Raw genomic sequence first — 44,233 nt, 5'->3', positions numbered from 1 at the left:
AATCTGGTTTGCGGCCTATGCCGAAAAGCATGATCTGGAAGTTCACGATGATGAGTTTGTAGAGCTGAACCCGCTCGAGGCTCATGACACCATTATTGATTTCAGGAAATGGTACTTGATGAAAGCTCCGGTTCGCTTTGACAAAAGCCATATGTTAGCTGCGACATGGCTGGCCATCGATCTTGAGGAGGGCAGGCTGACATCACTCAGAACTGAGCAGGCCCGAGACTTCATCAAGGAAAATTATGCGTCTTTTGTCTCCTTTCCGGGGGAGGAGACGTGATGGAGAAGATTGTTGCGATAGATGCCAATGAAATCAGCCCGATCATGAAAAACTTCGGGCTGGAAGGATTGATCGCCGCCGCAAAACGGGGCCGAAAGAGCTTTGGAACAATTAGTGAACATTTGAGATAGTTTGGACACAGGACCCATGGCGGATTTTAACGACATTACCGGCTGGCGGGAAGAGCTGGCCGCATTTGAGAAAACGGAAGAAGGCAAGGTCTTCTTTGCCGGCAACAAGCGCTACCGCGGCCGCAAAGTTCCTTATGAAAACCTGGTTCAGGTAGTGGAGCTCATCCATGCCGACGAGGAACTTCATGCGGCATTGAAGAAGACACTCTGGTTTGCTCAATACGTCGAGGAACATGACCTTGAGGCCTATGACGAGGAATACCAGGAACTCCATCCTATCGATGCTTACGATACCATTATTTTCTTCGGACGTTGGTACCTGATGAAATCCCGGATTCAAGTAGACAATAACCGCATTTTTGTTGCCACTAGGCTGGCCACCGATCTTGAGGAGGGCAGGTTGACATCACTCAGAACTGAGCAGGCCCGAGACTTCATCAAGGAAAATTATGCGCTTTATGTCTCCTTTCCGGGGGAGGAGACGTGATGGAGAAGGTTGTTGCGATAGATGCCAGTGAAATCAGCCCGATCATGAAAAACTTCGGGCTGGAAGGATTGATCGCCACCGCAAAACGGGGCCGAAAGAGCTTTGGAACAATTGATGAACATTTGAGACGAGTTTGGAAACAGGACCCATGGCTGATTTTGAAGATATTACAGGCTGGCGGGAAGAGCTGGCCGCATTTGAGAAAACGGAAGAAGGCAGGGCCTTCTTTGCCGGCAACAAGCGCTACGGTGGCATCAAAGTTCCATATGAGAACGTCGTGCAGATGGTTGAACTGATCCGCGGGGATGAAGAGCTGCACGAGGCTTTACTGAAGAAAATCTGGTTTGCGGCCTATGCCGAAAAGCATGATCTGGAGGTTCACGATGATGAGTTTGTAGAGCTGAACCCGCTCGAGGCTCATGACACCTTTATCACATTTGAACGGTGGTACCTGATGAAAGCTCCGGTTCGCTTTGACAAAAGGGACTTGATCGTTGCGACATGGCTGGCCATCGATTTGGAGGAGGGCAGGCTGACATCACTCAGAACTGAACAGGCTCGAGACTTCATCAAGGAAAACTATGCGCGCTATATCTCCTTTCCGGGGGAGGTGGCGTGATGGAGAAGATTGTTGCGATAGATGCCAATGAAATCAGCCCGATCATGAAAAACTTCGGGCTGGAAGGATTGATCGCCACCGCAAAACGGGGCGATCTTTTTTTTTACAGCAATGATTTTGAGCTGGAGTTGTGGCGCGCAGGGTTTTTTGAAACAAAGAACGGCACGCTTTTCCGAGATTGGATTCGAGACCAGAGAAACCCACCTTCGGGTTACACACCTGACGTCAGAATCGTTGAAATTGACGACGTATTAGAAAAGGAAAAAGACGATTATGACCCCAACCGGAAAAGGTTGACCAAAAAGGGAGGATTTGAAACCTGGGATATGTCGATCCGCAAGCGGATGACGAAACATCCTGATTTCGACTATGAGATTATTTCCAGGGAGAAGGACTTTTTCGAAAACAAGAACAAGAATATCTACGATCCAGTCACCAAAAAACATGCGAAGATTGTGGATGTCCCGTTCCGTTATACATCCGTCAAAAAACTGGCTTCAGAATTGGTTGTGGATCCGACTCTGAATTTGTCGAAAGAACAATACGAGAACATTTACAGGTTTAAAGATACGAGGTTTGGCGAGGTGAAGGGCCTCGACCAGGGGCGAATCATTTTTCCGGAGACCTATGAAGAGGTGTTGCGGCAACGTGCGATGCGCGCAAAGCCCAAAGGGGCACCGCTGCCCGGAGTAACGGGACAGCTTGGTGGCAGCATGAGCGTGCTACCGGCCGAGGCTGCAAGGCCAGTTCCGATGCTTTCTTCCGGAATGCCGGTTGATGACTTGCCCGGAGCACAACTTGGTCAAAACTCGGGGATCAGCAGCAAGGCCACCGGCACGCTGTGGGACGAGACCACCATTAGTCGGCGGTTCATGAAGCTTGCGCGTCGAGGCGCGCCGGTTTTCGTTCTTGGTCTTGCCGCGCCGGTGATTTTCAACAAGGTTCAGGCACGTGCGGACGAGCGGAACATACCGTTTGCGCAGGCGGCAAGAGAGCTGGGGCTGGAGTTTACAGAGGACGATCTGAAGTCCATGGCGGCGGAGGCGGGCCTCGACCTGGCCGTTTCGCTGACGCCTGTCGGGCCGTTGAAAAAGGCCTGGGACGTTCTGGGCAATCTGGACGACATTATCGCCTTGACCCAGCTTTATGGCGAAGCCTATCCGGATAATCTGGTGATCCGGAAAATGGCGGAAATTGCTACAACCGTGGAAGGTTCGGAGGCATTTGGGGCCTACGTTTATGGCCGGGACGTGCTGACAGGCGCGGTGGGCAGCGCAATCGACTGGGCGTTTGCCAGCAGCGAGGATGAGGAAGAGGCCTTACAGGCGCTGCAGGGGATACAGAACGCGCTTGAGGCCGGCGGAGCCGTGGAGCAGGCCGCAAGCCGCGGCGCAACACGCGAAGAATTGACTGACACCCTGACGAGAGACGCAGAGCTGCGCCGTGGACAGGTCAGGCAACTGTTGTCGGCGGCCCCGATGGCGGCGACAGATGCGCCGCTTACGGCACCGCGGCTGGAGGATGACAGTCTTTCTTCTGAAACCATCCTGACGGATGGCGGGCAAGTGCCATTGGGCGAGAAGCCGGTTCTGCCAGGCTCTTCCGCCATTCTGGCCCCTGGTTTTGAGGGCGCGCGCCAAGACGGCGAATCTGGAGGCGGCGTGGCTGGAGCCGGCGCAGTTGGGGCCGAAGTGGGCACCGGCAAGCTGGACGGCGTGAGTGCCACAACGGCGGCCGATGTTGCTGACGCCTCAGCCGGTTTGGCTGCATCTGCTGATCTGGCCCGGAAAAGTTCCTATGACCGATATCGGCAGATCGGCAGAACTGCCGCGGAAGAGGCGGAAGCGCTTGCGGATTACGAAAGGCTGTTCAGGCAAAGCTATGTCGAACTGGGCGGCCACAAGGAGGCTGCCAGGGACTATGCGATTTACCGGTTCAAGCAGATGTGGGGGCTTTCGGCCTTCGCGCCGGAGGCGGAAGGGACCGTATTGAAATATCCGGTCGAGACAGCCTATCCGGATCTTGAAAAAGACGGCCATGGTTACGTGCGCAAGGACGTTGAGGACCTGCTGAAAGCACAGGGTGTGCGCGCTGCGAAATGGCATCTGATGCCAAATGACAAGACCGGCCGGGACAGGCGGCAGGCCCCGGCGGACGAGGACGGCTACGGCCCGCGCATGACATTGACCTATGACGACGAGACCGGAAAGCGCCATTTGCTGACGGAAGATTTTCAGGCAAATGTCGGCCGCGCTCGGGACAGGGCGTGGCAGACGCACGCCAAAAACAACAGCAGGCGGGCCGCGCGGCAGGCCCCTGCCGCACCGGCTGGAAAGGTTCCGGCGGCGCTGGCCGCCGCAGCGCCCGGTAAAGCCGCGGCGCTGGATGGAGCTTCCACCGGGGCGCGGTGAAAAAACACCGCCTCGGGCGCACAACCGGGAAGCTTCAAAAAGCCTTTGAGTGGCAAGAGCTTTCCGGAAATGCGTGTCTGAACAACAGGTTCAGACATTTGGCCTTGCTGGACGCTTCGTCAAAACAGGGCTAAAACAGACCTCATACCGGTACTTTGGAAAAATGCGGCTTGGCCGGCAGGAACGCTTTGGCGCTGCCGGATACGTCCGTTCGATCTTTTTTCGGCCGCCTGCGCGGACCGGCCTTGAGGCGCTGCCGCCGTGCCGACAGGCGGCGCCGATTACACGTTTTCAAGACATTGAGAGAAAGGGACCACCCATGTGCATGTTTGGTGGGGGAGGCTCCAAGCAGCCGGACCCGGAACCGACACCGCCGCCGCCGCGCGAACCCGATCCGCAGCGGCAGGCGCGCAACCTGCAGGAAAACGGGCGCCGGCGCCGGGCCGCCGCCTATAACACCCGGGCCACCAACCTGACCGGTCCGCTGGGCGTTGCCGATTACGGCAGTGCCTCGCGGCCTGGTGTCACACTTTTGGGGCGTGCGTGATGGGAGTTGTCGACGATCTGAAAACCGAGCTGCAGTCGGCCCGGGCGGAGCGCCAATGGGTGGAGGCGGACTGGCAGGACTATGTCACCTATACGGCACCGGACATGGAGCGGGCCTTCAACCGGCCCGGCGGCGTGAGCGCCCGGGATGGCATGAGCGCCCTGCGCGGGTCTGCCGCCCGGGACCGGTCGCGCAAGCTGTACGACCCGACTGCCGTCTGGCTGCTGGACAGGCTTGCCTCCGGCATCGGCTCGCTGACCATGCCTGAGGGCTTTCCCTGGCATGGGGTCGGCTTCGGCGATCCGTTTGCGCCAGCGCCCAGCCAGGCGGACGAGGAGTTTTTCGAACTGGTGCGCGATCACCTGTTCCGTGTGCGGTATTCGGGGCGTTCCGGCTTTGCGCTGGCCAACCGCTCGCGTCTGCTATCCACCGTGAAACTGGGGACGGGTGTGCTGTTTCCGGTCGAAAACGAGGACAGCCTGGCCGATATCCGCACACCGGTTCACTACCGCTATGTGCCGCTTTACGAGATTTATCTGATCATCGATGCCCAGGGCAACGATTGCGGGTTCTTTCGGGTGCGCACGCTGAAGGCGTGGCAGGCGGTGAAGGAATATGCCGGCAAGGTGTCGCCCAAGGTGAAGGAAGACGCGGCCGACGCGAAGCGCAAGAACACGGACTACACTTTCGTGCATGCCTGCTTTGTGCGCGAAGGCGGCCACGCCCAGGCAACCGACACCAGGAAATCCCGGTTCGAGAGCATCCACTTCGAGGAAGACAGCGGGTATATCTGCCGGCGGGGCGGCTTCTTCGAATATCCGCTGGTGATCAGCCGGTGGGACCGGGACGGGCTGTCGCCCTATGGCTCGCCGCCGCAGGCAAAGCTGATGAGCGACATCAAGAGCTTGCAGAGCCTGGCACGAGACGGGCTGATTGCCAGTTCGCAGGCGGTGCGCCCGCCGATCGCCACCCATGCGCAGGAGCGCCAGCTTGACCTCAACCCCGGCCGGATCAACCCCGGGCTGATCGACGAGCAGGGCCGGCCGCTGTTCCGGCCGATGATCGACACGGTGAACCCGGGGGCGGCGGATGCGCAGATCGAGACCATCCGCGAGAAGCTGCGGGTGGGGCTTTATGGCGACCTGTGGCAGACGCTGCTGGAAGGCAATGGCCGCACGGCAACGGAAGCCAATATCCGCCGCAAGGAAATGGCCGACATGATCGGGCCGTTCTCCACCAACATCATGGCCGGAAACGAGGCCTTGTTCGAACGGGAGATCGGCATTCTGGGCCGAAGGGGCGCTTTTGCCCCCGGTTCGCCCCTTGCCCCGCCGCAAAGCGTGCTGGAGGGCGATGTGACCCTGACGCCGACGGCGCCCATCGACCAGATGCGCGAGGCCGGGCATTTCGAGGCGATCATGGGCTTCCAGGAGTATCTCGGCATTGCAGCGGGGGCCGATCCCTCCATTCTGGATCTGCACGACCGGGAAGCCGAATACGACCTGACCCGCCGCGCACTGGGGCTGCCCGCCAAGCTGAGGCGGCGGCCGGAAGAGGTGGAAGCACTGCGGCAGGAACGGGCGGCAGAGCAGCAGCAACAGCAGCAGCTTGCGACCGGCGAAAGCATGGCGCGGATCGCCCGCGACGGGGCGCCGCTTCTGCAGGCCCTGGGCGGCGAGGGAGGGCTGGATGGTCTGGCGTAGCCTCAAACGAGCCGCCCGGCGGCGCCGGGAGCGGGCTGGAGTGCTGGAACGGGCCTATCGGTCCGTTTTTTTGTGCCCGGACGGCGAAATTGTGCTGGCGGACCTGGCTGCCGAATGCGGCATCTACCAGGCGCCGCCGGTGAACCTGGAGCCGAGGGCGGGCGGTTATCTGGACGGGCGCAAGGCACTTTATGCCCGCATCCTGTCCATGATCCGCATTCCGCCGGAAGAGCACGCCGCGCTGCAGGAAGCCGCCCGGCTGGAAATGCTGCCCGAGTTCGAAACTGACGAGGAATATTGACGATGTACGACGCGATTGAGCCGGCAGCAGGACCGGAGGCCGGCGGGCACGACGGTTCTGGACACGATGGTATGGCACATCGCCCTTCGGAGGGCGGAGGTTTCATCGACAGCCTGAGCGAGGCCGACCGGGACATGGCCGCCAGCTATGGCTGGCGCGATACCGCCGGCATTCTGGAAGGCTATCGCTCGCTGGAAGACAGACTGTCCGGGGCGCTTCAGGTTCCAGGCGAAGATGCCGGTAGCGAGGAGCAGGCGGCCTTTTATGCCGATGTTTCCAGCCGCTGGACGCCGAAGGACGGCTATCGCTTCAAGATGCCCGAGACGCTGCCGGAAAACTTTCCCTACGACCAGGCCTTTGCGCAGGAAGCCGGAGACTGGTTCAAGGAGGCGGGGCTTCACCCCGAGGCGGCGCAGAAGCTGCACGACCAGTGGGTGGGCAAGATGGCAGAGCAGTTTTCCGCCCATGAGGAAGCGGCTGTTGACGCCGCAAAGAAACAGGGCGAGGCCGCCGAGGCCGCGCACCTGTCCCTGGTCAGGGAATATGGCGAACCGGACAGCGACGGCTACCAGAACGCCATTGCCAAGGCCGACCGGGCGCTGAGCACCCTGAAGACGGCCGGGGTGGACCTGACAGGATGGTTTGCGGAAAAAGGCGCCCTGACCACGGCTGGCAGCGACGGTTTGCAGCAGGTGACGGACCCTGTGGCGGTAAAGCTGCTCGCCTTCATCCACGACAGCGCCTTTGCGGAAGACGGTCTGAACGGTTTCGGCGCGGGTGGGGAGGGGGGCAACCCCTTCGAGACCGGCAATCCGGATCTCAGGCAGCAGTCGGACCTTCTGGAAAACAGCCCCTTGCGGGCTCGGCAGATGATCGTCGCAGCGGGGCGGGATCCACGGTTGTTCAGGCTGTAGCGAGGTCTGATAGTGATGGCCACAAACTGGTTTAAGGCTTGGTTTTCATGAAGCCGTAGTTCGCAGGAAGGTCTGCTTTGTTTGTCAGGCAAGGTTCTCTTGTACACTTTTTGGTTGACTTGCGAACAAATCATGAACAATTTGGACCCTAGGCAGGGGTTTGCCAGGTAAAAATTTGGACTGATTGAGACGGGAGCCGACAATGCGTCGTTTTGCAAGACTAAGAAGACTTATTATTGCTGGTGCAACAATTTTGGCCACGACAAGCCTTGGAACCACTGTTTCCTACGCCTGTGTAAACAATATGGATATGGTCAAAACCATAACTGGATTGATGGCGGACGGAAAATTCCAACAAGCAAGCCAGTATGCGGAAGAAAATCTCGACGTATGCCCGATGCAGGCCAGATTTTATCTGGCGTTATTGACTGTAGAGGGACGCGATGACCGGCCAAGTTGCGACGCCGTGTACCAGTTGGAAGAAAATTTCTCGATTAACAATTCCAAAGACAACCCGGAAATCTTAAGAAAGTCGAATGAAGACACAATTGTAAGTTTGCTCAATCGTATCTACATCGGCGGATATATTGAATATTCAATGATCGAGGGGAATACCTATTCAACTCAGTTGTATATCTCTGAAAATCAGGAAAGATTTCTGAATTACCTGGAACTCGGTAAGAATCTTGACACTGGTTACCTGAATGTTGTTCGGCTTCTCAGCTATGCGGAGCAACTTGGCGTTGATCTAAACAACTTTCCCAAAATTCTTGAAATTGTCGGCGCAGATTTCGAAAGAGACGAATACCTGGCGAATTCGGGTTGGCCAAAGTCGATTATATGTGATGTTAGAAAATAGGCAGTAAAACTGAATGAAAAATCTGAATGACAAAGAGGTTGAAACGGTTTTCGATTTGTACCGGCGTGGAAACACTCTTCGAAAAGGTGACTTTCCGAATGAAAAGAATGGGCTCAAACCTTTCATTCGCGAAGGCAATCCCGGTAATCTGGTCGACGAAGGTTCGCTGGAATACCTGCGTTCGCAATACCTAGACCGGCTTTACGATCTGCCTGTCGATAGCAAACAGATTGGTGAGTTTAAGGAACGAATAAACAAGCTGAGGACAGAATTTTATAATCGTTCTATTCTTCCCGAAAGATTGAAAGAAAGTGTATTCGGATATTTTGAGAAAGTAATTGTTCAGGGAGAGATCGCTGACATCTTTAATGAAGAATTACAGAAAAACAATTATGATGGAGACATTGCAGAACAAAAAACCAGGGAATTTTATGAGAGAGCGTGGCCAGCCCTAGAAAGGGGGGATTCGATCGAAGACCTTCGAAAGGGGGAAAGTTCTGGGGAACATGATCTCAACGGTCCTGAAGGGAAAGTTTTTGATTTAAATCGCGAGATCGAACAAAAGCCATTTCAGAAGAGGCCTGTTCCCAGAGAGCAAATGGTGCCTGCTCCCTTCATGGTTCCCGTTCCGTCCCGCAAGCCAATGCAACCGATGTCTCGCAGAACTCCCTCTGGTTCGAAAAGTCCGAATGTCGGAATGGCAAGTTCAGAAGAAACACTAAGGCGATCGAACCAAAACCCGTTTTTTCTTGAGAAATCTGACCTTCGAGAACAAGATCAACTTCTGGAGAGCAATCCCTTGCTAGCACGGCAAATGATTGTCGCGGCGGGGCGGGATCTGCGGTTGTTTGGGCTGTAACAAGCAGTCTTTTCAAGTTGCCGCGGCGAGGATGAGCGCAAATCGCGTTTGGTGCCGGTTTTCGATTGTTGGTCTGGCAGATCTTGTGCTCAACCCGCATGGTGCAACACGCGAAGAAAGCCAGTGGTGAGCGAAACCCTGTTACCCGGTGAGTTCCTCACACCTGGGAATGATCCACGGTTCGCTGGATGGATCAACGTCGGTGGACCAGAAGGCCAGGTCGCCGGTTTCCAGTACTTCTGCGTGTACCTGATAAACACTGACATCGTCAGAGCCAGGCCACTTCTCGCGGCACACAAAGGTTTTTCCCTCTAATTTTTGGCATCTTGCGCTGTGATAAGCGCGATTTATCAAGAGTAGGTCGTCGATCATTGTGAAATCGTAAGGTATTCCCTCTTCTGTACAGAAATTTTCCTGTGCTTTTAATTCGTTAACGGAAAGAAATACCAGTAGATATGTGGCGATAAACTTAATGAAAAATCTCGTCAACGAATTCACTCGCAATGTCTATATCGCAGCTAAAAACCTTGGGTTGCCTGATCCTCAGGCGCGCTTGGCGGCAACACAAGCATCACTTGAGACCGCATATGGCAAATCTGTCAAGATCGGTAATCCGGCCCACCGGCAACAATCGAATCTTCTGGAAAACAACCCTTTGCGGGTACCCCAGATGATCGTGTCCGGCGGTTTCGGAAGAGGTTTTCGTGCCAATTTCAATTAAAGGTTGATCAGGAACAAATAATGAACATATTCTGATTGTTCAGCGTCTCGATGCCTTTGTTCGAGAGCGATGATATATAAAGGGATCCGGAATGAAAATGAACACCTTTCGTTTTATCAAAGGCTTTGGGGCAATTCTGAAAGTATCGGGGGTTATTGCTCTGCCGTCGGTTTGCCTGGCCGCGGACGGTGCAGTCATCCCGTGGGAACAGCAACCTGAAGTTCTTCGGTCTGAAATAGAGGGCTATGTCAATTCAAGCCTCGATCCCGCAATGTTCAAGGTGCAGGTCGCGGAGGATGTCCGTGTGGTCTATCTGGGCTTTTCGCCCGAGGAAATCGAACAGAATGCGGAGCAGTTTGCGGATATTCCAGGCCATAGCATCTCGCATCTGCCCTATGGACGGAACGAGTATTACAGCACTCCGGTGGATGCGTTGGATTACCAGCTTTCCAATACGATTACCGTGCTCAATCTCGATCTGGACAAGAAACCGGGTTCGGAAGGTGGCAGTGGCGAGAAGAGTACGGAATTGACTGAAATTCTTGCGCCACAAGGAGAATTCTTTCAATCGCTCGGGTTATCCATTTTTGATTTGATGAGGCTCAAGGATGGTCGGGGCACTCTCGTTGAGTTCGGCCCGCCAATGTCAGTGTTCGACGATTTCGAGTTTTCCTATCGGGACAAGATTCTAGAAACGCCTTGCACATCGGTTTTTGAGTTTGCAGGAACTGACGACGGCACACAGGAAAACACCATGGTTGTTTATTCCGGCGCCGAACCCGGCTCTGCCGAGCAGCTTCAGTGCCTGGAGATGCAGGCTCTGGTTTTCATGCGGCCTGCGGGACTTGCATTCGAGAGTGTTTCTTCGAACGACTGATCTCCTGCGGTTATTGACCTGATAAACCAAATTGCAGAACACTCGTCCGGGGGCCGTGTGGCCGGTTCCCGGACGGTGAAACGGCTTTGAAGTTCACGGCATGTGCCCGGTCTGACTTCCGGCTGTTCTGATGAGCAAGGCGGAACCAGCTTACTGCCGTGCCTCTGCCTTCGCGGTTGGCTTCCGAGCGAAGCGCATCGCCAAATTCCACCCCTTTATCAATTTCGATTTCAGTGTGCAGGCCTTTTGGCCTGCACAGATGTATTTCGACGTGTCGATTTCGCTGAGGAGGCGAGACAATGGAAACAAGGTGTCCGAGAAACAGGTCATTGAAGAACTGGATCAGATCCAGAAGCAACTTATGAAAAAATACGGCTCCGGAGGTGTAGCAAACGAAAAGCTGCAGGACGAGCTCAGGGAATTTGGGAGTAAGCGCGATGGCTACTGGGACGCCAGAAAGATCCTCGAAGGTGCGCTTATCTACAACCGAACGCGAAGCGAGGATCCTGAAAAGCAGAAAATGGTTGATGAAATACTCGGCGAGAATTTGAAGGTCGGGCCGGCGGTATCTGGCTACGGAAACCAAAAAGGTTGTTCATTCACATTGAATATCTGAGAGTGGTTGGTGACCAAACACAATCAGCTTTAGGATCGATGAAATGAACAACCCGCAGCAGAATGCCCGGACGTGTTGTACAGTCGAGAGCAAATCGTTGAGCGTTATCAGAACGGTGAGAAGGCACCAGCGATTGCAGCTGCCTTCGGAAATTTCGAGCGCACGGTCTAAAAGTGGCTGAAGCGGTTTCGCGAGCACGGCCTTTCCGGGCTGGTCGCCCGCTCCAGCGCGCCCAGAACCTGCACAAATTCATATATCGCCGGGTGGCGGAACCTGATCGTCCTGCTGCGCTAATTGCGGCTGACGGCAGATGAGATTGCTAGAGTGCTCGAGGCTCCCCCGCGCTCCACCGTTGCCTAGACCAGGCGCTTGGCCGTGCCAATGCACGCGTGATGCGGTGCGGCCGCTGGTACGACGAAATCAAGCAGGGTTATGCAGGGGGCGAGCAGTGAACGAAGATCAGATGCGGGAAATCGCCCGCGAAGGCGGCAAAGAAGGCGGCCGGGAGGCTGCTCAAGAGGTGCTTCGAGCACTTGGTGTCGACATCGAACATCCGTTGGAAGCTCAGAAAGACATGCACTTTCTGCGTGATTTGCGAAAGGGAACGTCCAGTATCAAAGGCAAAGTGATCAATACGATTGTGGGCGCGTTGGCGATTGCTGGACTTTACAAACTTCTGTCAGGAATTCGGTGAGGACCTATAAGTCACTAAAAGGCACCTTTCGGTTTGAGGATTGGTGCTGCCGATCAGATGGGTGATTGACTCTAATAAACGTGATACCGCGCTGGCGCAGCCATGAGAGCTAGCTGCTTGAGTAAAGCCTTTGTTTGAGCCGGAAGGTACCGGCAGATGAAATTGCGGAATGTAACTGCCTTCCATCGGGCTAAAATTTCTAGTTGTGGTTGGCTGGCGGCAAGAGTTCGCTCCTCTCAGGGAGAGAAATTGCACTTTCCTTCCCTCCAAGCCAGGCAAGCTTAGAGATAGCTGAAGTTACCGAACGCCTTCGACGGCTGCACCTTCTGGTGCAGCCGACTATGACGGGAAACTAATATTTCTTGTTGAATTGTCCTGCCGTCCGTCCGGCATTGCTCGTTTTCTTTGGTTTCTTGCCGTTTGGTTCAGATGACACCAACTACAATTGCAGCCAAAAACGCAAAGGCTGCCAGGAAGGCAATCATGTTCAGGTTCCGTACAAGGGGCATATGTCCGCTCCCGATTACCTCTTTGAGACTGGGAGATACTAAGTCAGCATAATGCCGAAGCGAAGCAAAAAAGATGCTGCAGCGCAGCGGTGCTGTGCATTCCAGAGTTGTGGTTGTTGATAAAGCATTAAGTAAGGCCTTGATTGGAAACGCTCACAGCCATTCGCGAAAGCCAGAACTGGTTTTGCACAGCCGTCACGATCGAGGATTGTGAATAATGGTGTGGCGGATCTCGTAGACTGCAGGGCCGCATTACAGCTGCGGGCTGTTCATCCAGTCCGCCGATGTCAACGGTAGCTTAATGTTAAGAGCAGGCTGATACAGTTTGCGCCTACGCGGTTGGCGCGTCGGAGTGTCAATGATCAATCTTGCAAAACTCGCTGAACTGGCAAGGGACTCAACTGCTGCGGGGCGCAAAAGCCTTGTCAGTACGCTGACCGACCTTTTCGTGGGTTCTGGCGATGATCGCGATGAGCAGATCAGCCTGCTTTTTGGTGACATCGTTCTGAAGGTGCTGGGGCAGCTCGAAGAAGAAACCCGGATCATCCTGTCCAAACGTGTTTGCAAGGAAAAAGACGCACCTCATGACCTGATGGTGAAGCTGGCTCAGGATGGATTTCCCGTTGCTGGACCGGTTCTGGAAAACTCGCCCGCACTTACGTCCGACGATCTCGTGGCGATCGCATCCTCTGCCTCCATGGAGCATCTGGGTGCAATTGCCGTGCGTGAAACAGTCGACAAGGCAGTTACCAGTGTACTGGTCGACCGCGGAGATACGTCGGTTTTGAGCAAGGTGGCTGAAAACCAAGGTGCAGAATTTGCCGATGCGTCGTTCCTGAAACTGGTAGAGAAAGCCCGGTCGAGTGAAGCAATCCAGGCTGCATTGATCAACCGCACGGATTTACCGGAAGAGGCCGCGCATGCCCTGTTGCCTTTCTTAACAGAAGAATTGAAAGAGAGAGTTGGTGCGCTCGGGGCCGACAGTACACTTGTTCAGCTTCTGGCTGAGCGCGCTGCCACCGAAGTGGCGGCACGTGCTCACAAGCTTGAAGATGCCCGCGAACAGTCCAATGCGTTGATCCGCGACGTTGTCAGCAAGAAAACCAAAATTGATGAAGCGGTGACCTTGTTTGCCCGGTCAGATCGAACAGCGGAGCTTGGCATGTTGCTTGCGAAGGTCAGCAACTTGCCTCCTGCTGCGGTGTCCCAGCTCTTGTTCAGCTCAAGCGACAAACCCTTGATTATCCTTTGCAAGGGAAACGGTGTTAGTTCCGAAGCCTACAAGGATATTTTGACGATGCGTGCCCGCCGGTTGCGCATTGGCGGACTGGAACTGAATACCGCAATCCAGCGTTATGCAGCGCTCAGTGAAGAGGGGGCGCGCAGGTCGCTTGAAATTTTGAAACAATCCGGGGCTAATTTCGGTTTGAAAACCGAAGAGCAAGAAATCGAAGTCGACGACTCAAAGTCTAAGAAGAGCATTCCCTTCGCGTCCAGTCGCTGAGATTGCTTTTGTTAATTCGCGGATCTTTGCAAGGTCGCTGTCATGGCTGCGGCAGAAATCAAGAATGCACCGCCAATTCTGTTTACCAGCTTCAGCAAGGATGGGTTTCTCAGTTTTTGGCCGAGAGCCGATGCCGCGTAGGCATAAACAGCTGCGTTCAAAATACCCAAAACAACAAACGTTGTTCCCAGAAGTGCGAGTTGTGGAACGACCGCGGCATGCGGCGCGATAAAGTGTGGCAAGAACGCCATGAAAAAAACGATACCCTTGGGGTTCAGCGCTGTGACCACATACGCATGCCAGAATATCTTTTGGGCAGGAACATCGGCAACCTGATGCGGCCCGAGTGCTGCGGGTCGGCTTCTCCACATCTTCAGACCAAGCCAGACGAGGTAGATCGCGCCCACCCACTTGAGCAAACTGAAAGCGGTTGCTGAGGCCGCCAGAATAGCGCCAAGACCCATTAGTGATGCAGTTGCTGCCGTTGCGTCGCCCAAGCCCACACCGAGAACACTGGCAACCGCAGACTTACGCCCCTGAGTCAGGGCGTAGCTGACAACCAGCATGATCGTAGGCCCCGGGATCGCTAGGACGATCAGGGTGGCAACCACATACGCGGAGAAGAGTTCTAATGTCATTGGAAACCTTCAATTTTTCCCAAATGCAACCATAGACGCAGGACAGGCGTTGTTCAATTATGATGGTTTTCGATTATCGAAGAATGCGGGGCAGGAAATGCAGATAAGCGTCGTGTTTGTTTCCGCAGTCTTGGTAGCGGTCTTTCTCCAGCCTCTTGACGCTTATTCTGCCACTCCAATGCCAAAAGAAAAGCCGCTTCAGGATCTCGGTTTGAAGGGTTTTGTTGAAGGTATTGATGTGCCAGCGGCAAAGCCTGCTGATAATACAAACGCATCTTCGCCGGCTCCAGTTGAAGGCGGCGGAAAATCATCTCCAACAGAAACGCCTGAACTTGCATCCTGTGATATCCAAGGTGCGGTGTTTGATCGACTTGCTCCGTTGCAAGGACACTCGGGCGATGAGGGCTGCGGAATAGCAGTGCCAATAAATCTGACGGGTGTACGTAGCGCAAGTGTCGAGGTAGCCTTCCCGACGAAGGCCACCTTGTCTTGCGGGTTTGTTAAGACATTCTCCGAGTGGGTAATTCAAGACGTTGTGCCGATTGCACAAGCGGAGTTTGGAAAACCCGTGACAGAATTTTACACAGGCCCTGGGTACCAATGCCGGCGTCGAAATAATCAGCCAGACGGGAAGCTCTCGGAACATGCATTGGGCAAGGCCATTGATATTACGGCTTTTCGGTTGAGTGACGGGACCAAGATCTCAGTTGAAACGGATTGGGCCAGCAAGACCGAGAAGGGCAGCTTTTTGTCGTCCATACACAAGGCTGCCTGCAAACGCTTTACGACCGTGCTCGGCCCAGACGCAGACCCCAATCACAAGTCCCACTTTCATCTCGATATCGGGTGTCATGGCAAAAGCTGTACTTACGTTATCTGCCAATAGTCCAATCCCGACTTGCAAACCAGCCGCAAGATTGGTCCTTTCTACCCAATGAGTTCTAACGCCGGAACGACTGATGGAACGATATAAAACAGCAATTGACGCCGCCCTGGATCTTCGTCCCGATCAACCCGTTTATTGTTTCCGCCCGGACGTGCTGAAGCATGACGCACAGCAATTCCAGTCACTTTTTCCCGGCAAGACCGCTTATGCGGTCAAGACAAATGGAGAACCGTTCGTCCTGGAAGCACTCGCAAAGGCCGGAATCAGCTGTTTCGATGTGGCATCACCGGCCGAATTTGCTTCAGTGAAGAAGGCTGCGCCAAAAGCAGAGATGCTTTACATGCATCCCATCAAAGCGCAGTCAGACATTCGATTGGCACTTGAAACCTACGGTATTCGAACGCTTTCACTCGACCACGAAGACGAGGTCGCGAAGATCCTGCGCATTGTTCGGGCCCTTGATATTGATCCTGGAACGATCACGCTTTTTGTTCGTATCGCCACAAAGGGGCACGCAGCCTACGAATTGTCGAAAAAGTTTGGTGCAGCTCCCGGCCATGCGGTTGAGTTGCTGCAACGGATCAACCGCATCGGCTTCAAATGCGGTTTATGTTTTCACGTTGGCAGCCAGATCGAAGAGCCTGAAACCTACGAACGGGCGCTGGCTTCTGCAGACTGGATCAGGTCACGTGCCGGGGTCCCCATCGTTGAACTGGATGTTGGAGGTGGATTTCCTGCCGTTTATGGCCATGACCCCCGCCGCAAGGTACCGGAGATGCCCACGCTAGAGGAATTGATGGGGCAGTTGAAGACAGATATCGCCGATTGGCAGTTCGACGACCTTCCCCTTGTTGCCGAGCCTGGCCGCGTGATCGTTGCCCGGTCAATCTCGCTTATCGTGCGTGTGTTGCTGAAAAAAGGCCGTCGTCTTTACATCAATGACGGAATTTGGGCTTCTCTTTCCGACAGTTGGACCGGGAAGATCACTCTGCCGGCCCGATTTATTCCCGACCCGGCTCGCAAGACGCGTGCGGGACAGCCCGACAAGATTGTACCCTTCAAGGTTTGCGGAGCAACTTGCGACAGTGTCGATATTCTTTCCCGGCCCTTCTGGCTACCGGAAACGGTCGACACAGGAGACTGGATCGAGATTGGCCACATAGGAGCCTACAGCTTGTCGCTACGCACCCGGTTCAACGGATTTTATCCCGACAAGGTAATTGAGGTTGCTTCGCCGTTCGACTCCGGTGCAGCACCGGAAGGCTTTGCTTCAATCGAAACCATGGCTGATTAGCCTTCACGGCTGATGTCCACCAAACGGTGCTAGCGCCTTTACCAAGGCCAGTTCCTCAAAAAAAGGCAACAAACGGGTGACCGGTTTGGCCGGTCTGTCGTTTGTCGCCGTAAGTTCTTAAACACCACCAAGGGGGTCGGCTTATTGGCAGAAGCGTTGTTCGCCCTGGTAGGTGGTGTAGGTGCCGGTTGATGGGTTGAACGACCGGAACTTCGAAGAACAATATTGATACCAGGCGGGGCTCCAAGGCTGGTAACCGATGCCCGTATGGACTTGACCCGGGTAGGGAGCCGGCGGGTAGTGATTCACTGGCGGCGGGCCAGCGTAGCTCGGTTGGCGGGTCGCACCCAGCAGAATGGCACCTGCGGCCAGGCCGATGACGCCAGCAGCGACGGCGGCGCCCAGATTGTCATTGTTTTTGTGTCTATTATGATTTCGGTTATGGTGTCTGTGGCTTTGATGGTGCCCGCCGCGGTGGTCGCGCCAGCCGTGGCGCGACCCGGCTTCTGCGGATGCAAAGGTTGGCAAAAGAAGGGCACCTGTCAGGGCGGCGGCAACGAGACGTTTGCTCATGGTCTTCATCGGTTTTCTCCAAAGGCAGGCGCTGTTTCCAAGTGGCGCCGTATCTGATGGTGAGACATTCGCATGGGAGGGCTGAACCGGTTCTGAGATGTCTGTTCATCTGACGTTCAGATTCAGTGAGGCGCGGAGAAAACATGAAATGGTAATTGGTCTGGCCGAAAGGCTTCAGAATTTGGAGGGGCTGTGAGCCTGGAAAAAGAAGCGAAATCAGTTATTCGTCCGACCGATGATCAGGCCAGGAGGTTGGCGAAGGAACTAATAAGAACTGCTAGATTTGGTTCGTTGGCGGTGCTCGAAGCCGGAACGCGGCATCCACTGGCAAGCCGCGTTGCGGTTGCGACTGACGTGGACGGTACGCCTGTCATCCTGACAAGTTCATTGTCAGGGCATACCACAGCAGTTCTTGCCGATCCTTCTTGTTCGCTGCTGTTAGGTGAACCAGGAAAAGGCGATCCGCTTGCTCATCCGAGAGTTTCTCTCTTTTGTACGGCCGTCAAGATTTCAAGAGAAAGCACCGACCACGAGCGACTGCGAAATCGATATCTGTCTCGGCACCCGAAAGCCGAACTATACGTTGATTTTGGAGATTTTTCCTTTTTCAGACTTGAGCTCTCACGAGCAAGCCTGAACGGAGGGTTCGGCAAGGCCTTCGAGCTCGAAAAGCAGGATCTAGAAACGCCTGTCGGTGCCCTTGCCGACTGGGCGTCAATGGAGGCGGGGGCGGTTGCGCACATGAACTCGGATCATCGGGATGCTGTGAAACTTTATGCGCAGAACCTTCTGAAGGCCGAGGCCGCCAACTGGCGGCTTGCCTGCCTGGATCCCGAGGGGATCGATCTCGTGGCTGGAGACAAGGTTAGGCGTCTCTGGTTTGCGGATAGGCTTGAAGATCCTTCTGAACTTAGGCCTGCATTAGTGGCGTTGGCTTTGCAAGCGCGCAACACCTGACAGCAATTCGACCGGCAAGTCTAACAAGAAGCCAGGTCGCCGTTGCTTGTTGTTTCTGACAGGGCTATCGAAAGTTCTCTTTTTCAATCTGGACGTTTGTTTTGCCAACACTCTGACCGGTCATCGATCCCGCCATGCGTTCAGTTGGACGCGTCATGAACTTGTTCGTCCTGGCGGCGGATCGGGGCCGGTGTGGCTTGGCCATGCGCATCTGATCCTGTTCCGGTTCATTGCACACATTTCTATTTTTCCAGCCAAACTGAACGCCGTGAGCTGACGCTTTTCGGTCGCCCCGACTGCCTGTGAAGGACTTCCCGTGCGAGGAAGACCCGCAGAATGTCGTTTGTTTTAAACGTAGAATGGATTGTTGTCCGTTTTGGAACTCCAAATATAAAACGTCCGTGCCAAAGGTGTGGAGTTGTGAAATCTTTCGGTTCGACCGGCAAATTTCGACTGAACGCAAATGGTGGCCAACTTGATGCCTGGCTGATCTATCGCTGCATAGATTGCAGCAGCAGATGGAACAGGACCCTTTTTGAGCGCCGACCTGTTGGTGGCCTGCAGCCAGATCTGCTGGAGGCATTGCAGAGGAATGATCAAGAGTTGGCAGACGCTTTTGCCTGCAAACTTGCCGGGGTATCCGGAAGCTGCGCCGATACCGTGTTCGGTCTGGAGCGCCGGTTGGTGTCCGGTGTGTGTGCGCGCGCTGACAAAGCGGTGCTCACGCTTCTTAACCCGGACCATGTAGAGGTGCGTCTTGATAAGGTGCTTGCGATTGGGCTCGGTCTGTCACGTAGCAGCCTTTCAAATATGGTGACGCGAGGAGCTCTGAAGATGCCATCGAGTGCCGCAAAGGCTCTGAAGAGGCGTGTTCCCGAACAGCTTGTCTTTCAGCTCGACCGTTCTGCAGAACCTTACAAAACGGTTGGATTTGAAGGTCTGCTTGACCTCAGCCTTCTATAAAGCGATCGCAGGTGGAGATTAAGGTCTGACGGGGCGTGTGTGACCTGTGACCAGGTGGGGGGCGGGCACTGAATTGCTTCAGTCGAGTGCTGCTTCCCCCTATATGCATATCAGGCTGCCATGTCAGCTTTGCTGACATGGCAGCTCAGTGCTTTGCTGCTTCAAATGCCAGACCTGCAACAGGAGCGACGACACCAGTCAAGCTGCGCGCAGATGTCCCAGAAAGTCGCTCAGCCCATCTCGTATTGTCGTGATCTGGGACGAAATGTTCTGGACGCTGCTCACAACCTCCCCAACCCTTTCGCCTGAAATCTGGGCGGCAAGGTTCACCTGGGAAATGTTGACGGTAATGTCGGCGCTGCCTTGCGCGACCTGATGTGCGTTTTTGGCAATTTCCGAAGTGACTGCGTTCTGTTCTTCAATCGCCGACGCAATTCCGGAAATCTGTTCCCGAATTTCCATCATGGCTTTTACCACGGTGGTAATCGCATCGGAGCAGGTGGCCGCACCCGTCTGGACACCGCTCAGCTGAGACCCGATCTGATCGGTCGCCTGTCCTGTTTGAGTTGCAAGTGCCTTTACTTCAGATGCGACAACGGCAAAGCCCTTGCCTGCTTCACCAGCTCTCGCGGCTTCAATCGTTGCATTCAGGGCCAGCAAGTTCGTTTGGGCGGCAATGTCGCTGATCAACTTGAGGACGTCCGTGATCTCTTCAGCCGACGCAGACAGCTTTCCGACGGTGTCGCCAGACACTTCCGCCTGCTCGGATGTGCGAGAGGTGGAAGTATTGGCAAGCGTTATCTGTCTGCTGATTTCATGGATGGAACTTGCCAACTCCTCAGATGCAGACGCCACAGACTGAACCGAAGCCGTCGCCTGTTCGGCCGCCGCAGCGACGGTGTTGGATCTCTCAATGGTCTCATGACTGTTTCGGGCCAATTCGTCAGCGCCGGTTGCAAGTTCACTCAAAGCGGAAACGGCTGTATCGCAGCTGGTCATCAGCAGTTTTTCAAGCTCGTCGGCTAATCGTAGCCTGGTTTCCCGGCGGTCTGCTTCTGCCTGAATTTCTTCTTCGCGCGCTTGATCCTGCAGACGCTTCATTTCAATAGTATTTTCCCGAAACGTTTCGAACGCCCTTGCTACCCGGCCGATTTCGTCTCTTGTGTGAACGTTGACTTCCACATCCGTGTTGCCTCTCGATAGCTCGAGAAGACCTGTCGTGACCTGGTGCAACGGTCGGGAAATCAGAAATTTTGCGAAAAGTACCGAGCCGATTATGCAAAAGATCAATGTCAGTGACGCGGTGATCGATATTTGCCGAAAAGCCTGTTGTTCGTGATTTTCTGCTGCACTTGCGGCGACTTGCGTAAAGCGTTCTATCTCGGTCAGCAGCGAGACCAGTTCATGGTCCAGACGGTTTTGTTCTTTTTCCAGCTCAACGAGCAATTTGCTCGCGTCCGTCAGATTGTTCTGTTCGATCTTCTGTAAAATCGCTGCTATTTCAGCCGAGTAGGTTTGATACTCGGTATCGATACGTTTCAACTGTTCAAGGGCTTTTGAAAACTCGTCTCGTTCAATCGCGCTGGATGATTTTTCGAGCGCCAGGTTGGCGAGAGCTTCGGCTTTCAGGATTTCACCGGAAACCTGTTCGTTCAAGGCGGCCAAGGTTGATTTCAGGGCTTCTGTCGATGTCTCTTCGTCTTGAGAAGTCAGGCCGGAGACGCGCATGATGCGTTCAACGATCGCTGCCTGTTGCAGTTGATGGCTGGCAACCTGACTGATCGCTTGCGAGAGCGGAATATCCTTCTCGGCGATGTTCTGAAGTTCCTTACCGATCATTCCCATCTGAATAATCGCAACGGCAGCCACGACAAGCAAACCAAGACTGAGCAAGGCGACCAGTGCGAGAATTTTCGCAGCCACCGAGGTTGCAATGGGATTTGATGCCAGCATGTCTCAGGAACCCGATTTTCTTGGCACTGCGGGCAGTACCTCAGTTGATGCTGGATAAGTTTAGGCGGGGCCAGGTTGAAAAAACGGTAAATTTTCTACCTGAAGGATAAAGTATTTCCCGTATAGGTAGAATTTGCAGTGTCGAATTCCTGGGGGAATAATCCAAAAAACGGCCGCCTCGAAAGGCGGCCGTTCTTATTCATGGAAATGATTGTGAGGTTAGGGTTCAGGCGTTGCCCCAGCCACCTGCTGTTGGTGTGACAACAGTGACGGCCTCTCCAGCTTCAAGCACAGTCTGATCACAACCTTCGAGCTGTTGTATTGCACCATCCAGCCTTCGAACTTCCGTTCGGCCGAGTTCACCGTCGCTCCCTCCGGCCAGACCCTTTGGCGGAACAGTTCGGTGGGACGCAAGGATTGCGCAATCCATCTTTTCAAGAAAGCGCAGGGTGCGTTTGGTGCCGTCTCCCGCGGACCATTTTCCCTTGCCGCCGGTTCCCTTGCGGATATGAAAGTCTTCCAGGAGAACCGGGAAACGGAACTCCAGCACTTCCGGATCAGTGAGCCGCGAGTTGGTCATATGGGTGTGGACGCCGTCCGTTCCGTTGAAGCCGGGACCGGCCGGAGAGCCGGAACAAATGGTCTCATAGTACTGATACGTGTCATTGCCGAATGTGAGGTTGTTCATGGTGCCCTGAGCATTCGCCATCGCGCCAAGAGCGGCAAAAACTGCGTTGGTGACATGTTGCGACGTTTCCACGTTGCCTGCCACCACCGCAGCCGGATAGGACGGCCGCAACATGCAGTCGTCCGGAATGACGATGTTGATCGGCTTGAGGCATCCGGCATTCATCGGAATGTCGCCGTCTACCATGACCCGGAAGCAGTAAAGGATTGCGGCGCGGGTGACAGGTTCCGGCGCATTGAAGTTGTTCGGCTTGACGGCGGAAGTGCCGGTAAAGTCGACCGTTGCCTCGCGCTTCGATTTGTCGACGGTGATCTTGACCTTGATCACCGAACCCTGGTCGGTCGGATACGCGTACTCGGAGTCCTTCAGAGCCTCGATTACACGGCGAACGCTTTCTTCCGCATTATCCTGAACGTGTCCCATGTAGGCCTGAACCACGTCCAGGCCGAAATGAGCGACCATCTTCCGCAGCTCCTGAATGCCTTTTTCATTTGCGGCAATCTGTGCGGACAAGTCGGCAACGTTCTGCTGCGGGTTGCGGGCAGGGTAGGGATGGTTCGTCAGCAGTTCGACCAGTTCCTGTTCGCGGAACCGGCCTTCATCGACAATCTTGAAATTGTCGAAGAGAACGCCTTCCTCGTCTACGTTGGTTGCGCGCGGTGTCATGGAGCCGGGCGCGGAGCCTCCGACATCGGCGTGGTGGCCACGAGAAGCCGACCAGAAGAGGATCTCCTTGCCGTCGTCATCAAAGACGGGCGACACCACAGTTATGTCCGGCAGGTGTGTGCCACCGTTGTAGGGAGCATTGAGCGCAAAAACATCACCCGGTTTGATCTTGCCCTTGTTGAGCTTGATGACCGTTTCAACCGAGCGGTCCATCGAACCCAGATGCACCGGCATGTGTGGAGCATTGGCAACGAGTGCGCCATCCGCATCGAACACTGCGCAGGAGAAATCCAGACGTTCCTTGATGTTGACCGAGTAGGCTGTGTTCTGCAGGGTGACGCCCATCTGTTCCGCAATCGACATGAACAGGTTGTTGAACACTTCAAGCATGACAGGGTCAGCGTGTGTGCCGATGGCTTCTGCGCGTTTCAAAGGCACGATGCGTTTCAGAATCACGTGATCCTTTGAATTGACTTCTGCCTGCCAGCCGTCTTCGACCGCAATTGTTGCATGCGGTTCGATGATTACAGCGGGGCCGGTCACTTTCATACCCGGTTGCAGAGTTTCACGTTTGAAGATGCCTGCCTTGTGCCAGCTCCCTTCAGAGTAAATGCTGGTGGAAGTATTCGGGGTGGAGGACTCGGAAGCCAATGCCAGGTCCGGCTCGGTGAGGCCGGCGCCGCCACCGGCTGTTTCGACTTCAAGAGCTTCCACAACAACCGGCTTCTTCTCATAGGCAAAGCCGAACTGTTTCTTATGCGCATCCTCGAATGCCGCTCGCATTCCAGACACGGACCCGAGCGGTACTGGCAGCGGGGTGTCCGTGCCGTCGTAGCGGAGATGTACGGTCGCGGTTGTTTGGCGTGCCTTGGCTGAGATTGATTGTCTGTCGAGTTCGGCTTCCGTCTGGCTGGCAAGCTGATCACGCAGAGCCTGAAGCTCCGGGATGAGCTCATCTGTCAGCGTCTTGACGACGGCCTGTTGCCGGTCTGCCCGTATATCGGCCAATCCCATGCCGTATGCGGACAGGATGCCTGAGAACGGATGCAGGATGACGGTCTTCATGCCGAGACTGTCGGCAACGCGGCAGCCGGTCTGGCCGCCAGCGCCTCCAAAACACGTCAAGGCGTATTCGGTTACGTCGTATCCGCGCTGCACCGAGATCTTCTTGATGGCGTTGGCCATGTTCTCGACTGCAATTTTCAGAAAGCCGTCGGCGACGTCCTCCGGTGAGCGGCCATCACCGATACGCATGGCCAAATCTGTGAAGCGTTTTCGGACAATGTCGCCGTCGAGCGGCTGATCCTGATCCGGGCCAAAGATTTTCGGGAAGAATTCCGGTGCAAGTTTGCCCGTCATCAAGTTGGCATCGGTAACGGTAAGCGGGCCACCGCGGCGATAGCAAGCCGGCCCCGGATTGGCGCCCGCGGAATCCGGACCAACCTGAAAGCGGCCGTCCGCATAATGAAGGATCGATCCGCCGCCGGCTGCAACCGTATGGATCATCATCATGGGCGCGCGCATGCGGACGCCGGCAACCTCCGTCTCGAAAGCGCGTTCGTAGTCGCCATCGTAGTGGCAGACGTCGGTAGACGTGCCGCCCATGTCAAAACCGATGATCTTTTCGTAACCTGCCATGCGTGAGGTTTCGACGGCGCCGACGACCCCTCCGGCCGGGCCGGACAGGATCGCGTCTTTTCCCTGGAAGAGATCTGCAGCGGTGAGACCACCGGAAGATTGCATGAACATCAGCCGAGGGCCTTCGCCCAGTTCTTCCTGAACCTGGTTCACATAGCGGCGCAAGATCGGGGACAAATAGGCGTCCACCACGGTGGTATCGCCCCGTCCCACCAGCTTCATCAGCGGTGATACTTCGTGGGACACGGAGATCTGCGGGAAGCCGATGTCTTCCGCGATTTTTTTCAGTAGCTGTTCGTGCGCCGGATAGGCGTATGCATGCATCAGCACGATTGCGATAGAACGAATGCCATCATCCCATGCCGCCTGCATTTCCGTGCGGGCCTGTCCCTCATCCAGCGCGCATTCCAGTTCCCCGTCAGCACGGACGCGCTCGACAATCTCGTGGACACTCTCGTAGAGGAGCTCAGGCTTTATGATTTCCTTGGCAAAAATGTCCGGGCGCGCCTGATAGCCGATCTCCAGGGCATCCCGAAAACCCTTGGTAATGAACAGTGCTGTCCGCTCGCCCTTGCGCTCCAGAAGGGCATTGGTGGCAACGGTCGTGCCCATCTTGACGGTCGCGATCTTGTCCGAGGGAATGGCATCCCCCTTTTTGACGCCAAGCAATTCCCGAATGCCCTGGATGGCGGCGTCGCGGTAAGCTTCCGGATTTTCGGAGAGCACCTTGTGTGGATGCAACGTGCCGTCAGGCGACCGGCCAACAATGTCGGTAAACGTGCCGCCACGGTCGATCCAGAAATCCCACTTGGCTGTCATGATCTTCCCTCTGATGCTTCCGGCTTACGGAACACGCGATTCCGCGCCGTTAATTGGCATTTTGATATCAAGTAATTTTATGCTGACATTTTATCGATAAAATGTCGATGAAAAAATCTGAATGGGTTGGCATTTGAACTTTTTATCGCTGCCATCACTCCCATATGTGCTGGCGATACAAAGAGAAACCAGGAAAGCGCCGATGTCGGATAACGAAAGGTCAGGGGACAAGGACCCGTTCTTGTTGCGTCTGGTGGATGCAGTGGATTTTACGATCAGCGTTTTGACTGCGGACATCTGGTTTGTTGTTGTTGGCCTGCTGGTGGCGTTGCTATTTGGCGCTACGCTGTTGGGGCTCCTCTTGGAGTTTGCAATTGGCGCATTCGTGCTTGGCGTCATAGCGTTCGGTTTCTGGCTGTATTCGGAATGGGGTCCATTCGAGTGAGATTATTCAGCCTGCCTGCGTTCCAGAAGCGTTAGGCCGCTGGCACCCCACCCAAAGCGTTTCGCAGCTGGAGAGTTTTTCCTCGGACCAAAGGCTTCTTCCGCTGCGCGCATTTCCTCACCGCCGGTATGGACGATTAACAACCATCTTGCATTCTCGTTGCCTTGTCCCAGTTCATCGACTGTCTCGACTGCGGTGAAGGCGTCCGGACCGCGCAGGTAATAAGACAGGGCAGGAGCGGCAAAGCCCTTGTACAGCAGCAGATGGTCTTGCTCGCCTTTCAGCGCCCCATAATCTTGAGCAATCTGACGCCATTCCGGGCGAATTTTTTCCAATAGCGTGAATTTCAGTTCGGGATAGCTCAGCCATAGGGCGGCAGCGAGTACTGCAACCGGTGCGATGCGTGGGGCCAGGCGCTGGGCTGTTGCCGATGCCAACAGGATAACTCCCGGCCAGGCAGCTATCAGATATCGGTCGAAAAGGATCGGGTGCACAAAAATCGAATAGAGATAGGCCAGGCATGGTGGACCGGCGGCATAGGCAAAGCAGATGAGGATTGCGTTTGCGCTTTGCGGCTTGCCGAAATACCTGCCAGGCAAGGGCAAACAGGCCAGAAGACTGGCAAGGGCCAGCCCCGCCAGCATCCAGAACAAGGGCAGCGACCCGGCCAAGTTGAAGGCTATGTTGGAGAGAAATGCCGCATCCGGATAGTCAATCCAGAAGCCTTGCTCGGCCACCGACGTTGCCCGGACCGCCAGAATGATAAGCCAAGGCAGGAAAGCCCAAGTGCTTGCAGCCATTGCGATGCAAATCAGAAGTGGGGTGGACAGGACGAGACGCCCAGAACGGAACAAGCTGCGCAGAGCGAGGGCGGCGCAGACCATTCCGACAGATCCGAAGCCCAAGAGGGCGTAGATATGACTGTAAAGGAACAGGGCGCCTGACACGGCAAGCGCGATGAGCCGCCACGCAGATGGCTTCTCCAGGGTCTTCAGAACAAAAAACAGGAAGGCGAGACCGCAAGCTGCCAGCAATGCGTACATGCGCGCTTCTGTCGAATACCAGATGTGAAACGGTGAGACGGTCAGTAGAGCTGCTGCCAGCAGGCCGGCGGCTTTTCCTGCCAGGGCCTTGCCTGTCAGATAGATCAGCCAGACGGCCAGAATTCCCAAAAAGACTGAGGGAAGTCTTAGCGCCGTTTCGCTGTCTCCGGCGACCGGCATTGTCAGCCAAAGAATAACGTTATGCAGTGGCGGATAGTTGTCGGCTGCCACGGTGGTCAGCAGCTCTGAAAATGTTCCCTTGGACTGGCTCCAGCTAACGGCTTCATCGTACCAGAGGCTCGTTCTGTCCAGGTTCTGAAAACGAAGCAAAGCCGCTGCTGCCAGAATGAGCGCCAAAACCAGATGATTGACTTTGTCTTCGGTCAGGAAGCGATTGTTGTGTGGCAGCGCCAAGTCAGGTTTCCTCATTGTCTGGCCGGAACGCTAGTCAATCCTTTTGATGGAGGGAAGCTTGCAATAGGTCTTGATGGCAACAATGACATTTTATCGATAAATTATTGATGTTGTCTCCGTTTCCGTCTAGTGTTCTCGCAGATGCGCTTTCGAAGGTGTTCAAAGAATGCACCCAGAGCAGCATCCCGACGGGCGCCAACGCCTGCTTCCAAGAGGAGAAAACCATGCTGCAATCTCGTTTTCTGTCCCGTGCCGGAGTCCATCTGGCCGCTGCCGCTGCATTGAGTCTGGCAGGATTGACCGCTGTTTCCGCTGAAACAAAGTGGGACATGCCGACGCCTTATGGCGACAGTAACTTTCACACCCAAAACATTGCTGCCTTCGCTGAAGACGTGAAGGAAAAGACGGATGGCTCGCTCGTCATCCAGGTCCATTCGGCCGGATCGCTGTTCAAGCATCCGGAAATCAAAAATGCAGTTCGCAAGGGACTTGCGCCGATTGGCGAAGTTCTGGTCTCCCGTCTTTCCAACGAAGACGCTGTCTTTGGGGTGGATTCCGTTCCCTTCCTTGCACCGTCCTACGATCAGTCCTGGAAGCTTTACCAAGCGTCGAAGCCGGTACTTGAAGAAAAGCTCGGTGAGCAGGGCCTTCAGCTGCTTTACGCGGTGCCGTGGCCACCCCAGGGCATCTACGCGAAGAAGGAAATCACCAAGGGGGATGACCTCAAGGGTCTGAAGTTCCGTGCCTACAATGCTGCCACCGAACGTCTGGCTCAGTTGGCTGGCGCCGTGCCGACACAGGTTGAAGTGCCGGACATTCCGACAGCCTTCTCCACCGGCCGGGTCGAGGCCATGATTACGTCGCCGTCCACCGGCGCGAATTCCAAGGCCTGGGACTTCCTGACCCACTATCATGACACCCAGGCCTGGTTGCCGAAGAACATGGTGTTCGTCAACAAGAGCGCCTTCGATGCTTTGAGCGATGAAGAAAAGGCAGCTGTTCTGGAGGCCGCTGAAGTTGCGGAAAAACGTGGCTGGGAAGCCTCCAAGGTGGAAACCAAGACAAAGACGCAGGTTCTTGTCGACAATGGCATCACTGTTGTGGAGCCGAGCAGCCAGCTGATCCAGGATCTTGCTGCAATTGGCGAGACGATGGCTGCCGAATGGCAGGAGGAAGCCGGAGAAACCGGCCAGGCTGTTCTCGAAGCCTACAAAAACTAAAAAGCCAAAGAAGCGCCGGACCCAACAAGTCCGGCGTCTTTTTTCAGATCAGCTGCACATCCGGTAGGGGAAACCGATGCGAAAGGCTTTGAATACGCTTTATCAAGCGTCAACGGCCATGGCTGCGTGTTGTCTCGTCGTCATTGCTAGTCTCGTGGTTCTTCAGGTGTTCGGGCGTATTTTCGATTGGGTCAGAACGGTCGTCGGTCTTGAACCACTGGGGTTACAGGTTCCATCGCTTGCGGAAATCGCAGGTTTTCTGTTGGTCGGAGCGTCATTTCTTGCGCTTGCGGGCACGCTGCGCAACGGCGATCACATCCGGGTGGGGATCCTGCTTCAGTTCGTGCCCAAAGTTGGGGCGCGCATCCTGAATGTCTGGGCGGTCGCGGTCGCGCTTGCTCTGGCGGCATTCTTCACCTGGAACGCCGGACAGCTTGCGCTCGACAGCTACAAATTCAACGAGACTTCCTATGGCGTCATTCGGATCCCGCTTGTCTTTCCGCAGTTGGTGATGACCTTTGGCCTGCTGGTGTTCACCATCGGTTTGCTGGATGACCTCATCATGGCGCTCACGGGCAAGGCTCCGAGCTTTGAAACGGCCGCAAAAGCCGATCCGATCGAAGGGAAAGAATAATGGATCTCTCCCTGATCGCTTTCCTGCTCGGCCTTGGAATGCTGGCGGCGCTTGCGACCGGTATCTGGGTAGCCGTTGCTCTGTTTGCTGTCGCGCTTGCCGCAATGATGGTGCTTGTCTCAGCGCCTGCCGGTCCGGTCTTGGCGACGACGGTTTGGGGTGCCTCGAATTCCTGGGACCTGACGGCGCTGCCCATGTTCATCTGGATGGGCGAAATCCTGTTCCGCTCAAGATTGTCAGAAGACATGTTCGCGGGGCTTTCGCCCTGGATGCGCAATCTGCCTGGCCGGCTGCTGCATGTGAACATCCTTGGGTGCGGTATCTTTGCCGCTGTTTCGGGATCGTCTGCTGCGACCACCGCCACCATCGGGCGTATGTCGCTGCCTGAATTGAAGCAGCGCGGGTATGACGAGCGCATGGCCATCGGCACGCTGGCGGGGTCTGGCACGCTGGGCCTGCTCATTCCGCCATCGATTATCCTCATCGTCTATGGTGCGGCGACCGAGCAATCGATTGCCCGGCTGTTCATGGCAGGCGTTCTACCGGGGGCTATGCTGTGCGTCCTTTTCATGGGCTATGTCGCGATCTGGGCGCTGCTGAACCGGGACAAGATGCCGGCCAAGGAGGAGGTCGTTCCGTTTCTTGAGCGACTTCTTGCAACGCGGAGGCTGTTTCCCGTCATCGGTCTGATCGCCGGTGTGATCGGATCGATCTATGCCGGCCTTGCATCGCCCACAGAGGCGGCCGCCATTGGTGTGATGCTGGCGTTGTTGTTGTCCTGGATGAGCGGAACGCTAAGCCGCAAGAGCTTCTCGGAGGCTTTGATGGGGGCGACGCGCACGTCCTGCATGATTGCGTTCATCCTGGCAGGGGCAGCGTTCCTGACCATTGCCATGGGCTACACCGGCATCCCGCGCGAACTGGCGGCCTGGATCGGCTCGCTGAACCTGTCGCCCCATGCACTCCTGATTGCTCTGACCCTGTTCTTCGTGGTGCTCGGCTGTTTTCTGGATGGGATTTCGGTGGTCGTTCTGACGACCTCCGTTATCCTGCCGATGGTGGAGCAGGCCGGTCTGGATCTTATCTGGTTCGGCATCTATCTGGTTCTGGTCGTGGAAATGAGCCAGATCACGCCGCCTGTCGGTTTCAACCTGTTCGTTCTGCAAGGCATGACTGGATACAACATCTTCAAGGTTGCCCGCATGGCCTTGCCGTTCTTCCTGTTGATGATCCTGGCAATCGTCTTGATTACGGCCTTCCCGGGCTTGGCTCTTTGGTTGCCGCAGACGATGTTGAGCAACTAGTGCATTTCGCCCCCTCATAAACAGGGGGCGGAATCACGCACACCTTTGAAACGATCAGCAAACGGTCTGCCATCCGGTTTCGGCTGGAGGACCGCTGAAACACCAACTGTGCCGGAGATCAGATGTGACGGATAATCCCGACTCCAGAAGCGATGCCCCTATCGGGCCTGTTGTCTCTGCTGCGCATCTGGCCTCCGGTGCAATGCCTGCCTTGTCGGAGATCGAATTCGCGGTGACCATGATGGTCAATGCCTATCACCGCTGGATGGTGCGCTGCATGGCTGCCAGTGGATCGCATGGGCTGGGGCCGCTGGATGTGCTCGTGCTTCATTCGGTTAATCACCGCGGCCGCGCCAAGACACTCTCCGACATTTGCCTGGTCTTGAATATCGAAGACACGCACACAGTCACCTATGCGCTCAAGAAGCTTGAAAAGGCCGGTCTGATTGCGTCGGGCCGCCGGGGTAAGGAAAAGACCGCCGAAATTACGAAGTCCGGTGAAACCGCCTGCCTTGAGTACCGTCGTTTGCGCGAGGCTCTCCTGGTGAAGCCGATGAAGGCGCTGGGCCTCGATGAAAGCGAGCTTTCCAAGCTAGCTGCGACTTTGCGCCTTGTTTCAGGCAACTACGACCAGGCCGCTCGCGCCGCTGCTGCCATGTAACAACGGATATTAGAGACGAGTTGCCCGTTCATTTGTTGAATATTCCAAAATTTCTTGTAGTATCGAATTATGAAAGATCAGGACGCAGTCTCTGCATTGGGGGCCTTGGCACAGGAAGACCGTTTGGCAGCATTCCGTTTGCTGATGGCAGTCGGGCCGGGAGGTTTGCCATCCGGTTCTGTTGCCGAGCGGCTGGACATACAGCCGACCAGAATGTCGTTTCATCTGACGACGCTGGAGCGGGCCGGGCTACTGACGACCCGCCGGGAGGGAAGGCATATCCTCTACGCGGTCGACTATGACCGCATGCGGAGGCTCCTGGGCTTCTTGATGGAAGACTGCTGCGGCAACAATCCCGCTGTTTGCGGTTTTCCGGTGGCTGAATTCACAAAACCTTCGTGACTTTGACAGGACGATATCTCACATGAGCATGACGATTTATCACAACCCGAAATGCGGCACCTCCCGCAACACACTGGAAATGATCCGCAAATCCGGTGTCGAGCCTCAGGTTATCGAATATCTGAAAACGCCGCCAAGCCGAGAAGAACTCGTCGATTTGATTGCGCGCATGGGGCTGCCGGTGCGCGACATTCTTCGCCAAAAGGGAACGCCCTACGACGACCTGGGCCTCGGCGAGGACAAGTGGACGGACGAGCAACTGATCGATTTCATGATGGAACATCCGATCCTGATCAACAGGCCGATTGTCGTGTCGGAAAAAGGTGTCCGCCTGTGCCGGCCCTCCGAGAAGGTTCTTGACTTGCTGCCGCAGGACATCGGTTCTTTCACCAAGGAAGACGGCGAAGTGGTTTCCACCGGAGTTTCCGATGCCTGACGCGACTATTTCAGGAGCAGATCTGAAGAACGTGACGGCAGCAGACTTTCGGCAAATCGACGCAGAGCAATTGCAGGCTCCGGATGAGCTTTCCCATCCACCCCGGATATTGTTGCTTTACGGTTCGCTGCGTGAGCGGTCCTACAGCCGCTTTCTCGTTCTGGAAGCCCAAAGGCTGCTGCGAGCCTATGGGGCGGAAACCCGGATATTCGATCCTTCGGGTCTGCCACTGCCTGATGACAGTGATGCCGATCACCCAAAAGTTGCCGAACTCAGGGAGCTTTGCGCCTGGTCCGAGGGGCAGGTCTGGTGTTCGCCGGAGCGCCACGGCGCGATGACCGGTGTTCTCAAATCCCAGATTGACTGGATTCCGCTCAGTTTTGGCGCCATTCGGCCAACACAGGGCAAGACACTGGCCTTGATGCAGGTGTCGGGTGGCTCTCAGTCCTTCAACGCGGTCAACCAGATGCGTGTTCTTGGCCGCTGGATGCGGATGGTCACCATTCCAAATCAGTCATCGGTGCCCAAGGCTTACCTGGAATTCGATGATGATGGCCGGATGAAGCCGTCTGCCTTGTACGACCGGGTGGTCGATGTCATGGAAGAACTCGTCAAGTTCACGCTCCTGACCAGAGGCCGGTCGGACTATCTTGTCGACCGTTATTCCGAACGCAAGGCAGATAGGGAACGGCAGTCGGCGGCTCTGGAAGCTGCGGCCGGTGCGTTGGAAGAACCCGCACGAGCCAACCAGGGCTGAGCGAGCCGAATGGAGTAGCTTCTCAGTGCTTTTCGTCCGAAACCTGTTTGTCTTACAGAGCCCTTCAACGGGCACATAAACAGCTGCACGGCCCCTTCTGCCAATGTGCTTTTGGGGACAGAAGGCTGTTGATCTGGTCAAATCAACCCTGTGCCGATAAGAGTTGGCAACGCATCGATTCATGCGGTTCGTGGCAAGCTGTCCGGCCTGCCTTCCCCCACCGGTCCAGCGGGAGCTGAAGAGTGAGTGTCTGGAACAGCCTCGGAGCAATTGTGAGTGCGATCGGCACGGGGGGCGCGCAGATCGTCGACCGTCTGGTCCAGCTTGTACTTGCGCGTCCGGAGGGAACCAGCAGCGTTGGCTTCACAGTCGCGATGATTGCTCTGTCAGCCAAGATGGCCAAGGCGGACGGGGTGGTCACCACCGATGAAATCCTGGCTTTCCGCGAATTGTTTGATGTCCCACCCAACGAAGAGCGCAATGTCGCCCGCCTGTTCAACCTGGCGCAGGAAGATATCGCGGGCTTTGAGGTCTACGCCAAGAAACTGGCGGATCTGTTTCCATACGACCGCAAGACGCTGCTCGATATCCTCGATGGGCTTTTTCACATTGCCAAGGCAGACGGCGTCGTCCACGAAAGCGAAATAGGGTATTTGTCTCGCGTGGCAGAGGTGTTCGGGCTCGATGATCGGGAATTCTCGAGGATCCTTGCCAGGCATGTCCGTAACGACGGTAACCCTTATGAGGTTCTCGGTCTGGGGCCGGAAGCTAGCGATGCAGAGCTCAAAGCACACTATCGCCGCGAGGTTCAGGAAACGCATCCGGACCGGCTTATCGCCAGGGGCGTTCCCGAGGAGTTCGTCAGGATCGCGAACGACCGCCTGGCCACCCTGAATGATGCCTGGGCGAAGATCTGCGCGGAAAGAGGCATATGAGTGTTGCGACTGATACCGGCGTGAAGGCCAGGGTTCACCCGTCGCCCAATCATGGGCAGAGGGCTCAAGGGACGGCCGTGGATATGGTCGTGCTTCATTATACTGGTATGCCGAGCGCCGAAGCGGCCTTGCAGCGCCTGTGCGATCCCCGGTCGGAAGTTTCCGCGCACTATGTCGTGAACGAGGACGGCAGCATTTTGCAATGCGTCCCTGAAGCGCGCAGGGCCTGGCACGCAGGCAAAAGTTTCTGGAAGGGCGCGACCGACATCAATTCCCGCTCGATCGGCGTCGAGATCGTCAATCCGGGGCACGAACACGGTTATCAACCGTTCCCGGATGCGCAGATCGAAGCCGTTATCGCGCTTGTCGGCGACATCTGCACCCGCCATGGTGTCCAGCCCTGGATGGTGCTGGCGCATTCGGACATCGCGCCGGCCAGAAAGGAAGACCCTGGTGAACTGTTCCCCTGGGACCGCCTCGCGGAAGCGGGGATAGGTCTTTACGTGACGCCGTTTCCTGTTGGCACAGGCCTCATGATGCAGGAAGGGGACAGCGGCCAGCCGGTCGAAGCGTTGCAAACCATGCTGGCGCTCTTTGGTTACGAACTGGACATCACCGGAGAGTTCGATTTGAAGACGCGTCAGGTGGTCACCGCTTTTCAGCGTCATTTCCGCCCCGAGAAGGTTGATGGTGTCGCCGATCAGTCCACGATCGAAACACTCAATGCCTTGCTTCGAAAATTGCCTTCCTTGTCGGCCTGATTGGGAGGGGCGGTGCCGCAATTCGAGGGGAAGCGCTTTCCGGCCACCCGACGAAACGCACAGTCGGGAGATTTGGTTCCAGTAACGCGGCATTCGTGAAGTGGCAGGGACAAGATACCGTCACAGAATTTCTTCTGATGGCCTACCGAGCGTCGAATTGCTTGCAAGTTTCTGCCACAAACTACAAGAAACACCTAAAAAACACACTAAATAGCAGTCAAATACTGTAATGAATTGAAATAATTCGTGATCAATTAGCGCCCAATTTCGTCTCATAGCTCCGTCAATTCTCCGCCCTGATTTCAACGCAACGAAAACCAAAAGGGCTGGACTGCATGTTACGGTCATTCCAAACACTCACTGGGGCGCTGTGCCTTTTCGCCTGTGCAACCACTTTTGCAGCTCCGGCTGCGATGGCAAGCGGTACGGGTTCCGGATCGGAACCTATCCTTCACATCATCGATCCGAACAAGAAGAGCGAGACCGCGGAAGTCAGGCCGTCGGTCGGCTCGGGTTCCAAGCCGATCCTGCACATCATCCAAACGGATGAGCAGGAAGCGAAAAGCAAACCTGCGAAGAAGACAAGAACTGCCAGCCTGACGCGCAAGGTGTCGCCGAAGCGGACCGCGGCTGTCAGCAACAACAAATACGCAAAGCTTATCCGCAAGGCAGCCGCCAAACATGGTGTGCCGGTCAAGATCGCCAAGGCGGTCGTTCAGTTGGAAAGCAATTTCAATCCACGTGCACGCGGCAGAGCCGGAGAAGTCGGGCTCATGCAAATAAAGCCGGCGACCGCGCGCGGTATCGGTTACCGCGGGTCGACCAAGGCTCTCTATGACCCTGAAACCAATCTGGAATGGGGCATGAAATATCTTGCGGGCGCGCACAAGAAAGCGGGTGGCGACGTTTGTGGCACCATTCTGCGCTATAATGCCGGCCATTTCGCAAAGCGGATGAACCCGGTCAGCAAACGCTACTGCTCCAAGGTCAAGCGGATCATGGCCTCCAGCTAATAGCTGCAGGGCGGTCAGCCGTGGGCAAATCGAAACCCTGCCGGGAAATCCGGCGGGGTTTTCTTTTTGTCTCTTCGAGACGTCAGCTCATGCGAATTTCTTGCGGGCGGCGGACACGGAAGCCGGAAACGGTGTTTCAGCAGACACGTCCGCGGCTGACAGGGGCTGGCCCAGTGCCGTTACAACAGGCACCACGCCCGCCCAGATATCCGTTCCAAGGTCTTCCTTGTCGTCCACCGGTCCACCCGTGCGGACCTTTGTGCTCACATGATCGATGTCCAGAACAAGAACGCCGGTTGCCTTGTGTTCTTTCAGCATCATTTCCCGGCATTCCTCCCAGCGGCCGGGCAAAAGATGATCGGTGATGGCCGCCAGAGCCTCGATCTGTTCCTGCTCGTTTTCGACACGTCTTGCCGTGCCATGCACGATCGCGCAACGATAGTTCACGGAATGGTGGAAGGCCGAACGCGCGACCACCAGACCGTCCACCAATGTCACCGTGAGGCTCATCGGTACACCTTCCGCGTTCGATTTGATGATCCGGGTGCTGCTGGCACCATGAATGTAGATCCGGTCTCCAATCCGGGCATAAGCCATCGGGATCACCATCGGCCGGTCTTCGTGAAGGAAGCCGCAATGGGCGACAAGGCCCTTGTCCAGAATGTCGTAGGCAACGGTCCTGTCATAACCGCCACGGTTCATCTGGCGGATCTTGGCATAACCGGGCAGGTCCGTGGCTTTCCGTTTTTCCAGAGTGGACATGGTCTCGTCTCCAATTGAGTGTCTGTCTTGTGCTTTGCTGTTTCTCCGATAAATTGGCTCCAAAGAAGGTCCGGTTTTTGGAAAATGACAGAACCAGTTTTTCTTGAAGGCATCTTGTCTCTCAAGCGGTCGGGAGAGATTCCGCTGGCGGAGCAGATTTATCGCGGGTTTCGGGAGGCCGTACGCACCGGCCTTCTGCGGTCCGGAACGAGGCTGCCATCCACGCGGCGGCTGGCAGCGTCGCTCAACGTCGGGCGAAACACCGTCAACACGGCGTATGACCTGTTGCAAGCCGAAGGCGTGATCACCGTGCGCACTGGTGCCGCCCCCCGCGTGACCGAAGGGCTCCTGCTTGAAGGCATCAGCGCGCGGCGCAAGACCGATGCAAACGGCCCTATGTTGTCCCGACGCGGGCAAACGCTGAGCGCCAATCTGCGCGGCGAGGGGTGGGCTTATCGACAGGGGGGCTTGCAGCCTGGCGCACCGGCGCTTGACCTTTTTCCTTACGAAGAATGGGCCAGATGCTTGCGCAGGGCCGCGCGGCTGGAACGTAGCGCGGATCTCCACTATCAGAATTTCGCCGGTCTGAAGGCACTCAAGCAGCAGATTGCCCGTCACCTTGCGGCCGAACGTGGGGTTCGGGCCGAACCGGAGCGAATCCTCATCACCAGTTCGACACAGGCCAACCTGACGATGCTCAGTCAGCTGCTTGCCGATCCAGGTGATGAAGTCTGGCTTGAGGAGCCAGGATATCTCGGGGCCCGCACTGCCTTTTCCGGCGCCGCGTTGAAGATCCGCCCCCTGCCGACCGACGGCGACGGCGCAGATGCGTCGAAGATGGACCATCTCGGCACTCCGCCAAAGCTGATCTACGTCACGCCCTCGCATCATTATCCGCTTGGCGCGCGCATGCCATTGTCGCGGCGCCTTGCGCTTCTCGATGTCGCTCGAACCTGCGGTGCGGTTATCCTGGAAGACGACTACGACAGTGAGTTCCTGTTCGAGGGGCGGCCAGTAGCTGCATTGCACGGATTGGCGGACGAGGGGCAGGTTGTCTATCTGGGCACATTCGCCAAGAGCCTGCTGCCGGGGTTGCGGATCGCCTATTGCGTCGTGCCGGACGTTCTTGTCGATCCGCTCACGCAGACAATGCGCAACATGGGCTGCTCCGCCAATGTTCAGGCGCAGGCTGCGCTCGCTCATTTCATGGATAGCGGAGCCTATCAGAAACACCTCAAACAGATCCGCCCAGTCTATCTGGAGCGGGGGACACTGCTTGCCGGAACGCTGAAGCAAAGGTTGGGAAACCGTGTTGAAGTTGCACCGCTTACCGGCAATGTGCAGCTGACCGTGATGTTCCGCGAGCCGGTCAACGATATTGCGGTTGCGCTGGCCATGCAGGACCGGGGTTTTGCCGTTTCGCCGCTCAGTAACTGTTATCTGTCAGAGGCTGGCCGACCGGGATTGATTGTCGGCTTCGCGGGAGCGAACGCACGGCAGATCGAGGAAGGCGTCGATGCCCTTGCCAGCCTCCTCGGTGCGGATGAGGCTTTTTGACCAGGCATGTTCAAAGCCGCATCACCGGACGGTCGCCGTGTACGAGTTCAGACACTTCTGGTGGTTTTGCGACGACAGTTCCGATCAACCGATGCGGTGAGCCGCCTTCCCTGAAACCTCCCACCAGCAAGGGGAGCCATCTGTCATGAGGTCCACGGCGTCCTGGGTCTTGGTGCGTTTCTCGCGAAAACGTCCCCCCAGATTGTGATCCTGAGGGGACGTTAGCCGTTGGCGCTCCTCATGCAAAACGAAGCTTCTATGAGGCAGCTTTTTGCGGAGACAGCGCCCTTTGAGAGCGCTGGCTCATGCCTATTCAGGCGGCTCGAACCTTGCCCAGGAAGTCCTGCATGGCGTGGCGCAGAGTGTTGGACTGTTCCTGCAACTCTCCCACAGCCTCATCCATGGCGGAACTCAGGTTGGCAGTTTCGCTGGCTGCTGAGCTCACCTCGGAAATGGACCTCGAAACACTTTCAGTGCCCTGGGCTGCTTCGGTGACGCTGCTTGCGATTTCGGTCGTCGCCAGGTTTTGCTCTTCCGCTGCACCCGACATGGCGTGTGTATTTTCCGAAATCTTCCGGACCAGGCCGGCAACTGACTCTGTCGCTTCTGTTGAAGCATCCGCAGCCTGACGCATTTCGCTGATCTGCCGGTCGATTTCTTCGGTCGCCTTCGAGGTCTGTTCGGCTAGTGCCTTCACTTCTGATGCAACGACGGCAAACCCTTTTCCGGCCTCACCGGCGCGGGCGGCCTCGATGGTCGCATTGAGGGCGAGCAGATTGGTCTGTTCGGCAATATCGGTGATCAATTTCGTGACATCGCCGATGCGTGAAACCACGTTCTGCACTGTCGCCACGGCTTCGTTGGAACGTCCAACTTCGCTTTCTGCTTCCTGAGCGATTTGCGAGGAAGAGCGTACCTGATCCGTGATCGCACGAATGGAGGCGGAGAGTTCCTCCGTCGCGCTGGCAACGGTGTTCACGTTTGTGGTCGCCTGTTCCGCGGCCGCGGAAACGGCCAAAGCCTGATCCGTGGTGTTGTTGGCGATTGTCGAAAGAGACCCGGCAGAACTGGTCAGGGCGTCGAGCCTCGTAATCATGCCGTCGCAGATGGCAAGAACAGTTGTTTCGAAGTCGCTGGCGACTTTTTCCATTTCCTCGCGCTTCAGTTTCTCGGCATTGATCCGTTCCACCTCGGTCTGTTCCTCAAGGTCCTTCGTGCGGATCAGGTTTTCCCGGAAGACGCCGAGGGCGCGGCCGAGGAGACCGATTTCGTCCTGTCGGTCGCCAACATCCGCCGTCATTGAGGTATCCCCGGACGACAGCTTGTCGGTTACGGTCGCAAGCCGCGAAAGCGGTGCGGAAATGGCGATGTGATTGAGGAAGCCCATGATCATGGCAAGCACGGTCAGGATCAAGGTGCTGGCAAGCGAGACGATCTGGACCATCTGCATGGCCTGGTTCTGTGCGATAACGGATTGCTTACGTTCCAGCCCGACATCCTGAGCAAGCTGCCGGCTTTGCTGTTGCACTGCCTTCAGGAGGTCAGCGCTTTCCGGTGTCAGGTCAATGGCACGGGCCATGTCGACGGTTTCCGGTGTCCGCATCAGTTCGATCTGGCGTGCTGCAATCTGGCTGTACCAGGTTTCCCAACTTGCTTTCAATTCTGACAGGTGGTCTTCAAATTGCGGCACAGTTGCGTCGACACGTGTTGCGACGTCGGAAAAAACGGTTTGAATTTCGGTATTCAACTCCTGCGACCGGGTCAGGAGATCGCGGTTGCCGGTGAGCAAAAACGATTTGACCGACAAGGCCTGGGCAGCGATCTTTTCCGTGAGTTCGGCGGTGGCCGCATTGAGATCGGAAAGATTGTTGGCCGTTTTGACTTCATTCAGCGCGGAATGGGTCTTGTAGGCACTCACGCCTCCAGCCACAGCACCGATCAGTGCGAGTGCCAGGAAGCCAGCAGCAATCTTCTTGCTGACGGAGAGGTTTTTGAACATGGTTTTTCCCGCTTAAGACCCTGTGCCCTGACGACGCATCAGTTCGGTCAGATTGAATTCCACCGTTGCTGCCCCGATGGCTTTTTTCGTTTCGGGATCGGTGATTGTCATATTGAGCTGGGCGCGCCAGATCTTGCTGTCGTCATCCCATTCCGGTTCGTCAATGAAGACTGTCTCGGGACCATTGGGAAAGGTTTTCTGGAACTTGGCTTCGTCGCCTTGCCAGTAGTCGCTCGTAATTCCGCTTTGCCCGACATTCAAGCCATTGGCGTCCATGACGAACATTTCGGGATAGAGGCCAAGCGATCCGGCCTGAACACGCAGAAGGTAGATCGACAGGGGGGCGGACAAGGTGGCGGAGATCAGCGGTTTGTCTGCAGCTTCACGTTCCTGTCGCCACTGCTTGTCCAGCGCATCAATTTCTGCCTGGGAAAGTGCACCGCGCAAATTGTTCTGGGCATTGATAGACAGTGCGACGATCGGGTTGGATAACCATTCAGCGACGGCTTCCACCACCTCCGGCTGGATCAGCGCTTTCGCGTCTGGCGGTGTCTCGGCAGCGTGAGCAACAGTTGCCAGCATGAGCGCTGGCAAAAACGTGCACAGTCGACGCATTATAGTCTCCTTGTTTGTTTTTGGTACTCTCCGTTGCACCCGTTTCGTAATGCTTAATATTTGTCCTACAACACTGAAATGACTTTAATTTTTGTGTTTAAGGCAAGTTGATTGTAAAATATCATATTGTCATATGTTGCAGTGTTACTGACTATTTCCTCCCGTTACTTGATGGCGCCGACAAGTTTTCTATCGAGTGACGCTGTCTTCGAGGTGCCTGCCGATAGATCTGCAAGACGAAGCGAACGTTCTCACACGCGAGCTGTGAAGGCAGGAGAAGCTAATAGTCTTGACCACTTGCGAAGAGAGACACGGTGGGTTGTGCCGACTGCTGGATGGTTTCCCGGGAATTCGAACGTCAGCGTATGGACTGTCGCTTGACCTCGTCCGCAAAGCCTCCTAAGTCCCATGCGCCAGTCGGCCGGACAGCCGCTGCCGCAAGTGCCGAAAGGCCGCGGGGGAGGAAAGTCCGGGCTCCATGGAAACACGGTGCCGGGTAACGCCCGGCGAGGGTGACCTTAGGGAAAGTGCCACAGAAAGCAAACCGCCCCGGCCAGATCGAGAGATTTTTCCGGGGTAAGGGTGAAAGGGTGGGGTAAGAGCCCACCGCGCAACTGGCAACAGCGGCGGCATGGTAAACCCCACCGGGAGCAAAACCGAATAGGGACAACGCGGACCAGAGCAATCCGGTCCAGGCCGGTTTCCAGGCCAGTTGTCCGGGTTGGTTGCGATAGGCGTCTGGCAACAGACGTCACAGATGAATGGCTGTCACGTCCGCGTCAGGTCTCGTATCTGGCCGGGCCGTACAGAACCCGGCTTACAGGCCGGCTGGCACTTACCTTCCCGTTTCAGCTCGCCGCATATTGGGGGGTGCTTTCGAGAAATGTCCCGTACGCATCTGCGTTGGGATAGGAGAACTGCTCAGCCAGCGGGTTTGCACGTTTTCGTCTGGTCGCTCCCATATCTGCCAGCAACTCGTCGAAATGCCGGAAGTGGAACGGGGCGGAGCACAGACCGCCATAGACCTGGGCCGCCGGGCGTTCCTCGCGTCGCCAATGCAACATCTGGTCGATATTGGCGCGCATTTCCGCATCGGTCGGTTGGTTTGCCAATTGGCCGTCAGCATAGCGTACCAACCAGTTGGCGATCATTTCCGCTGACAGAACCGTACAGAAGCTGGAGTTGAAGCCGACAAATCCCATATCGGGCAAGTCAGGGTTCACCGACAACCGGTAGACGCGGTATTGCCCGTCCGGCTCTATCAGTTTGTCGCGGTATTCCTGCGCCAGATAGGGAATCCCGAGTTTCCAGCCAACAGCCAGAACCGCAAGATCGCAGGGGATCGCCTCTCCGGTCGACAGAACGACTTTGCCTGTCTCATAGTGGTCGAAAGTGCCGCGAACCGGCCGAATGCTGCCTGCTTCAAATCCTTCAAACAGTCCAGGTGTCACGATCGGCAGCGAGCACGAAGCATCCTTTTCGATCGGAAGATCCGGCACCATGTCCCACTTCTTCAGTTTTAGCTGGAGCTTCAACAGGGTTTCGAGACCCCTGAAATTTGCCCAGATCAAAGGTTTGAAGGCGGCGGAAACCGCTTTTGCAATGCCGGATCTACCCCAGCCGTTGAACTGCTGTTCCTGCGCGCGCATGTAGAGCAGACGTTTGAAGTTGATGCCGCCCACAAAGTAGGGCACGCGCCAGACTGGTTCGCGGTAAACAAGCGTCACCGACTTCGCACCGTTCCTGGCGGCGTTGACGACAAGATCCGTCGCGGATTTCGAGCCACCCAGGACGACCACATGTTTGCCCTGTGCAAGGCTGCTGTCGGTGTAGTCGGAGCTGTGCAGAACCTTGCCGCCAGCGGCTTCAAAGGCTTCCTGTCCAGGATGGGAAATGATGTTCTTGTCGGAGAACTGGCCGGTGCAAATGGCGACAAAGTCGACATCTTCGCTCCAGGTTCTGCCTGCGGCCTCCAGGGTCAATGTCCAACCGGGCTTACCGTCAGTGCGGCGGTCCATCGACAGCACATTCGTGTTCAGCCGGAACAGGCGGCCCAGCTTGTGTTTCTTTGCGTAGGCATGCAGATAGGCGTGGACCTGAGGGCCCTTCGGCCATTCAGGATACTCTTCCGGCATTGGAAGGTCGGTGAAGCGGTACAGGTCCTTGGGCGACTGGGTCTGCACATCCGGATAGGACCGGGACAGTTCCCAGACACCGCCGAAATCGTGGCTTCTCTCGAAGCCCAGTACTCGATGCCCGCGCTCGTCGAAGGCTTTCGCAGCCGCAAGCCCGCTCACGCCGCCGCCGATGACGGCGACAGTCTTGCGTTTCGTCATTCTCGATGTCCTCTCGCATCAGGGGAGGCCAGCGCTTCAGCGAACGCTGGCAGTCCACCTTGTCATTTCAAAAAGATGAGCTTGCCCTATGCCTTCAAGCCTGATCGGGAGGCGGCAGGAAATCGACCTCGTGCAACGCGGAAAGCCGGACCAGTTCAGCTGGATCCGTAACGCCGTCGAGAACTCCGAAAAGCTCGAAGAGTTTTCGAGAAGGGGCTACGCCGAAGAAACAGGTGGCGGTCCTGCCGGACCGGTTGAAGACACCGTGTGCCTCGCCCATCGGCATGCGGATTGTGTCGCCTGCTTTCGCCTTGTGGGCCTTTCCGCCCATTTCCACTTCCAGTTCCCCGTCCAGCATCAAGATCCATTCGTCCTGGGTCGGATGAATGTGGGGTGGGACGAAAGTGTCAGCAGGAACGACAGCGTGCCAGATGAAGGCGTTGTCGCTCAGGAGTTTTGGCGTATAGGTGTGCCCGACCACATTCCAGCTGGTATTGTCCAGTCCCGCGTCAGCTGCGGTAATGCCTGCGCCATCTTGCATGATTGTTCCCCTCATTTGGTGCGCTTTGGTCTTTTGACGGGAAAAGGCTACGCTCAGCTTCGCGGATTTCTTTATCCAGAAAGCGAAAATACTTGGCTGGATGCAGTAAAATCACGCATTGCGCAGACGCTGACACTTGAACGGGTTTCGCAGCAGGGGCATGCTGTCGGGATGTTGTCCCAGACAGGAAGCAAAACACCGCTGGAACGTTTCAGATGCTTCGCAACCTCTGATGTTGACGAAGCTCGGGAGATCGTTGCCCGTCATTTCTGCAACCACCGTCTGGGCCGCTTTTCGGCCTCCGACAGCTTCGATGCCTGCCAGAACCGGGTGTCCGGACAACGTCTCTCCCTCAACTATTTACGTTACGGCGCCGATGTGGCCATCGAGCCCGGAGAACTTTCGGACTTCTACCTGGTTCAGGTTCCAATCACCGGGGCGGCGGATGTGCGCAATGGCTGCCGGTCCATGGTTTCCACCCCGGCAGTGGCTTCCATCCTCAATCCCGACCGGCATACGGCCATGCGCTGGCATGCAGGCTGCGAACAGATCCTTCTACAGATAGAGACGGGCTTTCTGCAGGAAGTTGCCGCGAGAATGGCCGGCGTTTCCGTCGGTCAGGTTCGCTTTGAGCCCGAATTCAATCTTCTGTCGCAGGAAGGAGCAGCGTGGGCGCGACGCCTGCGCGGCATTCTGGGGGCGGTGGAAGAGGGGCGTGCCTTTCAGGGGGCCGGTATCCTGGAGCAACGCCACCTGGAAGAGGCGCTTGTCGGCACGCTTCTGGAATTCCAGCCGAACACCGTCTCGCCACTGCTTGAGCGGCAGGAGACGGGCAAGTCGCCTGCAATTCTCAAAAGGGCGGTAAAGTTGATCGGCGAGCGTTTTGCCGATGACATCAGTCTTCTGGATATCAGCACCCACGCAAGAACCTCGCCCAGGAACCTTCAATTGCATTTCCGGCAGGAGTTCGGGTGCAGCCCGTTGCAATATCTCCAGAACGTGCGCTTGAGCTACGCCCGGCACCTGTTGCTATCGGAGGGGCGAGGCCTGCCTGTGGCGGAAGTCGCTTACCGCTCGGGTCACCGGCATCTGGGCCGCTTCTCGGTTGCCTACCGGGAGCGGTTTGGTGAAACGCCTGGTGCCACGGGGCGGGCGCAAAGGTTCGGTTGAGGCGCCCGGCGCGGCGGCGTTTTCATTCTCCACAAGTCTTTCGAAGTGGGCAGAAATTGCCGGGTTTCCGGGCTTTCGTGCGGAAAACCTCCGTATTCCTGCGAATCCGATTCTCCAA

At 56.1% G+C, this 44,233-nt stretch carries 44 protein-coding genes and 1 other RNA gene; 35 read left to right on the top strand and 10 right to left on the bottom strand.

Translation table 11 applies throughout. From position 1 onward, the window contains the following. From AC2A6O_RS28530 to AC2A6O_RS28450, 17 genes are all read left to right on the top strand, one after another. Positions 1-283, top strand: a 283-nt coding sequence (locus AC2A6O_RS28530) for a hypothetical protein (protein WP_498932094.1), incomplete at its 5' end; no start/stop codon positions are given. Continuing rightward, the gene (locus AC2A6O_RS28525) at positions 283-414 is read left to right on the top strand and encodes a hypothetical protein (RefSeq protein ID WP_286192712.1); all 132 of its coding nucleotides are present in this window, start codon (positions 283-285) and stop codon (positions 412-414) included. The genes AC2A6O_RS28530 and AC2A6O_RS28525, both read left to right, overlap by 1 nt. Before the next feature lie 16 nt (positions 415-430). Further along, a complete protein-coding gene (locus AC2A6O_RS28520; RefSeq protein ID WP_498932093.1) occupies positions 431-901 on the top strand; it encodes a hypothetical protein in 471 nt (156 codons plus the stop codon). Between the two features lie 148 nt (positions 902-1,049). Next, positions 1,050-1,520, top strand: a complete 471-nt coding sequence (locus tag AC2A6O_RS28515) for a hypothetical protein (protein ID WP_498932092.1) — start codon at positions 1,050-1,052, stop codon at positions 1,518-1,520. Continuing rightward, on the top strand, positions 1,520-3,931 hold the full coding sequence (locus AC2A6O_RS28510) for a hypothetical protein (protein ID WP_498932091.1): 2,412 nt from the start codon (positions 1,520-1,522) through the stop codon (positions 3,929-3,931). Before AC2A6O_RS28515 ends, AC2A6O_RS28510 begins: the two co-directional genes overlap by 1 nt. 319 nt (positions 3,932-4,250) lie before the next feature. Beyond that, positions 4,251-4,478: a hypothetical protein gene (locus tag AC2A6O_RS28505; RefSeq protein WP_075282657.1), complete on the top strand. Its 228-nt coding sequence runs from the start codon at positions 4,251-4,253 to the stop codon at positions 4,476-4,478. Next, a complete protein-coding gene (locus AC2A6O_RS28500; protein WP_498932090.1) occupies positions 4,478-6,181 on the top strand; it encodes a portal protein in 1,704 nt (567 codons plus the stop codon). The genes AC2A6O_RS28505 and AC2A6O_RS28500 overlap by 1 nt, the downstream gene beginning before the upstream one ends. Beyond that, on the top strand, positions 6,168-6,482 hold the full coding sequence (locus tag AC2A6O_RS28495; RefSeq protein ID WP_006936039.1) for a Bbp19 family protein: 315 nt from the start codon (positions 6,168-6,170) through the stop codon (positions 6,480-6,482). Before AC2A6O_RS28500 ends, AC2A6O_RS28495 begins: the two co-directional genes overlap by 14 nt. Positions 6,483-6,484: 2 nt before the next feature. Next, the gene (locus AC2A6O_RS28490; RefSeq protein WP_498932089.1) at positions 6,485-7,396 is read left to right on the top strand and encodes a hypothetical protein; all 912 of its coding nucleotides are present in this window, start codon (positions 6,485-6,487) and stop codon (positions 7,394-7,396) included. Positions 7,397-7,598: 202 nt separating this feature from the next. Continuing rightward, complete coding sequence (locus AC2A6O_RS28485; RefSeq protein ID WP_498932088.1) at positions 7,599-8,255, top strand: hypothetical protein; 657 nt, start codon at positions 7,599-7,601, stop codon at positions 8,253-8,255. Positions 8,256-8,268: 13 nt separating this feature from the next. Continuing rightward, positions 8,269-9,114 carry a hypothetical protein gene (locus AC2A6O_RS28480; protein ID WP_498932087.1) on the top strand — a complete coding sequence of 282 codons (846 nt, stop codon included), beginning with the start codon at positions 8,269-8,271 and terminating at the stop codon, positions 9,112-9,114. Positions 9,115-9,586: 472 nt separating this feature from the next. Then, positions 9,587-9,835, top strand: coding sequence for a hypothetical protein (locus AC2A6O_RS28475; protein WP_498932086.1), 249 nt, complete (start codon positions 9,587-9,589; stop codon positions 9,833-9,835). 91 nt (positions 9,836-9,926) lie between these two features. Then, on the top strand, positions 9,927-10,712 hold the full coding sequence (locus AC2A6O_RS28470; RefSeq protein ID WP_498932085.1) for a hypothetical protein: 786 nt from the start codon (positions 9,927-9,929) through the stop codon (positions 10,710-10,712). A gap of 130 nt (positions 10,713-10,842) precedes the next feature. Continuing rightward, on the top strand, positions 10,843-11,328 hold the full coding sequence (locus tag AC2A6O_RS28465; RefSeq protein ID WP_498932084.1) for a hypothetical protein: 486 nt from the start codon (positions 10,843-10,845) through the stop codon (positions 11,326-11,328). Positions 11,329-11,505: 177 nt separating this feature from the next. Then, the gene (locus tag AC2A6O_RS28460) at positions 11,506-11,622 is read left to right on the top strand and encodes a hypothetical protein (RefSeq protein ID WP_498932097.1); all 117 of its coding nucleotides are present in this window, start codon (positions 11,506-11,508) and stop codon (positions 11,620-11,622) included. Positions 11,623-11,776: 154 nt separating this feature from the next. Then, positions 11,777-12,022, top strand: coding sequence for a hypothetical protein (locus tag AC2A6O_RS28455; RefSeq protein ID WP_498932083.1), 246 nt, complete (start codon positions 11,777-11,779; stop codon positions 12,020-12,022). Positions 12,023-12,889: 867 nt separating this feature from the next. After that, on the top strand, positions 12,890-14,035 hold the full coding sequence (locus AC2A6O_RS28450) for a DUF2336 domain-containing protein (protein ID WP_498932082.1): 1,146 nt from the start codon (positions 12,890-12,892) through the stop codon (positions 14,033-14,035). 11 nt (positions 14,036-14,046) lie between these two features. On the opposite strand, the gene AC2A6O_RS28445 is transcribed toward AC2A6O_RS28450, so the two are convergent. Further along, positions 14,047-14,673, bottom strand: coding sequence for a LysE family translocator (locus AC2A6O_RS28445; RefSeq protein ID WP_498932081.1), 627 nt, complete (start codon positions 14,671-14,673; stop codon positions 14,047-14,049). A 49-nt stretch (positions 14,674-14,722) separates the two neighbouring features. Between AC2A6O_RS28445 and AC2A6O_RS28440 the strand changes: the two genes are divergently transcribed. Both AC2A6O_RS28440 and AC2A6O_RS28435 read left to right on the top strand, forming a co-directional pair. Continuing rightward, positions 14,723-15,559: an extensin-like domain-containing protein gene (locus AC2A6O_RS28440; protein WP_498932080.1), complete on the top strand. Its 837-nt coding sequence runs from the start codon at positions 14,723-14,725 to the stop codon at positions 15,557-15,559. A gap of 73 nt (positions 15,560-15,632) precedes the next feature. Next, positions 15,633-16,853 (top strand): alanine racemase, encoded by a 1,221-nt coding sequence (locus AC2A6O_RS28435; protein ID WP_148586004.1) that lies wholly within the window; start codon positions 15,633-15,635, stop codon positions 16,851-16,853. 141 nt (positions 16,854-16,994) lie between these two features. On the opposite strand, the gene AC2A6O_RS28430 is transcribed toward AC2A6O_RS28435, so the two are convergent. Next, entirely contained in the window at positions 16,995-17,435 is a 441-nt protein-coding gene (locus AC2A6O_RS28430) for a BA14K family protein (RefSeq protein WP_498932079.1), read from the bottom strand. Positions 17,436-17,618: 183 nt separating this feature from the next. Here AC2A6O_RS28430 and AC2A6O_RS28425 point away from each other — a divergent pair, with 183 nt between their 5' ends. Continuing rightward, the gene (locus AC2A6O_RS28425; protein WP_498932078.1) at positions 17,619-18,383 is read left to right on the top strand and encodes a HugZ family pyridoxamine 5'-phosphate oxidase; all 765 of its coding nucleotides are present in this window, start codon (positions 17,619-17,621) and stop codon (positions 18,381-18,383) included. Between the two features lie 336 nt (positions 18,384-18,719). Further along, positions 18,720-19,346, top strand: a complete 627-nt coding sequence (locus AC2A6O_RS28420) for a DUF1062 domain-containing protein (RefSeq protein ID WP_498932077.1) — start codon at positions 18,720-18,722, stop codon at positions 19,344-19,346. Positions 19,347-19,544: 198 nt separating this feature from the next. On the opposite strand, the gene AC2A6O_RS28415 is transcribed toward AC2A6O_RS28420, so the two are convergent. Together AC2A6O_RS28415 and AC2A6O_RS28410 are read right to left on the bottom strand one after the other, a co-directional pair. Beyond that, complete coding sequence (locus AC2A6O_RS28415; protein ID WP_498932076.1) at positions 19,545-21,299, bottom strand: methyl-accepting chemotaxis protein; 1,755 nt, start codon at positions 21,297-21,299, stop codon at positions 19,545-19,547. A gap of 226 nt (positions 21,300-21,525) precedes the next feature. Further along, complete coding sequence (locus AC2A6O_RS28410) at positions 21,526-25,110, bottom strand: hydantoinase B/oxoprolinase family protein (RefSeq protein ID WP_498932075.1); 3,585 nt, start codon at positions 25,108-25,110, stop codon at positions 21,526-21,528. A 202-nt stretch (positions 25,111-25,312) separates the two neighbouring features. Here AC2A6O_RS28410 and AC2A6O_RS28405 point away from each other — a divergent pair, with 202 nt between their 5' ends. Then, on the top strand, positions 25,313-25,555 hold the full coding sequence (locus tag AC2A6O_RS28405; protein WP_148586010.1) for a hypothetical protein: 243 nt from the start codon (positions 25,313-25,315) through the stop codon (positions 25,553-25,555). Between the two features lie 2 nt (positions 25,556-25,557). Here AC2A6O_RS28405 and AC2A6O_RS28400 read toward each other — a convergent pair whose 3' ends face one another. Further along, positions 25,558-27,012, bottom strand: coding sequence for a glycosyltransferase family 39 protein (locus AC2A6O_RS28400; protein ID WP_498932074.1), 1,455 nt, complete (start codon positions 27,010-27,012; stop codon positions 25,558-25,560). 224 nt (positions 27,013-27,236) lie between these two features. On the opposite strand from AC2A6O_RS28400, the gene AC2A6O_RS28395 reads away from it, so the two are divergent. The 10 genes from AC2A6O_RS28395 (at position 27,237) to AC2A6O_RS28350 (ending at position 35,135) form a co-directional block, all read left to right on the top strand. Continuing rightward, entirely contained in the window at positions 27,237-28,232 is a 996-nt protein-coding gene (locus AC2A6O_RS28395) for a TRAP transporter substrate-binding protein (RefSeq protein ID WP_498932073.1), read from the top strand. A gap of 76 nt (positions 28,233-28,308) precedes the next feature. After that, positions 28,309-28,866, top strand: coding sequence for a TRAP transporter small permease (locus AC2A6O_RS28390; RefSeq protein ID WP_498932072.1), 558 nt, complete (start codon positions 28,309-28,311; stop codon positions 28,864-28,866). Continuing rightward, positions 28,866-30,170, top strand: a complete 1,305-nt coding sequence (locus AC2A6O_RS28385) for a TRAP transporter large permease (protein WP_498932071.1) — start codon at positions 28,866-28,868, stop codon at positions 30,168-30,170. Before AC2A6O_RS28390 ends, AC2A6O_RS28385 begins: the two co-directional genes overlap by 1 nt. 202 nt (positions 30,171-30,372) lie before the next feature. Then, positions 30,373-30,831 carry a winged helix DNA-binding protein gene (locus tag AC2A6O_RS28380; protein WP_498932096.1) on the top strand — a complete coding sequence of 153 codons (459 nt, stop codon included), beginning with the start codon at positions 30,373-30,375 and terminating at the stop codon, positions 30,829-30,831. Positions 30,832-30,900: 69 nt separating this feature from the next. Further along, positions 30,901-31,233 carry an ArsR/SmtB family transcription factor gene (locus tag AC2A6O_RS28375; RefSeq protein WP_498932070.1) on the top strand — a complete coding sequence of 111 codons (333 nt, stop codon included), beginning with the start codon at positions 30,901-30,903 and terminating at the stop codon, positions 31,231-31,233. Between the two features lie 22 nt (positions 31,234-31,255). Beyond that, the gene (gene arsC, locus AC2A6O_RS28370) at positions 31,256-31,669 is read left to right on the top strand and encodes an arsenate reductase (glutaredoxin) (RefSeq protein ID WP_498932069.1); all 414 of its coding nucleotides are present in this window, start codon (positions 31,256-31,258) and stop codon (positions 31,667-31,669) included. Further along, entirely contained in the window at positions 31,662-32,426 is a 765-nt protein-coding gene (gene arsH, locus AC2A6O_RS28365) for an arsenical resistance protein ArsH (RefSeq protein WP_498932068.1), read from the top strand. The genes arsC and arsH overlap by 8 nt, the downstream gene beginning before the upstream one ends. Positions 32,427-32,668: 242 nt before the next feature. Beyond that, a complete protein-coding gene (locus tag AC2A6O_RS28360) occupies positions 32,669-33,361 on the top strand; it encodes a J domain-containing protein (RefSeq protein WP_148586019.1) in 693 nt (230 codons plus the stop codon). Beyond that, complete coding sequence (locus tag AC2A6O_RS28355) at positions 33,358-34,122, top strand: N-acetylmuramoyl-L-alanine amidase (protein ID WP_498932067.1); 765 nt, start codon at positions 33,358-33,360, stop codon at positions 34,120-34,122. Before AC2A6O_RS28360 ends, AC2A6O_RS28355 begins: the two co-directional genes overlap by 4 nt. Positions 34,123-34,535: 413 nt before the next feature. Next, entirely contained in the window at positions 34,536-35,135 is a 600-nt protein-coding gene (locus AC2A6O_RS28350) for a lytic transglycosylase domain-containing protein (protein ID WP_498932066.1), read from the top strand. Positions 35,136-35,222: 87 nt separating this feature from the next. On the opposite strand, the gene AC2A6O_RS28345 is transcribed toward AC2A6O_RS28350, so the two are convergent. Continuing rightward, the gene (locus tag AC2A6O_RS28345) at positions 35,223-35,897 is read right to left on the bottom strand and encodes a pyridoxamine 5'-phosphate oxidase family protein (protein ID WP_498932065.1); all 675 of its coding nucleotides are present in this window, start codon (positions 35,895-35,897) and stop codon (positions 35,223-35,225) included. 84 nt (positions 35,898-35,981) lie between these two features. On the opposite strand from AC2A6O_RS28345, the gene pdxR reads away from it, so the two are divergent. After that, entirely contained in the window at positions 35,982-37,454 is a 1,473-nt protein-coding gene (pdxR, locus tag AC2A6O_RS28340) for a MocR-like pyridoxine biosynthesis transcription factor PdxR (protein ID WP_498932064.1), read from the top strand. A gap of 313 nt (positions 37,455-37,767) precedes the next feature. Here pdxR and AC2A6O_RS28335 read toward each other — a convergent pair whose 3' ends face one another. Then, the gene (locus AC2A6O_RS28335) at positions 37,768-39,453 is read right to left on the bottom strand and encodes a methyl-accepting chemotaxis protein (RefSeq protein WP_498932063.1); all 1,686 of its coding nucleotides are present in this window, start codon (positions 39,451-39,453) and stop codon (positions 37,768-37,770) included. Positions 39,454-39,465: 12 nt separating this feature from the next. Further along, positions 39,466-40,068, bottom strand: a complete 603-nt coding sequence (locus AC2A6O_RS28330) for a hypothetical protein (protein ID WP_209001254.1) — start codon at positions 40,066-40,068, stop codon at positions 39,466-39,468. Positions 40,069-40,481: 413 nt separating this feature from the next. Here AC2A6O_RS28330 and rnpB point away from each other — a divergent pair. Then, positions 40,482-40,904, top strand: an RNA gene (gene rnpB, locus AC2A6O_RS28325) — RNase P RNA component class A. Between the two features lie 12 nt (positions 40,905-40,916). Here the strand turns inward: rnpB and AC2A6O_RS28320 are convergent. After that, a complete protein-coding gene (locus AC2A6O_RS28320; RefSeq protein ID WP_498932062.1) occupies positions 40,917-42,404 on the bottom strand; it encodes a flavin-containing monooxygenase in 1,488 nt (495 codons plus the stop codon). Between the two features lie 94 nt (positions 42,405-42,498). After that, complete coding sequence (locus AC2A6O_RS28315; RefSeq protein WP_498932061.1) at positions 42,499-42,945, bottom strand: cupin domain-containing protein; 447 nt, start codon at positions 42,943-42,945, stop codon at positions 42,499-42,501. A 171-nt stretch (positions 42,946-43,116) separates the two neighbouring features. On the opposite strand from AC2A6O_RS28315, the gene AC2A6O_RS28310 reads away from it, so the two are divergent. Beyond that, the gene (locus AC2A6O_RS28310) at positions 43,117-44,115 is read left to right on the top strand and encodes a cupin domain-containing protein (protein WP_498932060.1); all 999 of its coding nucleotides are present in this window, start codon (positions 43,117-43,119) and stop codon (positions 44,113-44,115) included. Positions 44,116-44,233 lie beyond the last annotated feature (118 nt).

Source organism: Labrenzia sp. ATLA3 (assembly GCF_057180185.1).
Note: the sequence above shows the minus strand (reverse complement) of the source record. Positions and strands in the feature narration are given on the sequence as shown.

What these genes read in the sequence shown, in the direction of transcription:
- AC2A6O_RS28525 (WP_286192712.1), top strand. Translation starts at nt 283, where the DNA reads ATGGAGAAGATTGTTGCGATAGATGCCAATGAAATCAGCCCGATCATG.
- AC2A6O_RS28520 (WP_498932093.1), top strand. Translation starts at nt 431, where the DNA reads ATGGCGGATTTTAACGACATTACCGGCTGGCGGGAAGAGCTGGCCGCA.
- AC2A6O_RS28515 (WP_498932092.1), top strand. Translation starts at nt 1,050, where the DNA reads ATGGCTGATTTTGAAGATATTACAGGCTGGCGGGAAGAGCTGGCCGCA.
- AC2A6O_RS28510 (WP_498932091.1), top strand. Translation starts at nt 1,520, where the DNA reads ATGGAGAAGATTGTTGCGATAGATGCCAATGAAATCAGCCCGATCATG.
- AC2A6O_RS28505 (WP_075282657.1), top strand. Translation starts at nt 4,251, where the DNA reads ATGTGCATGTTTGGTGGGGGAGGCTCCAAGCAGCCGGACCCGGAACCG.
- AC2A6O_RS28500 (WP_498932090.1), top strand. Translation starts at nt 4,478, where the DNA reads ATGGGAGTTGTCGACGATCTGAAAACCGAGCTGCAGTCGGCCCGGGCG.
- AC2A6O_RS28495 (WP_006936039.1), top strand. Translation starts at nt 6,168, where the DNA reads ATGGTCTGGCGTAGCCTCAAACGAGCCGCCCGGCGGCGCCGGGAGCGG.
- AC2A6O_RS28490 (WP_498932089.1), top strand. Translation starts at nt 6,485, where the DNA reads ATGTACGACGCGATTGAGCCGGCAGCAGGACCGGAGGCCGGCGGGCAC.
- AC2A6O_RS28485 (WP_498932088.1), top strand. Translation starts at nt 7,599, where the DNA reads ATGCGTCGTTTTGCAAGACTAAGAAGACTTATTATTGCTGGTGCAACA.
- AC2A6O_RS28480 (WP_498932087.1), top strand. Translation starts at nt 8,269, where the DNA reads ATGAAAAATCTGAATGACAAAGAGGTTGAAACGGTTTTCGATTTGTAC.
- AC2A6O_RS28475 (WP_498932086.1), top strand. Translation starts at nt 9,587, where the DNA reads ATGAAAAATCTCGTCAACGAATTCACTCGCAATGTCTATATCGCAGCT.
- AC2A6O_RS28470 (WP_498932085.1), top strand. Translation starts at nt 9,927, where the DNA reads ATGAAAATGAACACCTTTCGTTTTATCAAAGGCTTTGGGGCAATTCTG.
- AC2A6O_RS28465 (WP_498932084.1), top strand. Translation starts at nt 10,843, where the DNA reads ATGAGCAAGGCGGAACCAGCTTACTGCCGTGCCTCTGCCTTCGCGGTT.
- AC2A6O_RS28450 (WP_498932082.1), top strand. Translation starts at nt 12,890, where the DNA reads ATGATCAATCTTGCAAAACTCGCTGAACTGGCAAGGGACTCAACTGCT.
- AC2A6O_RS28445 (WP_498932081.1), bottom strand. Translation starts at nt 14,673, where the DNA reads ATGACATTAGAACTCTTCTCCGCGTATGTGGTTGCCACCCTGATCGTC.
- AC2A6O_RS28435 (WP_148586004.1), top strand. Translation starts at nt 15,633, where the DNA reads ATGGAACGATATAAAACAGCAATTGACGCCGCCCTGGATCTTCGTCCC.
- AC2A6O_RS28430 (WP_498932079.1), bottom strand. Translation starts at nt 17,435, where the DNA reads ATGAAGACCATGAGCAAACGTCTCGTTGCCGCCGCCCTGACAGGTGCC.
- AC2A6O_RS28420 (WP_498932077.1), top strand. Translation starts at nt 18,720, where the DNA reads ATGTCGTTTGTTTTAAACGTAGAATGGATTGTTGTCCGTTTTGGAACT.
- AC2A6O_RS28415 (WP_498932076.1), bottom strand. Translation starts at nt 21,299, where the DNA reads ATGCTGGCATCAAATCCCATTGCAACCTCGGTGGCTGCGAAAATTCTC.
- AC2A6O_RS28410 (WP_498932075.1), bottom strand. Translation starts at nt 25,110, where the DNA reads ATGACAGCCAAGTGGGATTTCTGGATCGACCGTGGCGGCACGTTTACC.
- AC2A6O_RS28405 (WP_148586010.1), top strand. Translation starts at nt 25,313, where the DNA reads ATGTCGGATAACGAAAGGTCAGGGGACAAGGACCCGTTCTTGTTGCGT.
- AC2A6O_RS28395 (WP_498932073.1), top strand. Translation starts at nt 27,237, where the DNA reads ATGCTGCAATCTCGTTTTCTGTCCCGTGCCGGAGTCCATCTGGCCGCT.
- AC2A6O_RS28390 (WP_498932072.1), top strand. Translation starts at nt 28,309, where the DNA reads ATGCGAAAGGCTTTGAATACGCTTTATCAAGCGTCAACGGCCATGGCT.
- AC2A6O_RS28385 (WP_498932071.1), top strand. Translation starts at nt 28,866, where the DNA reads ATGGATCTCTCCCTGATCGCTTTCCTGCTCGGCCTTGGAATGCTGGCG.
- AC2A6O_RS28380 (WP_498932096.1), top strand. Translation starts at nt 30,373, where the DNA reads ATGCCTGCCTTGTCGGAGATCGAATTCGCGGTGACCATGATGGTCAAT.
- AC2A6O_RS28375 (WP_498932070.1), top strand. Translation starts at nt 30,901, where the DNA reads ATGAAAGATCAGGACGCAGTCTCTGCATTGGGGGCCTTGGCACAGGAA.
- arsC (WP_498932069.1), top strand. Translation starts at nt 31,256, where the DNA reads ATGAGCATGACGATTTATCACAACCCGAAATGCGGCACCTCCCGCAAC.
- arsH (WP_498932068.1), top strand. Translation starts at nt 31,662, where the DNA reads ATGCCTGACGCGACTATTTCAGGAGCAGATCTGAAGAACGTGACGGCA.
- AC2A6O_RS28355 (WP_498932067.1), top strand. Translation starts at nt 33,358, where the DNA reads ATGAGTGTTGCGACTGATACCGGCGTGAAGGCCAGGGTTCACCCGTCG.
- AC2A6O_RS28350 (WP_498932066.1), top strand. Translation starts at nt 34,536, where the DNA reads ATGGCAAGCGGTACGGGTTCCGGATCGGAACCTATCCTTCACATCATC.
- AC2A6O_RS28345 (WP_498932065.1), bottom strand. Translation starts at nt 35,897, where the DNA reads ATGTCCACTCTGGAAAAACGGAAAGCCACGGACCTGCCCGGTTATGCC.
- pdxR (WP_498932064.1), top strand. Translation starts at nt 35,982, where the DNA reads ATGACAGAACCAGTTTTTCTTGAAGGCATCTTGTCTCTCAAGCGGTCG.
- AC2A6O_RS28335 (WP_498932063.1), bottom strand. Translation starts at nt 39,453, where the DNA reads ATGTTCAAAAACCTCTCCGTCAGCAAGAAGATTGCTGCTGGCTTCCTG.
- AC2A6O_RS28330 (WP_209001254.1), bottom strand. Translation starts at nt 40,068, where the DNA reads ATGCGTCGACTGTGCACGTTTTTGCCAGCGCTCATGCTGGCAACTGTT.
- AC2A6O_RS28320 (WP_498932062.1), bottom strand. Translation starts at nt 42,404, where the DNA reads ATGACGAAACGCAAGACTGTCGCCGTCATCGGCGGCGGCGTGAGCGGG.
- AC2A6O_RS28315 (WP_498932061.1), bottom strand. Translation starts at nt 42,945, where the DNA reads ATGCAAGATGGCGCAGGCATTACCGCAGCTGACGCGGGACTGGACAAT.
- AC2A6O_RS28310 (WP_498932060.1), top strand. Translation starts at nt 43,117, where the DNA reads ATGTTGTCCCAGACAGGAAGCAAAACACCGCTGGAACGTTTCAGATGC.